The sequence below is a fragment of the Agrobacterium sp. D14 genome (genome assembly GCF_001526505.1).
In the GTDB taxonomy this organism is placed as follows: domain Bacteria; phylum Pseudomonadota; class Alphaproteobacteria; order Rhizobiales; family Rhizobiaceae; genus Agrobacterium; species Agrobacterium leguminum.
In genome coordinates this window covers 1-57,509 of the sequence record NZ_ASXX01000032.1, presented here as the reverse complement: position 1 = coordinate 57,509, position 57,509 = coordinate 1, and the positions used below count along the sequence as shown (strand labels likewise).

At 59.5% G+C, this 57,509-nt stretch carries 49 protein-coding genes, 1 other RNA gene, 1 pseudogene and 1 riboswitch (1 of these 52 running past the window's edge); of the genes and pseudogenes, 26 read left to right on the top strand and 25 right to left on the bottom strand.

Features of this window, described 5'->3' with window-relative positions; all coding sequences use genetic code 11:
• The 5 genes from L901_RS17100 to polA all read right to left on the bottom strand — a co-directional run.
• Window positions 1–1,086, bottom strand: the 5' portion of a protein-coding gene (locus tag L901_RS17100) for a sigma-54 dependent transcriptional regulator (RefSeq protein WP_059758958.1). Its footprint begins 261 nt before the window's first position; only the first 1,086 of its 1,347 coding nucleotides appear in the window; it begins with the start codon at window positions 1,084–1,086; its stop codon lies beyond the left edge, outside the window.
• On the bottom strand, window positions 1,083–2,885 hold the full coding sequence (locus tag L901_RS17095; protein ID WP_059758955.1) for a sensor histidine kinase: 1,803 nt from the start codon (window positions 2,883–2,885) through the stop codon (window positions 1,083–1,085). Before L901_RS17095 ends, L901_RS17100 begins: the two co-directional genes overlap by 4 nt.
• Before the next feature lie 187 nt (window positions 2,886–3,072).
• Window positions 3,073–3,258 (bottom strand): 50S ribosomal protein L32, encoded by a 186-nt coding sequence (gene rpmF, locus L901_RS17090; protein ID WP_003507205.1) that lies wholly within the window; start codon window positions 3,256–3,258, stop codon window positions 3,073–3,075.
• Between the two features lie 192 nt (window positions 3,259–3,450).
• Window positions 3,451–4,170 (bottom strand): DUF1868 domain-containing protein, encoded by a 720-nt coding sequence (locus L901_RS17085; RefSeq protein ID WP_059758953.1) that lies wholly within the window; start codon window positions 4,168–4,170, stop codon window positions 3,451–3,453.
• A 75-nt stretch (window positions 4,171–4,245) separates the two neighbouring features.
• Entirely contained in the window at window positions 4,246–7,245 is a 3,000-nt protein-coding gene (gene polA, locus L901_RS17080; RefSeq protein WP_059758951.1) for a DNA polymerase I, read from the bottom strand.
• A gap of 415 nt (window positions 7,246–7,660) precedes the next feature.
• On the opposite strand from polA, the gene L901_RS17075 reads away from it, so the two are divergent.
• Both L901_RS17075 and L901_RS17070 read left to right on the top strand, forming a co-directional pair.
• Entirely contained in the window at window positions 7,661–8,095 is a 435-nt protein-coding gene (locus tag L901_RS17075; RefSeq protein ID WP_035259662.1) for a MarR family winged helix-turn-helix transcriptional regulator, read from the top strand.
• 166 nt (window positions 8,096–8,261) lie between these two features.
• Window positions 8,262–9,653, top strand: a complete 1,392-nt coding sequence (locus L901_RS17070) for a dipeptidase (RefSeq protein WP_059758948.1) — start codon at window positions 8,262–8,264, stop codon at window positions 9,651–9,653.
• A 403-nt stretch (window positions 9,654–10,056) separates the two neighbouring features.
• Here L901_RS17070 and L901_RS17065 read toward each other — a convergent pair whose 3' ends face one another.
• Entirely contained in the window at window positions 10,057–10,266 is a 210-nt protein-coding gene (locus L901_RS17065; protein ID WP_003492998.1) for a cold-shock protein, read from the bottom strand.
• Between the two features lie 470 nt (window positions 10,267–10,736).
• Between L901_RS17065 and L901_RS17060 the strand changes: the two genes are divergently transcribed.
• The 3 genes from L901_RS17060 to L901_RS17050 all read left to right on the top strand — a co-directional run bounded on the left by L901_RS17060 (window position 10,737) and on the right by L901_RS17050 (window position 14,655).
• On the top strand, window positions 10,737–11,195 hold the full coding sequence (locus tag L901_RS17060; RefSeq protein ID WP_003524322.1) for a YbaK/EbsC family protein: 459 nt from the start codon (window positions 10,737–10,739) through the stop codon (window positions 11,193–11,195).
• A 146-nt stretch (window positions 11,196–11,341) separates the two neighbouring features.
• Window positions 11,342–13,636, top strand: coding sequence for a transglycosylase domain-containing protein (locus L901_RS17055; RefSeq protein WP_059758946.1), 2,295 nt, complete (start codon window positions 11,342–11,344; stop codon window positions 13,634–13,636).
• A gap of 290 nt (window positions 13,637–13,926) precedes the next feature.
• On the top strand, window positions 13,927–14,655 hold the full coding sequence (locus L901_RS17050; RefSeq protein WP_003524319.1) for a sugar transferase: 729 nt from the start codon (window positions 13,927–13,929) through the stop codon (window positions 14,653–14,655).
• 94 nt (window positions 14,656–14,749) lie between these two features.
• Here L901_RS17050 and L901_RS17045 read toward each other — a convergent pair whose 3' ends face one another.
• Window positions 14,750–15,325 (bottom strand): cytochrome c family protein, encoded by a 576-nt coding sequence (locus L901_RS17045; protein WP_059758943.1) that lies wholly within the window; start codon window positions 15,323–15,325, stop codon window positions 14,750–14,752.
• A 149-nt stretch (window positions 15,326–15,474) separates the two neighbouring features.
• On the opposite strand from L901_RS17045, the gene L901_RS17040 reads away from it, so the two are divergent.
• A complete protein-coding gene (locus L901_RS17040) occupies window positions 15,475–16,230 on the top strand; it encodes a 3-deoxy-manno-octulosonate cytidylyltransferase (protein WP_059758939.1) in 756 nt (251 codons plus the stop codon).
• 11 nt (window positions 16,231–16,241) lie between these two features.
• Window positions 16,242–17,105 (top strand): prephenate dehydratase, encoded by an 864-nt coding sequence (locus L901_RS17035; RefSeq protein ID WP_003524315.1) that lies wholly within the window; start codon window positions 16,242–16,244, stop codon window positions 17,103–17,105.
• 15 nt (window positions 17,106–17,120) lie between these two features.
• Here the strand turns inward: L901_RS17035 and nudC are convergent, their stop codons facing one another.
• A complete protein-coding gene (nudC, locus tag L901_RS17030) occupies window positions 17,121–18,083 on the bottom strand; it encodes an NAD(+) diphosphatase (protein WP_082710685.1) in 963 nt (320 codons plus the stop codon).
• Window positions 18,083–18,511 carry an HIT domain-containing protein gene (locus L901_RS17025; RefSeq protein ID WP_059758936.1) on the bottom strand — a complete coding sequence of 143 codons (429 nt, stop codon included), beginning with the start codon at window positions 18,509–18,511 and terminating at the stop codon, window positions 18,083–18,085. Before L901_RS17025 ends, nudC begins: the two co-directional genes overlap by 1 nt.
• Window positions 18,512–18,576: 65 nt before the next feature.
• On the opposite strand from L901_RS17025, the gene ffs reads away from it, so the two are divergent.
• From ffs to L901_RS17010, 3 genes are all read left to right on the top strand, one after another.
• Window positions 18,577–18,673: signal recognition particle sRNA small type (gene ffs / locus L901_RS17020), an RNA gene on the top strand.
• 80 nt (window positions 18,674–18,753) lie between these two features.
• Entirely contained in the window at window positions 18,754–20,628 is a 1,875-nt protein-coding gene (locus tag L901_RS17015) for a DNA polymerase III subunit gamma/tau (protein ID WP_059758933.1), read from the top strand.
• Window positions 20,629–20,652: 24 nt separating this feature from the next.
• Window positions 20,653–20,976 carry a YbaB/EbfC family nucleoid-associated protein gene (locus tag L901_RS17010; RefSeq protein WP_003507179.1) on the top strand — a complete coding sequence of 108 codons (324 nt, stop codon included), beginning with the start codon at window positions 20,653–20,655 and terminating at the stop codon, window positions 20,974–20,976.
• Window positions 20,977–21,033: 57 nt separating this feature from the next.
• On the opposite strand, the gene L901_RS17005 is transcribed toward L901_RS17010, so the two are convergent.
• The gene (locus L901_RS17005; protein ID WP_059758930.1) at window positions 21,034–21,669 is read right to left on the bottom strand and encodes an MOSC domain-containing protein; all 636 of its coding nucleotides are present in this window, start codon (window positions 21,667–21,669) and stop codon (window positions 21,034–21,036) included.
• A 37-nt stretch (window positions 21,670–21,706) separates the two neighbouring features.
• Between L901_RS17005 and recR the strand changes: the two genes are divergently transcribed.
• Window positions 21,707–22,312: a recombination mediator RecR gene (gene recR, locus L901_RS17000; RefSeq protein ID WP_003524309.1), complete on the top strand. Its 606-nt coding sequence runs from the start codon at window positions 21,707–21,709 to the stop codon at window positions 22,310–22,312.
• A 42-nt stretch (window positions 22,313–22,354) separates the two neighbouring features.
• Window positions 22,355–23,620, top strand: a complete 1,266-nt coding sequence (locus L901_RS16995; protein WP_059758928.1) for a lytic murein transglycosylase — start codon at window positions 22,355–22,357, stop codon at window positions 23,618–23,620.
• A 164-nt stretch (window positions 23,621–23,784) separates the two neighbouring features.
• On the opposite strand, the pseudogene L901_RS16990 reads toward L901_RS16995, so the two are convergent.
• Window positions 23,785–25,412, bottom strand: a pseudogene (locus L901_RS16990) (MFS transporter).
• Between the two features lie 286 nt (window positions 25,413–25,698).
• Here L901_RS16990 and rimP point away from each other — a divergent pair.
• From rimP to L901_RS16945, 9 genes are all read left to right on the top strand, one after another.
• Window positions 25,699–26,295, top strand: coding sequence for a ribosome maturation factor RimP (rimP, locus tag L901_RS16985; protein WP_059758925.1), 597 nt, complete (start codon window positions 25,699–25,701; stop codon window positions 26,293–26,295).
• A 64-nt stretch (window positions 26,296–26,359) separates the two neighbouring features.
• Complete coding sequence (gene nusA, locus L901_RS16980; protein ID WP_059758923.1) at window positions 26,360–27,976, top strand: transcription termination factor NusA; 1,617 nt, start codon at window positions 26,360–26,362, stop codon at window positions 27,974–27,976.
• Window positions 27,973–28,674 (top strand): RNA-binding protein, encoded by a 702-nt coding sequence (locus L901_RS16975; RefSeq protein ID WP_059758920.1) that lies wholly within the window; start codon window positions 27,973–27,975, stop codon window positions 28,672–28,674. Before nusA ends, L901_RS16975 begins: the two co-directional genes overlap by 4 nt.
• 102 nt (window positions 28,675–28,776) lie before the next feature.
• Window positions 28,777–31,515, top strand: coding sequence for a translation initiation factor IF-2 (gene infB, locus L901_RS16970; protein WP_059758918.1), 2,739 nt, complete (start codon window positions 28,777–28,779; stop codon window positions 31,513–31,515).
• A gap of 274 nt (window positions 31,516–31,789) precedes the next feature.
• Window positions 31,790–32,206, top strand: coding sequence for a 30S ribosome-binding factor RbfA (gene rbfA, locus L901_RS16965; protein ID WP_035219713.1), 417 nt, complete (start codon window positions 31,790–31,792; stop codon window positions 32,204–32,206).
• 3 nt (window positions 32,207–32,209) lie between these two features.
• Entirely contained in the window at window positions 32,210–33,157 is a 948-nt protein-coding gene (truB, locus tag L901_RS16960; RefSeq protein WP_059758915.1) for a tRNA pseudouridine(55) synthase TruB, read from the top strand.
• A gap of 163 nt (window positions 33,158–33,320) precedes the next feature.
• The gene (gene rpsO, locus L901_RS16955) at window positions 33,321–33,590 is read left to right on the top strand and encodes a 30S ribosomal protein S15 (RefSeq protein WP_004439050.1); all 270 of its coding nucleotides are present in this window, start codon (window positions 33,321–33,323) and stop codon (window positions 33,588–33,590) included.
• 276 nt (window positions 33,591–33,866) lie between these two features.
• The gene (pnp, locus tag L901_RS16950; RefSeq protein WP_059758914.1) at window positions 33,867–36,014 is read left to right on the top strand and encodes a polyribonucleotide nucleotidyltransferase; all 2,148 of its coding nucleotides are present in this window, start codon (window positions 33,867–33,869) and stop codon (window positions 36,012–36,014) included.
• Between the two features lie 134 nt (window positions 36,015–36,148).
• A complete protein-coding gene (locus L901_RS16945) occupies window positions 36,149–37,165 on the top strand; it encodes a class I SAM-dependent methyltransferase (RefSeq protein WP_059758911.1) in 1,017 nt (338 codons plus the stop codon).
• Between the two features lie 17 nt (window positions 37,166–37,182).
• On the opposite strand, the gene L901_RS16940 is transcribed toward L901_RS16945, so the two are convergent.
• Entirely contained in the window at window positions 37,183–38,127 is a 945-nt protein-coding gene (locus L901_RS16940; RefSeq protein ID WP_059759490.1) for an AEC family transporter, read from the bottom strand.
• Between the two features lie 475 nt (window positions 38,128–38,602).
• Here L901_RS16940 and L901_RS16935 point away from each other — a divergent pair, with 475 nt between their 5' ends.
• Window positions 38,603–39,595, top strand: coding sequence for an adenosine kinase (locus L901_RS16935; protein ID WP_059758908.1), 993 nt, complete (start codon window positions 38,603–38,605; stop codon window positions 39,593–39,595).
• Here L901_RS16935 and L901_RS16930 read toward each other — a convergent pair.
• Window positions 39,588–40,121 carry an SH3 domain-containing protein gene (locus L901_RS16930; RefSeq protein WP_026363850.1) on the bottom strand — a complete coding sequence of 178 codons (534 nt, stop codon included), beginning with the start codon at window positions 40,119–40,121 and terminating at the stop codon, window positions 39,588–39,590. The two genes, L901_RS16935 and L901_RS16930, sit on opposite strands and share 8 nt — an antisense overlap.
• A 180-nt stretch (window positions 40,122–40,301) precedes the next feature.
• Between L901_RS16930 and L901_RS16925 the strand changes: the two genes are divergently transcribed.
• A complete protein-coding gene (locus L901_RS16925) occupies window positions 40,302–41,306 on the top strand; it encodes a D-glycerate dehydrogenase (RefSeq protein WP_059758905.1) in 1,005 nt (334 codons plus the stop codon).
• A 45-nt stretch (window positions 41,307–41,351) separates the two neighbouring features.
• Window positions 41,352–42,041, top strand: coding sequence for a hypothetical protein (locus L901_RS16920; protein ID WP_059758903.1), 690 nt, complete (start codon window positions 41,352–41,354; stop codon window positions 42,039–42,041).
• A gap of 45 nt (window positions 42,042–42,086) precedes the next feature.
• On the opposite strand, the gene L901_RS16915 is transcribed toward L901_RS16920, so the two are convergent.
• Genes L901_RS16915 through recF form a run of 3 tightly spaced genes read right to left on the bottom strand, consistent with a single transcriptional unit; the run spans window position 42,087 to window position 44,474 of the window.
• Window positions 42,087–42,560, bottom strand: a complete 474-nt coding sequence (locus L901_RS16915) for a GNAT family N-acetyltransferase (protein ID WP_059758901.1) — start codon at window positions 42,558–42,560, stop codon at window positions 42,087–42,089.
• Entirely contained in the window at window positions 42,557–43,324 is a 768-nt protein-coding gene (locus L901_RS16910; protein WP_059759488.1) for a molybdopterin-synthase adenylyltransferase MoeB, read from the bottom strand. Before L901_RS16910 ends, L901_RS16915 begins: the two co-directional genes overlap by 4 nt.
• Before the next feature lie 22 nt (window positions 43,325–43,346).
• Entirely contained in the window at window positions 43,347–44,474 is a 1,128-nt protein-coding gene (recF, locus tag L901_RS16905) for a DNA replication/repair protein RecF (protein WP_059758899.1), read from the bottom strand.
• 152 nt (window positions 44,475–44,626) lie between these two features.
• On the opposite strand from recF, the gene L901_RS16900 reads away from it, so the two are divergent.
• Complete coding sequence (locus tag L901_RS16900; protein WP_059758896.1) at window positions 44,627–45,730, top strand: alpha/beta hydrolase; 1,104 nt, start codon at window positions 44,627–44,629, stop codon at window positions 45,728–45,730.
• Window positions 45,731–45,759: 29 nt separating this feature from the next.
• Here the strand turns inward: L901_RS16900 and nrdF are convergent, their stop codons facing one another.
• From nrdF to L901_RS16860, 8 genes are all read right to left on the bottom strand, one after another.
• A complete protein-coding gene (gene nrdF, locus L901_RS16895) occupies window positions 45,760–46,734 on the bottom strand; it encodes a class 1b ribonucleoside-diphosphate reductase subunit beta (protein WP_059758892.1) in 975 nt (324 codons plus the stop codon).
• A 16-nt stretch (window positions 46,735–46,750) separates the two neighbouring features.
• The gene (gene nrdE, locus L901_RS16890; protein WP_245289665.1) at window positions 46,751–48,913 is read right to left on the bottom strand and encodes a class 1b ribonucleoside-diphosphate reductase subunit alpha; all 2,163 of its coding nucleotides are present in this window, start codon (window positions 48,911–48,913) and stop codon (window positions 46,751–46,753) included.
• 11 nt (window positions 48,914–48,924) lie between these two features.
• Window positions 48,925–49,323 (bottom strand): class Ib ribonucleoside-diphosphate reductase assembly flavoprotein NrdI, encoded by a 399-nt coding sequence (gene nrdI, locus L901_RS16885; RefSeq protein ID WP_020812691.1) that lies wholly within the window; start codon window positions 49,321–49,323, stop codon window positions 48,925–48,927.
• Between the two features lie 12 nt (window positions 49,324–49,335).
• Window positions 49,336–49,557, bottom strand: coding sequence for a glutaredoxin-like protein NrdH (nrdH, locus tag L901_RS16880; protein WP_010970634.1), 222 nt, complete (start codon window positions 49,555–49,557; stop codon window positions 49,336–49,338).
• A gap of 255 nt (window positions 49,558–49,812) precedes the next feature.
• Window positions 49,813–50,037: riboswitch (cobalamin riboswitch) on the bottom strand.
• A gap of 133 nt (window positions 50,038–50,170) precedes the next feature.
• Entirely contained in the window at window positions 50,171–50,800 is a 630-nt protein-coding gene (locus tag L901_RS16875) for a nucleoside triphosphate hydrolase (RefSeq protein WP_059758890.1), read from the bottom strand.
• Window positions 50,797–51,579, bottom strand: a complete 783-nt coding sequence (locus tag L901_RS16870) for an ATP-binding cassette domain-containing protein (protein ID WP_003524281.1) — start codon at window positions 51,577–51,579, stop codon at window positions 50,797–50,799. Before L901_RS16870 ends, L901_RS16875 begins: the two co-directional genes overlap by 4 nt.
• Entirely contained in the window at window positions 51,579–52,661 is a 1,083-nt protein-coding gene (locus tag L901_RS16865; RefSeq protein WP_003524280.1) for an ABC transporter permease, read from the bottom strand. Before L901_RS16865 ends, L901_RS16870 begins: the two co-directional genes overlap by 1 nt.
• Window positions 52,662–52,887: 226 nt before the next feature.
• Window positions 52,888–53,910, bottom strand: a complete 1,023-nt coding sequence (locus tag L901_RS16860) for a sugar ABC transporter substrate-binding protein (RefSeq protein ID WP_003524279.1) — start codon at window positions 53,908–53,910, stop codon at window positions 52,888–52,890.
• Between the two features lie 264 nt (window positions 53,911–54,174).
• Between L901_RS16860 and L901_RS16855 the strand changes: the two genes are divergently transcribed.
• Window positions 54,175–55,407 carry an ROK family transcriptional regulator gene (locus tag L901_RS16855; protein WP_020812694.1) on the top strand — a complete coding sequence of 411 codons (1,233 nt, stop codon included), beginning with the start codon at window positions 54,175–54,177 and terminating at the stop codon, window positions 55,405–55,407.
• A gap of 57 nt (window positions 55,408–55,464) precedes the next feature.
• On the opposite strand, the gene recQ is transcribed toward L901_RS16855, so the two are convergent.
• The gene (recQ, locus tag L901_RS16850; RefSeq protein ID WP_059758887.1) at window positions 55,465–57,273 is read right to left on the bottom strand and encodes a DNA helicase RecQ; all 1,809 of its coding nucleotides are present in this window, start codon (window positions 57,271–57,273) and stop codon (window positions 55,465–55,467) included.
• Window positions 57,274–57,509 lie beyond the last annotated feature (236 nt).

Genomic DNA, 57,509 nt, shown 5'->3' with positions numbered 1-57,509 from the left:
CACATTGCCTGGCCACTCACGCAGGGAGACGGCCGAAAGCAGACTTTGCGGCACCTCCATGTCTTCCCGCCCGTAACGGGCAGCAGCTTCCCGCACGAGGTGCAGGAAAAGTAGCGGTATATCTGCGCTGCGCTGCGAAAGCGATGGCACGAGAAGTGTCGCCACGTTGAGCCGATAAAGAAGATCTGCACGGAATCGGCCAGCCGCGACTTCCTGTTCCAGATCGACCTTGCTGGTGGCGATGAAACGGACATCGAGTTCGACCGTTTCATTCGAGCCGAGACGGGTAATCACCCGTTCCTGCAAGACACGCAGGAAGCGGCCCTGCAATTCGAAAGGCATGGAGCCGATCTCATCCAGCAATATGGTGCCGCCGCGAGCATGTTCGAACTTGCCGTAGCGCGGGCGCAGCGCTCCGGGAAACGCACCGGCCTCATGGCCGAATAGTTCACTTTCAATCAGTGTCTGCGGAAGAGCGGCGCAATTGATCGCCACGAAGGGCCGGTTGGCTCTGGCGCTGATATCGTGAAGCGCCCGTGCCACGACCTCCTTGCCCGCGCCCGTATCACCGACGATCAGCGTATCGGCGTCCGTCGCGCCGATGGCGCGGATACGATACCGCAGATCGACCATGATCTGGGTTCTGCCGGGCAGACGCGTTTCGAGATCGTCATGCTTGCCCGCTACCGCCTTGAGGCGGCGGTTTTCCAGTACCAGCGCCCGCCGATCATTCGCCCTTTTGATGATGCCGGCGAGATATTGCGGCGTGAACGGCTTTTCGATGAAATCATAGGCGCCGTTGCGCATGGCATTGACCGCGAGCTGCACATCGCCATGGCCCGTCATCAGGATGACAGGTATTTCAGGATCGAGCTCCCGCACCTTCTGCAGCAGCGTCATGCCATCCATGCCGGGCATCCTGATGTCGCTGACCACGACACCGTCGAAGCTGTAGCCGATGAGTTCGAGTGCATGTTCTGCGCTTGCAAGCATGGTGACGGCAAAACCGGAAAGCTCCAGCGCCTGCGCGGTGGAAAAGCGCAGCTCTTCCTCATCATCGATCAACAGAACCCGCGACATGGTCATTCCGCAGCCGCCTCCACGCGCCAGGCGGCGGCTGGCAATTCGATCTCGAACTCCGCCCCGCCATCTTCATGGTTTCTGACACGGAGCTGGCCGCCAAAATCCTTGATGATGTTATAGGAGATGGACAGGCCAAGACCGAGGCCGCGTCCCACGCCCTTGGTGGTGAAGAAGGGATCGAAAATGCGTTCTGAAATCGCCGCCGGCACGCCTGGACCGCGATCACGAATGAAAATCGACACCGACTGGCCATGCTGCACGGCCCTCAGCGCAATGCGGCGATCCTCGCGCCCCTCCACCGCATCGGCAGCATTGGAGATGATGTTGACGAGCACCTGCTGCAGCCGCACCGGGCCGGCCTTCACGGCAAGCGGCACCCGGCCGAGATCCACATCCAGCACCGCATCGGCGGCCTTCAGGCGCGCACCGACGATTTCGAGCGTATCGCGAAGGACGGCTTCCAGACTTACCGCGGCCATTTTTTCATTGGGCTTGCGGGCGAAATTCCTGAGATGCTTGCTGATGGAGGCCATACGGTCGATAAGGCCCGAAATGCGCCTGAGGTTTTCCGTCACCTCTTCCAGCCGTCCCCTCTCCACGAGAAGCGAGGCGTTTTCGGCGTAATTCTTGGCGGCTGCGAGCGGCTGGTTGAACTCATGCGACAACGCTGCCGACATCTGCCCGAGCGCTGCGAGCTTGCCCGCCTGCACCAGATCGTTCTGCATCTTGCGCAATTGTTTTTCCGTCTGGCGGCGTTCGGCGATTTCGTGCTCAATCTCCTGATTGACCCGCGCCAGATCGGCCGTGCGTTCCTCCACCCGTCGTTCCAGTTCCGCCTGCGCCTCCGCCTGATGCGTCAGGCGCTCCCGCAGACGACGACGCCTTTGCAGCATGGCGGCGATGAGGGCGCCCGCCAGGCAGAGGCAGAGGATGATGGCTATCATAGCCGTCTTCACCTGCGTTCGGAGCGAACCCGTGTCCATCAGCACGCTGACTGTCCAGCCCGCGTCCGGCATCGGCTGCGACAGGACCATATATTCCCTTTCACCGTCATCCTGGCTGATCGTCATCAGCTGATGCGAACCGAAATTGCCGTTTTTCAGGGGCAATTCCTTAAGGGTGGCATTGGCGTAGCGGCGGGAAGCCTCCGTTCGCGCCAGCCTTTCGGGTGTCAGCGGCATCAGGCCGGAATATAGCCATTGCGGCGTTCCGGTCATGAAGATGATGCCTTCCGGGTCCGATACCAGAATTCGGTTCTCGCCATCGCCGAATGACGCTTCTATGCCTTCAATATCGACCTTGAAGACGATGACGCCCTTGATCTCCTCGTTGAAGAGAATGGGCGCTGAAAAATAATAGCCACGCTTGTGGGAGGTGGTGCCAAGCGCGAAGAAGCGTGACTGGAAGCCCTTGGCGGCGTCCTGAAAATAGGGACGGTAGCTGAAATTCTCACCGACGAAACTCGTTGGACCATCATAGTTGCTGGCGGCGATGGTCTCCCCATCCAGCGTGATGATGTAGATATCGGAGGATTCCAGCAGGGTGTTGATGGATTTGAGGTAGATATTGGCGCGCTGGCGCAGTTCGGCATCCTTGGGATGTGCGACCAGTTCCTCAATGTCGTCGTGATCGGCAATCAGGGCCGGCAGCGGCTCGTAACGGTTCAAAAGCCCACCGAGAGCAGAAACGGCCAGCCGCAGCGTCGTGCGGCCCTGTTCAGACATTTCGCCGAAATAGCTTTCCGCTATGATACCGCCACCTCTCGTCACGGCGCCGTAACCGAGGCCGAGGCTGAGAAGCATCAATAAAATCCAGCGATATTTCACCGAAGCTCCCCTCCTGTTGCAGGCATCGAAACCTGCTCTCCCTGAAAGAGTGTAGGAGGAGTGGCCGAATTTTCCAAGTGAGCGGAAAAGACAGGTGGACGGTCCTGAAAACAAAAAACCGGCCACAAGGACCGGTTTTTTGCAAAGATGATTTCAGAAAAGCTTATGCGCTTTCCTTCGGCGTCAGAACCTGACGGCCGCGATACATACCGGTCTTCAGATCGATATGGTGCGGACGGCGCAGTTCGCCGGAGTTCTTGTCTTCAACATAGGTCGCAGACTTGAGACCGTCAGCCGAGCGGCGCATACCGCGCTTGGACGGGCTTGTTTTTCTTTTTGGTACAGCCATTTTTGTTACTCCACTTAAGCGGCGAAACAACGGAACCGGCCAGAACCAAAGGCCGAATGTCGGATGTCTCGATATCGGAAATTTGGCGCGCTTATACATGCCCAAACGGGCTTTGACCAGCCCTGACGCACATTTTTTCCGATTCAACGGAATCAGCGTGGCGAGCGATCCTCGGGCATCTCATATCATGCCTCACGCCTTATCGAAAACGACAAGCTTCTTGAAGTGGTTCATGTCCTTAAATTCACAGAAAGCTGGCGGCCGCATCTCTATGACCGGCGCTGCGGCGCGCAGCTTTTCCAGTTCCTCGTCGAGCATCGCCTGCCAGCGCGGCAGGCACTCCGGCTCGAACCAGCGGATGATGTAGGACAGGGTGATGTGAAATTCGTAAGTGTCATGATCAGGATGTCGGTAGCCGAAGAAATCGGCGAATGTATCCCGCCAGAGAGCCACGGTCCGATCGTCCTCGGCGGTTGCACCCTTCATCACCAGTCCCACCGGGCGCAGGCCCGTAACCTGCATGTTGAAGGCCGGCAAAGCTGGAAAGGCGGAAAGACGGTCGCGATAGTAGTCCGTCATCACATCGACCGACGCATCGAACGGCATTTCGCTCGGCCAATAGGGAAGCATGCGCCGCAAATCGTTGACCCCCTGGAATACCGTCATGTGCAGGCTGGAAATAGGGGTAAAGGCGAGCTGCGGCGCCTCGGCCATATCCAGAAAACGCTGGCGGGTCGCAATGATCGCCTTTTCAGTCTGCGATCCCTCGACAAGATGGCAGACGACCGTGTTGCCCGAGTCGGGCAAAAACTCGCCATCCGCGTTGAAGCGGCTGCCGAGATGGCGCGGCGGCTGATCGTGGTTGGCGGCGGAAATATAGCCGAGATCTTTCGAGACGAGCGGGGCGTGCATGGGAAACTCCTTGTGAGACGTTTCCCCTAGTCCCCGCACGCGACAAAGCAATGACATCCGCCGGTCATTGACCGATCAATGCGCCTCATCCCAATTGTCAGCGGCGCGGGCATCCACCTTGAGCGGCACCTTCATGGAAATCGCGGGCATGGCCGCGTTTTCCATGACAGAGACGACGACCGGCAAGGTCTTTTCGATTTCCGCTTCCTCGACTTCGAAGATAAGTTCGTCATGCACCTGCAAAAGCATGCGGGCGGAAAGCTTTTCCGCCTCCAGCGCAGGCTCGATACGAACCATCGCCCGGCGGATGATATCGGCGGCCGAGCCCTGGATCGGCGCGTTGATGGCCGCGCGCTCGTTGAAGGCTTTTACCGAAGGGTTCGAAGAGCGGATTTCCGGATAATGGGCGCGGCGGCCGAAAATCGTTTCGACATAACCGTTTTCGCGGGCGAAGGTTTTGGTTGCCTCCATGTAATCGCGAATGCCGGGAAAGCGCTCGAAATATTTCTTGATATAGTCGCCGGCTTCGGAGCGGGCGATGCTGAGCTGGTTGGCGAGACCGAAGGCGGAAATGCCGTAGATGATACCGAAGTTGATGGCCTTGGCGCGGCGGCGCACTTCCGACGGCATGCCTTCCACCGGCACGCCGAACATTTCCGATGCCGTCATGGCATGAATGTCGATGCCGTTTTCAAAGGCGTTGCGGAGCTGCGGAATATCGGCGACATGGGCCAGCACGCGCAGCTCGATCTGGCTGTAATCGGCCGACAGAAGCTTGTGACTGGGCGTGGAGATGAAAGCCGTGCGGATCTTGCGGCCTTCGGCGGTGCGAACCGGGATGTTCTGAAGGTTCGGCTCCGAGGACGACAGGCGTCCCGTTGTGGTGGAGGCGAGCGCATAGGACGTATGCACCCGTTTCGTCTCGGGATGGATATATCCGGGCAGCGCATCCGTATAGGTCGATTTCAGCTTCGTCAGCTGCCGCCAGTCGACGATCTTGCGCGGCAGCTCGGCGCCTTCCGCCGCGAGATCTTCGAGAACCTGCGCCGATGTCGACCATTGCCCGGTCTTGGTTTTGGAGCCGCCCGGCAGACCCATTTTACCAAACAGAATATCGCCGAGCTGCTTTGGCGATCCGATGTTGAAGCGTTCGCCTGCCAACTCGTAGATTTCCTCTTCGAAGGACGCGGCCTTCTGGGCGAGTTCGCCGGAAAGACGCGAGAGAATCTGCCGGTCGACGGTGATGCCGCGCTCTTCCATATGCGCCAGAACCGGCACGAGGGGGCGCTCCAGCCGCTCATAAACCTTGGTCAGCCGTTCCGAGACAAGCCTCGGCTTCAGCGCCATCCAGAGCCGCAGGGTGACATCTGCATCTTCCGCAGCATAAGCGGTTGCCTTGTCGATATCGACAAAATCGAAGGTGACGCTCGACTTACCCGATCCCGCCACGTCCTTATAGGCGATCGGCGTGTGGCCGAGCCAGCGTTCGGAAAGCGAATCCATGCCATGCGTGGCCTTGCCGGCCTCAAGGACATAAGAAATCAGCATCGTGTCGTCGAAGCTCTGCATGACGACGCCGTGGCGTTTCATCAGCAGATAATCATATTTCAGGTTCTGCGCGACCTTCAGAACGGCTTCGTCCTCGAGCAGATCCTTCAGACGCTCCAGCGCCTCGGCAAAGGGCACCTGCCCTTCGGCCAGTTTGATGCCATCGCTGAAGAGATCGCCGCCGGAACCGGTCTTGTGCGTCAAGGGAACATAAGCGGCCCGGATATCGGTGCCCGTGGCATCCTTGCCGTTGTCGGCAATGGCCAGAGAAAAACCGACAAGTTCCGCCTGCATCGGGTCGAGCGAGGTCGTTTCCGTATCGAAGGCAACAACGCCTGTCTCGCGGGCCGCCGCGATCCAGCGGTCGAGCGTCGCAAGGTCCCTGATCGTCAGATAGGCGGTCGTATCGATCTTGGCGGCGGAAAAAAGCGCCTGTCGCGCTGTGGCGAGATCAGCGGGCGCGCTGCCCTCCCCCGTTACTTTCCTTGCCGGCGCGGCAGGCGAAGCCGAAGCGCCAGCGGCGTTAGTGGCCACTTCGCCAGCCTTCACGGCAGCGGCCGGCGCATCGAGATCGGGACCATGGGCATCGGCACCCCATTGTACCGGCACATTGGCAGGGTCGATAGCGGAAGCGTCGGTTTCGGTCGCCTCGGCGACCCGGCGTGTCAGCGTTGTGAATTCCATCGCCTTCAGGAAGGCGATCAGTTTCGGCCCGTTCTGCGGTTCGAGCACCAGCGCTTCGAGAGACTGATCCAGCGGCACATCGGTTCTGAGCGCCACGAGCTGTCTGGAAAGACGGGCAAGCTCAGCATTGGCGATGATATTTTCCCGGCGCTTCTGCTGCTTGATTTCGCCCGCCCGCGCCAGCAGCGTATCGAGATCGCCGTATTCGTCCAGCAATTGCGCCGCCGTCTTCGGGCCGATACCGGGAATGCCGGGCACATTGTCGGTGGAATCGCCGGTCATCGCCTGCAGGTCGATCATCTTTTCGGGGCCTACGCCCCACTTCTCGACAACGTCCGGAATGCCTATCTGCTTGTCCTTCATGGCGTCGTACATGTGTACATTGGCCGTGACGAGCTGCATCAGATCCTTGTCGGAGGAGATGATGGTGACATCGGCGCCGATCGCCTCGGCCTGCCGGGCATAGGTGGCGATGATATCGTCCGCCTCGAAGCCTTCCGTCTCGATGCAGGGAAGGTTGAAGGCGCGCGTCGCCTCACGGATCAGGCCGAATTGCGGCACCAGATCTTCCGGCGGCGCGGTGCGGTTGGCCTTGTAGAGATCATAAAGTTCGTTGCGGAAGGTCTTCGATGAATAGTCGAAAATCACCGCAAAATGGGTAGGCGTCACGCCGACATCGGTATTGCGCGCATCCTTCAGAAGCTTCCACAACATGTTGCAGAAGCCGGAGACGGCGTTGACCGGCAGCCCGTCCGACTTGCGGTTCAGCGGCGGGATTGCATGGAAGGCCCGGAAAATGAAACCGGAACCGTCAACGAGGAAGAGATGATCGCCTTTTTTCATGGGTAGCATGGATAGCGCGGGGCCGTTTTGACGTCTACCGAAACTTCGCACAACACACCGTAAAGAGCGGGCAGTGAGGCGGTAGCACAGGCCTGCAAAATTCACCTGAACGTTACCGATTTGTAATCCGCCCTTCCCTTGAAAAGCCGCATTTGCAGACACATTTCATAAGGGACGGCGCCTGATCACGCCGTAGTCTGATAGCTGGCTCGTCCCCCGCCGCGTCAGACCGGACAAAGGCCTTTCCCCCTCTCCGGGCCTTTGTCCTCCAATATGACCGCCATGGCCGACCCCTCCCGGCCATGGCGGTTTTATTTTATGCGCCGTTTCGGACTGGCTTAAACATATCATGCGATATATATCGCGCTATCGAATTGCCGGGCTGAGCCGGCCGTGATGCTTTATGGGCGGAAAAATGGGTTTTTCCCGGGACGAATCGGCAATCTATCTCGCTTCGAAAATGGCGCGGGAATTCACCATGGCGCTGCAGAAAAGAGCCGCCGCCCTGGGTTTCTCGCCCGGACAATTCCCCATCCTCATCGAACTCTGGCATGAGGACGGCCTGACCCAGCGGCAATTGCTCGATAGAATCGATGTCGAACAGGCGACGCTCGCCAATACGCTCTCGCGCATGGAACGCGACGGGCTGATCGTCCGCAAATCCCATCCAAGCGACCGCCGTGCCCAGATCATCGAACTGACCCAGCGCGGCAGGGATCTGGAAGCCAACGCCATTGCCGCCTCCGAAGCCACCGAAGACGCGCTGCTCAAGGATTTCCGGCGTTTCGAGAGGCAGCTTCTGCTGGAATATATGCGCCGGGCGATCGAAAGCGCCAAAAAAGCGAAATAGCATTTACAGCCCGAAACCGCTTCGCACTTTCCCTGAACTGCTCTATCGTTCCGGCGGCCGCACGTTTGCCGATTCACGACGCGCCGGCCCCCTTGTTTCCCGCGATGCGCGATGCCCGGATGTTTCGTCTTATCGCCGGGTCACGACAGACATGACAGGATCAGCGATGACAGACGTTTCCCCCATTCTTTCCACCGCCGACGATAATCTCACCTCCAGCCTTGAGCGACTGTTCGAGCTCGTACGCATTCCGTCGATTTCGACGGACCCCGCTTACAAGGCGGAATGCCGCAAGGCGGCGGAGTGGCTGGTCAGAACGCTTTCGGCGCTCGGCTTTACGGCCTCCGTGCGCGATACCGCCGGCCACCCCATGGTCGTGGCGCATCACGATGCAGCCACCAAGGACGCGCCGCATGTGCTTTTCTACGGCCATTATGACGTCCAGCCGGTCGATCCGCTCGAGCTGTGGGAAAACGATCCGTTCGAACCCGCCGTCAAGGATATCGGTGCCGGCCGTCAGGTGATCACGGGACGCGGTACGGCGGACGACAAGGGCCAGCTAATGACCTTCGTGGAAGCCTGCCGGGCGTACAAGGCTGTCAATGGCGGCCTGCCGGTGCGCGTCACCATTCTTTTTGAAGGCGAAGAGGAATCCGGCTCGCCGTCGCTGAAGCCTTTCCTCGAAGCTAATGCGGAAGAACTGAAGGCCGATTATGCGCTGGTCTGCGATACCGGCATGTGGGACCGGGATACACCCGCCATTGCCGCAGCCCTTCGCGGCCTGGTCGGCGAGGAAGTCGTCATCACCGCGGCCGACCGCGATCTGCATTCCGGTCTGTTCGGTGGGGCGGCGGCAAACCCCATCCACATCCTCACCGACATTCTCGCCGGCCTGCATGACGAGACCGGCCGGGTAACGCTTTCAGGCTTTTATGACGGCGTGGAAGAAACCCCAGCCAACATCAAGGCCTCCTGGGAGACGCTGGGCCGCACGGCTGAAGCCTTCCTCGGCGAAGTCGGCCTTTCAGTTCCCTCGGGTGAAAAGGGTCGCTCCGTGCTGGAGCAGACCTGGGCGCGGCCGACGGCGGAAGTCAACGGCATTATCGGCGGCTATACCGGCGATGGTTTTAAGACCGTGATCGCCGCCAAGGCCTCTGCCAAGGTATCTTTCCGCCTTGTCGGCGAGCAGGATCCTGCGGCCATTCGTGAAAGCTTCCGGGCCTATGTGCGCTCGAAGATTCCCGCCGATTGCTCCGTGGAGTTCCACGAACATGGCGGTTCACCCGCCATCCAGCTGTCCTACGATTCACCCGTGCTGACCAAAGCCAAAAATGCGCTTTCGGAGGAGTGGCCGAAACCAGCCGTCGTCATCGGCATGGGTGGCTCGATCCCTATCGTCGGCGATTTCCAGAAGATGCTGGGAATGGATTCGCTGCTTGTCGGCTTCGGACTTACCGATGACCGTATTCATTCGCCGAATGAAAAATACGACCTGCAGTCCTTCCACAAGGGCATCCGCTCCTGGGTCCGTATTCTCGACGCGCTCGCTGCGAAATAATCCTGAAAAAAGAGGAGGCGCTGAATATTCAGCACCTCCTCGGCACATAAAACAAAAAGGCCGGGCAAGCCCGACCTTTCCATCCGTTTTCCGTCAATGCCAGTACATCCGTGGTCAAAGCGTTTAAACGGTCTGATGCTCCAGAGCGCGTCAAGGATATCGACGCTGCTTTCCGGCTCAGGATCGGCTGCTTTGGTTAATCTTTGGTTAACACAACAGCAGCGGCACTTTTAAAAAGCGCCATTCCCGGCAGTTCCGGTCCGGAGCACTGTTGAACCCTATATTGGTATGTGACCTGGCTTTTTCAAGGGCAACCGGTCCAGCCCCTTCCTGCAAAAGAAAAAGGCCGGAAAAATCCGGCCTTTCCATTCATGCGAATGACCCTTTCGGGCCAAAGCGCTTATCAGGCAGCAACGAGGTTGCCTGCGGACATCTTGCCCGAGCGACGATCCTGCATCAGCTCGTAGGAGAGCTTCTGGCCGTCGTTGAGGGCGGTCAGACCAGCGCGCTCAACAGCAGAGATGTGAACGAATACGTCCTGCGAACCGTCGTCAGGCTGAATGAAGCCGTAGCCCTTGGTTGCGTTGAACCACTTTACTGTACCAGTCGCCATAACGATTTCCTTCCGTTGGCAATTGTATTTGCACTGCGAGCAGTGCGGACTTGGGTCGAATTTGAAGGAAAAGATCGTCGTGAGCGCCTAAAAAGACGCCGAAGCTCTGGTCGTCAAACAAATATCGATGGCGAAGTACCTAGGTTGGAAGGGGCTGAAAGTCAAGTTTCTTTGAACACGACCATCTGGTCAGGGTTCAGCAGGGAGCCAGACGACAGGAACGCCAAAAAGCAAAAACCCGGCGCGGGAGGAGGTGCGCCGGGTTCTTGAAACTGACTGACAATTGGGAGGAGGAGTATTGTCAGTCCAATCGGGCGACGCTGGGAGGAGGAGTGCGTCGCTTCGATGATTTGAAGATACAGGATCGCCGCTTAAAAAACAGACGTTTCATCGCAGCGCAGCATTGCACATAATGCATAGCTGTTTCGAGGTGACTTGAAGCTTCTCCGCGTAACGCCTAATAAATACGCATGTCTATTGAATCCGTCAGAGCCTTTTTCACCGAAAAGTCGCCCGAGGTTGCCGTGATCGAAACGGAAACGAGTTCAGCGACGGTTGCGCTGGCCGCTGAAGCGCATGGTGTCGACCCCGACCAGATTGCGAAAACCATTTGCCTGAAGGCGGGTGAAACCATTCTTCTCGTCGTCGCTGCCGGCACAAAGCGGCTCGACAACCGCAAATTCCGCGATCATTTCGGCGCAAAGCCGCGCATGCTCGGACCGGAAGAGGTGGTTGCGGTGACCAGCCACCCCATCGGCGGCGTGTGCCCTTTCGGCCTGCCCTCCCCGCTTCCGGTATTTTGCGACGTCTCGCTGAAAAACTATCATGAGGTGGTTCCCGCGGCCGGCGCCACCAATGCGGCGGTGAAGATTTCGCCGGAGGTGATGGCCGAGCTGACGGATGCGGAATGGGTCGACGTCTGCCAATGACGCCGATTTGATCCGGCCAGGACTTAACCCCGCCTTAAATTGCCGCATTTAAACTCTTCATCCTGGATTAAGGATCGTGCAGGCATAGAAGCCTGAAACCCAAACGGGATGCGCGCGGTTTCGCGAATAGGAGCGACTTCGGCTGGATGGCAGGCAAGGGTAAATCACGCGAACGGGTAGAACCCTCCTTCGGGGATTTCCACGAATCCGGTGATGACCTGCGCCTCGACGCCAGCGAACGCATCAGCGGAACCACAAAGCAGCAAGCCGGGAAACCGAAGCCGACATCCGGCCGCACCAAATCCAGGAAAAAAGAAAAGCGCACCCGCGGCTCCGGCCGCGGCGCGACGGGCTTCATTCGCTCTCTCGTCTATTGGTGCATCGTACTCGGCATCTGGGGCGGCATCGGTGTTGCCGGTCTTGTTCTCTATTACGGCGCACGCATGCCGAGCGCCAGCAGCTGGTCCATTCCCGAACGCCCGCCGAATGTGAAGATCGTTTCGGTGAATGGCAGCGTGCTCGCCAATCGCGGCACCACCGGCGGCGAGGCGCTCGCGCTGGAAGATATGTCGCCCTATATTCCGCAGGCCGTCATGGCGATTGAGGACCGGCGGTTTTATTCGCATTTCGGGGTCGATCCGCTCGGTCTCGGACGCGCCATCGTCACGAATGTGCTGACGGGACGAACCGTGCAGGGCGGCTCGACGCTGACGCAGCAGCTCGCGAAAAACCTGTTCCTCTCGCCGGATCGCACGCTGGAACGCAAGGTTCAGGAAGTGCTGTTGTCCTTCTGGCTGGAGCATGAGTTCACCAAGGACCAGATTCTCGCGATGTATCTCAATCGCGTCTATTTCGGCTCCAATGCCTATGGTGTCGAGGCGGCCTCGCGGCGCTACTTCAACAAATCCGCGCGCGACGTCAATCTGGGCGAGGCGGCTATGCTGGCCGGACTTCTTAAAGCGCCCTCACGCCTTTCGCCGGCGCGCGATCCGCAGGCGGCGGAAGAACGGGCGCAGGTCGTGCTGCAATCCATGCGCGATGTCGGCTTCATCACCGACGATGAAATCAAGACCGCGATGTCGCAGCCGCCGACCAAGGCGAAACGGTTCTGGTCTGGCGCCGAACATTACGCCGCCGATATGGTGCTGGAGGAAGTGCGCAACCTCGTTGGCGAGGTCAAGCAGGACATCGTCGTCGATACGACCATCGACCCCAATCTCGAGCGCGACGCCGAAAAGGCGCTGACCCACGTGCTGCAGGGTGACGGCAAGAAGCAGGGCGCTTCGCAGGCGGCGCTGGTTTCCATCGATGGCACGGGCGCGATCCGGGCCGTGGTGGGCGGGGCGGATTATGCCGAAAGCCAGTTCAACCGCGCCGCCAAGGCAAAACGGCAACCCGGCTCCGCATTCAAGCCCTTCGTTTACGTCGCCGCACTCGAATCCGGGCTCACTCCCTATACCGTTCGTAACGACGCGCCTGTTCGTATCGGCAACTGGACCCCGGAAAATTACGAGAAGAAATATCGAGGCGAAGTGACGCTCGCCACCGCGCTCGCCAATTCGCTGAACACGATTGCCGCGCAGCTGGTGATGGAAGTGGGTCCGGATCGTGTGACCCAGGTGGCGCATCGCATGGGTATCGAATCCGAGCTGCAGAACAATGCCTCCATCGCGCTCGGCACCTCGGAAGTGTCGCTGATGGAGCTCACGGCCTCCTACGCCCCCTTCATGAATGGCGGCTACAAGGCGACGCCGCATATCGTCAAACGCATCACCGATGCGGATGGGAAGGTGCTTTACGAAAACAAATACGACAACCCGCCGCGCGTCCTGAGCGAAGAGATCGCCGCGACCATGAACAGCATGCTGTCGCGCGTCATTACCGAAGGCACCGGCAAGGCGGCACGGCTACAGGGCTGGCAGGCGGCAGGAAAATCCGGCACGACGCAATCGTTCCGCGACGCCCTTTTTGTCGGCTACACAAGCAACCTGACCACCGGCGTGTGGTTCGGTAATGACGACGGCACATCGATGAAGAAGGTCACCGGCGGCGGGCTTCCCGCAAAGGCCTGGAAAGATTTCATGACCGCCGCCCATTCGGGGCTTTCGCCCTCGCCACTCTTCGGGCTTGGCGCAGGCGGCGTGCCGCCGCTTGGGGAAATGCAGCAGCCGGCGCCGGAAAGCGCCCCCTCCTCCATCGGCGATATCATTTCCAATGCACTCGGCGGCGGAACGGTGGATACGCGCGCCTATCCCGAAGCCCCGGTTGCGCCGAATCCGAATCAGCCCGGTGCACCGATGCCGCCGGCAAATATCCCTTCCCGCGATATCGAACCCGGCTATTCAGCCGGCAACGGGCCCGTACCACCCGCCGATATCGGCGGTCAGGCGCCATCCGGACCGAAGCAGACGACCCTGCTCGATATTCTGATGGGAAACTGACGGCTTAGAGTGGTCGAAAGGCGCTGCTCTCAGGGCCGTTGACGATTTCGCCAGTGCTGCATGAAAATTCCCGATTTTGCAGGTTTTGGTTCCATGGGACAGGCCGTCTCCGCAGCCACGAGCGGAGAGGATGCCGACCCTGCAACATCCGCGTGCAGTCGCATTAACCGTAGATTGCCATTTGCGGCGGGGCGGTTACATTTCGGATGACTTTTTACGGTAAATGAATTATTAATCGTTCATATAAATTAATTTTCTTCTATCAAAATAACTTTTCAGGGCTTTATATTATGCTGGGTACTAAAGGCTCATCGCATGCCGTTTTTTACGGTGCCTCCTATTCCGCAGCCACCACTTTCGAATCGCCGGAAACGCAACCTTCCTCTTCGGAAAAAACCGTCTCCGCATTCCTGCGCGGCCAGTTCGCGCTCAAAAGAACGATTGACATCGCAGGGGCGTCCATCGCCCTTGTCGCACTCGCGCCGGTGCTGCTCACCGTGGCAGTGATGGTCAAACTCGACAGCAAGGGACCGGTCCTGTTTTCGCAGGTCCGCTGGGGCATGAACGGGCGGAAAATCCGTGTCTATAAGTTCCGCTCCATGAGGACCGATCTTTGCGACGCCACCGGTGTGGCGCAAACGGTGAAGAACGACCCCAGAATAACCCGGATCGGCGCGGTTCTTCGCCGCACGAATATCGACGAACTACCGCAGCTTCTGAATGTGCTGAAAGGCGATATGTCGCTGGTCGGGCCCCGCTGCCATGCCATCGGCATGCTGGCGGCCGGCCGTCTTTATGAGGAGCTGGTGCCGCACTACCATATGCGGCACCGGGTGCGGCCGGGCATTACCGGCCTTGCCCAGATGCGGGGATTGCGCGGCCCGACGGATCGCAGCGACAAGGCGCGCGCCCGAATCGTCTCCGATCTTTATTACGTCGACAATTTTTCCCTCTGGCTGGATATCAAGATCATGGTCGGAACGGTGATTTCCGAATTGCGCGGCGGCAAGGGGTTCTGATTTTTCAGGCGCCATTGCCGCAGCCGCAATCCGCCGCTGCAAAAATAAAAAGCCCGGCCGATGCCGGGCTTTTTTCATGAGATCATCATGACAATCAGTTTGTCGGCGCGGGAGCCGCAGCCGGATCCGGAAGCGGTGCCGGGTTTGCCGACAGCGTCCGCAGATAAGCGATGAGATCGGCGCGTTCCGTCTCCTTCTTCACGCCCGCAAAGCCCATGGCCGTGCCGGGAACGTGTTTCTTGGGAGCTTCGAGGAAGAAGCTGAGATGATCGTAATCCCAATGCACGGAACCGCCCTTGGAGAAATCCTTCATCCCTGCGGAGTAGCTGAAACCTTCATGGCTGGCGATCGGCCGGTTGACGATATCGAAGAGATTGGGGCCGACCTTGTTTGCACCACCACTCTCTCCGGTATGACAGCTCGTACACTTCTTGAAGACCGTCTCGCCCTTGGCGGCATCGGCGCTGGCAAGCAATTGCGCGATCGGCGTCGCCGCGGCAGCGGCTTCTCCGCCGGCTGCTTCCCCGCCACCCTCTGCCGCAGCGATGGCATAACCTTCCTTTTCGGGCGCAGGCGCATGGAAAATGCCCTCAGACGCAATCGACACCGACATCAGGACGAAAACCGTGCCAAGCAACGCCCCAACGCCCATATTTACATAAGAATTCATCTATATGCGCTCCCTCGCATCCGCTTGATATAACGGGCATCTTGAAATTGCTCGAAAGCTATGGCTTTTGCACAGCCTGCGCAACTTGAATAATGCTCCCCACACCGTGACGTTTTGACACTTTTCGGGCGGGATTTGAAGGGTGTCGGATGAAGAATCGGGATTTCGAGAAAGCTGTCGTCCTCATACCGGCGCGGATGGCATCCACACGCCTGCCGGGCAAGCCGCTCGCCGACATCGGCGGCAAGCCGATGATCGTGCAGGTGGCGCTGCGCGCACGCGAGGCCGGCGCAGAGCGAATCGTTGTAGCCGTCGATGACGAACAGGTGTTTTCGGCCGTCAAAAATGCCGGTTTCGACGTGATGATGACGCGCGACGACCACCAATCCGGCTCGGATCGCATTTTCGAAGCGCTGCAAAAGGCCGACCCCTATGGCAAGGCGGAATATGTCATCAATGTCCAGGGCGATCTTCCGACCATCGAAGCGGAGACGATCCGCGCTTCGCTGCGGCCGCTGGAAAATGCCGCCGTCGATATTGCGACACTGACGGTCGAAATCACCGACGAGGAAGAAAAAACCAATCCGAACGTGGTGAAAGTGGTGGGCAGTCCGCTTTCCGAGTCGCGATTGCGCGCGCTTTATTTTACCCGCACCACCGCCCCTTATGGCGATGGACCGCTTTATCACCACATCGGGCTTTATACCTATCGCCGCGCCGCGCTGGAGACATTCGTGAGCCTGCCGCCCTCGCCGCTGGAAAAACGCGAGCGGCTGGAACAGCTGCGCGCGCTGGAAGCCGGCATGCGCATCGACGCCGAAATCGTCAGTTCCGTGCCGCTCGGCGTCGACACGCCGCACGATCTGGAAAAAGCCCGCAAAATTCTCGCAAGCAGAACCCTCTAACGGACAGTCCCATGACCTTGAGCACAAATCGCATTGCCTTCCAGGGCGAATTCGGCGCGAATTCCGATATGGCCTGCCGCGACATGTTCCCGGACATGGAGCCTTTGCCGTGCCCGACATTCGAGGATGCCTTCAACGCCATTGAAAATGGCGAAGCCGATCTCGGCATGATCCCGATTGAAAACACGCTGGCCGGCCGCGTTGCGGATATTCATCACCTGTTGCCGGAATCGCGCCTGCACATCATCGGCGAATATTTCATGCCGATCCGCTTCCAGTTGATGGTGATGCCGGGCGTGAAGAAGGATGAAATCCGCACCGTCCACAGCCACATTCACGCGCTTGGCCAGTGCCGGAAAATCATCCGCTCGAACGGCTGGAAGCCCGTCATCGCCGGCGATACGGCAGGCTCCGCAAGGCTCGTTTCAGAAAAGGGCGACCGCAGCATGGCGGCTCTCGCGCCGCGCCTTGCCGCCAATCTGTACGGCCTCGATATTCTCGCTGAAAACGTCGAGGATTCGGAAAACAACGTCACGCGTTTCGTTGTGCTTTCCCGCGATGAAAATTGGGCCAAACGTCAGTCGAGCGACGAAATCGTCGTCACCACCTTTGTCTTCAACGTCCGCAATATTCCGGCCGCGCTCTACAAGGCCATGGGCGGCTTCGCGACCAATGGCATCAACATGACGAAGCTCGAAAGCTACCAGCTCGGCGGCAAATTCGTGGCGACGCAGTTTTATGCCGATATTGAAGGCCATCCCGATGACGAGCCGGTGCGGCATGCGCTGGACGAGTTGCGCTTCTTCTCCGAAAAAGTTCGCATTCTCGGCGTCTACAAGGGCCATGCGATGCGTGGCAAGCTCAACCAGGGTTGAGCCTGCCGAACGCGATTATTTCGTCCATTCCACCCAATCGCGCATCAGCCGATGCGCGATGGCGCCGCCGGGAGGCGCGGAAAAGCCCTCGCCCGTTGCCGTTTCCAGCATCTTGGCGACTTCCGCCCGCGTGAACCAGCGGCAATCCTCCAGTTCGATCTCATCGCGGGCAATATCGAAAGACAGTGCCTCGGCATAACAGCCGATCATCAGCGTATGCGGCATCGGCCAGGGCTGCGACGCGTGATAGCGCACGCGACCGACTTCAACACCGGATTCCTCATGCGTTTCGCGGCGGACGGCCTGCTCGATGGTTTCGCCCGGCTCCACAAAACCGGCTAGGCACGAATACATGCCCGGTGCAAAATGCGCACCGCGGCCAAGCAGGCAAAGATCACGCTCGATATCGATCGTCATCATGATGACAACGGGATCTGTCCGGGGAAAAATCGTGTGATTGCAGGCGGCGCAGATGCGCTTGTAGCCGCCGATGCGCAGCTCCATAGTGCCGCCGCACTTACCGCAAAACCGATTTTCGGCGTTCCAGTGGGTAAGGCTGACGGCCTGGGCAACCTCGCTCAGCAATTCCTCATCGAGAAGATGGTCGCGATAAAGAGTGCGGGCGTCGGCGAGCTTGTAGTGGCTCGCGAGCTGATCCTCGGCAACGGCGACCGGCACCGCAATTCTCGGCTCGCCGGTTTCGCGATATCCGAGCAGCACGGCATTGTCGAAATCCGGCTGCAGTTCGGCCAGCTCATAGGCGGAAAACAGGGGGTCGATGACCTGTTCGTCATGCTTCAGGACAAGCCGGTTGCCCGAGAAAGCGAAAATATGGGTGCCATCGATCTTCAGCGCATCGGCGACGCACTCTTCCGACCGCTTTTCGGCGAAACGGTCGAGGGCGTTCTTGGAAAAGGCTGTCAGCAGGCTTGCTTCGGGATGGGGGGCAGTGGTTTCAAAAATTTTCATGGAAATCATCAGAGCGCGCCGGAGATTTTTTTCATCAAAGTTTCCTTTTCGCCCACGGCATAGGGCACAGGCGTTCCGTGGCCCCAGATGGGACCCGGCCAGCAGGTGTCGCCTTCATTGCGGGCGATAATGTGGACATGAAGCTGCCGGACGATATTGCCCAAAGCACCGACATTAATCTTGGTGGCTCCGGTGATTTCTTTCAAGGCAGACGCGACGAGATTGGTCTCGAATGTCAGCACGGCCTGATCAAGCGGGGTGAGATCGAATAGTTCACTGACGCCGTCTCGCTGCGGCACCAGCACCAGCCAGGGCCAGCGGTTGTCGTTTTGCAAACGCAGTTCACATAGTCCCAAACGCGTCACAAGCACGCTGTCGCGCGCCAGTCTGTCGTCCAGCCGGAATGTCTCCAAGGTGTCCTCCATGTTTGTTTTCATTGTGATAGCAGTTTTTTGAAGGCTTGGCTTGCATTTGCTTTCGATATTGCCGATATGTGGCCCCGGGAGGTTGGTGGTGGACGAGCCACTCGCCAACCGGGTCAGGTCCGGAAGGAAGCAGCCCTAACGAGCCCGGCACGGGTCGCCGTGCCAGCCTCCCACCCTTTTTTAAAAGACGTGCTCAGCTTTCGCCGGGCCAGTTCAGCGCCCCAAGACAACTGGCAAAACAAACTGGCGAGGCAATGAGCGACACCGTACCCACCACATCAAGCGAATCCCAGGTCGGGACCGGCTACCGGGTACTGGCGCGCAAATATCGCCCCAAGGATTTTTCCGATCTGATGGTCGGCCAGGAGCCGATGGTCCGCACGCTGACCAACGCGTTTGAGACCGGGCGTATCGCGCAGGCCTATATGCTGACCGGCGTTCGCGGTGTGGGAAAGACGACCACAGCCCGCATTCTCGCCCGCGCGCTGAATTACAAGACCGACACCATCGACAAGCCGACCATCGATCTGCGCATTCCCGGCGAACATTGCCAGGCGATCATGGAAGGCCGGCATGTCGACGTGATCGAGATGGACGCCGCCTCCCATACCGGTATCGACGATATTCGCGAGATCATCGAACAGGTGCGTTATCGCCCGGTTTCGGCACGCTACAAGGTCTATATCATAGACGAAGTGCACATGCTGTCGACGCAGGCCTTCAACGGTCTTCTGAAGACGTTGGAAGAGCCGCCGGAGCATGTGAAATTCATCTTCGCGACCACCGAAATCCGCAAGGTTCCGATCACCGTTCTGTCGCGGTGCCAGCGCTTTGACCTGCGTCGCATCAGCGCCGCCGATCTGGTCGGCCTGTTCACCGCCATTGCCGGCAAGGAAGGTTTCGAAGCCGATCCGCAGGCCCTTTCGATGATCGCCCGCGCGGCCGAAGGTTCCGCGCGCGATGGCCTTTCCCTGCTCGATCAGGCGATTGCTCATGGCGGCGGGCGCGTGGAGGCCGAAGCGGTGCGCGGCATGCTCGGCCTTGCCGACCGTGCACGTATCGTCGATCTTTTCCAGCATGTCGTCAAAGGCGATGTCGCCGCCGCCCTTTCAGAATTCAACGGGCAATATGAGGCGGGTGCAAACCCCGTTGTCGTATTGAACGATCTTGCCGATTTCACCCATCTCGTCACCCGCATGAAATATGTGCCTGACGCGGCGGAAGACCCCTCGCTTTCCGAGATCGAGCGCGTGCGGGGCGCGGAATTTGCCGAGACGATTGCGGTAACCGCGCTTTCGCGCATCTGGCAGATGCTGCTGAAGGGCATTCCGGAAACGGAAAACGCCTCGCGCCCGGCGGGTGCGGCCGAAATGGTGCTGATCCGGCTTTCGCACGCCGCCAATCTGCCCGCACCTGAAGATGCCGCGCGGCGCTTGCTGGAGCTTTCGAACGGTGAAGGCGGTTACGCCAATGGCGGACCTTCGGGTGGAGGCAGTGGCGGCGGTGCCCGCGCCTATTCGTCGGGACAGGCCGTGGCCGCGGGAAGACCAGTCGATCTTCCCGCCCAGCGCCAGACAACGCCGCAGACCTCCGCCGTGCTGCGCGCCGTTCCAGACAGCCGCCCGCAGGAGATGCAGGTCGCGGCAGCGAAAACCGAAGAGCGGCCGGAGCCGAAGGTTCCCGTTAATTCGGTGCAGGATATTGCCGATCTCTGCCAGAAGAACCGCGATCCCGTCATGCGGGCGAAGGTGCGCAACTTTGTGCGGTTGGTGCGGCTGGAGCCCGGCCGGCTTGATATGCGCCTCGGCGAAGGCGCGCCCGGCTCTCTGCCGGGTGAGCTTGGCGTCAAGCTCAAGGAATGGACCGGTATCCACTGGATCGTCAGCCTCAGCAAGGAACAGGGCGAGCCGACCCTTGTTGAAGCGGAAGGCAACGCCCGGGATGCCCGTCTTGTCGATGCGCGTCAGGATCCTGACGTTGCCGCCATTCTGGCGCAGTTTCCCGGCGCAAAAATCACCGACGTGCGCATCCGCGCCGCCGCACAGGATGAGGCGGAAGAAATCGCACCGCCATCGGTTGCCGAATCGAGCGAAGGCGACATCCTCCCCGGCGACGACATCGAGTTTTAAACAAAAAGAACAGGAGATTGGCACATGCGTGACATCATGGGCATGATGGGCAAGGTCAAGGAAATGCAGTCCAAGATGGAGAAGGTACAGGAAGAAATCGCTGCCCTTGAAGTCGAAGGCAGGGCTGGCGGCGGTCTCGTGACCGTCATTCTCAACGGCAAGGGCGAAATGCGCGGCCTGAAAATCGATCCTTCGCTGTTCAAGGAAGACGAGGTGGAAATCCTCGAAGACCTGATCGTGGCTGCCCACAAGGACGCCAAGGAAAAGGGCGAAGCGCAGGCGCAGGAAAAGATGGCGGGCCTGACCGCAGGCCTGCCGCTGCCGCCCGGCATGAAGTTCCCGTTCTGATATAATCCGACCGAAGAGGATGGCGTGGCACACGCCGTCCTCGCGTCAAGAGAGGGTCTAGGCGTCCAGCATCGCGCGAAACCGGCTTGCAAGCGGCGTTTCGAGATAGGCCCTGCGTTCGGCCATGTCGAGCTGCATGGGGCGGAAGCGCAGCAGAATAGTCGGTATGGCCAGTTTCGTTCCCTGATAGGGTTCGAAGGCGATGTTTTCTCCGGAGGCGAGCATTCCGCCTTTCAGCACCCGGCAATAAAAACCCGGCTGGCCCGCCTGCCGGAAGCGCGGTGCGAAGTCCGGATCGCCGATGCGGGCTGACAGGGTGGCGCAGGGAATGCGGGCGGCGGTTACCTCCAGCACGACTTCGCTGGCCGAGAACCTGTCGCCAACATGGAGTTTTGCGCTGTCGACCCCCTCCAGCACGAGGTTTTCGCCGAAAAATCCGGGTTCGACCACAAACCCCAGAGAGCGGGACCAGAAGTCGAGATCGACGGACCCCATGACGTAAATCGCCTGATCCGGCCCGCCGTGATGTTTGCGATTGCAGACAGCGTCGCTGACGATACCTTCGGCATCCACCATGACCGGGCCCTGCACGGCATGTTTGAAGATTCCCGTCTTCGCCGTCTTTCCCGGCAGGCTTTTTGCCTCGCCCCGGCATACCGCCCTGATTTTCATGGACTGCCCTTTGCGCTTCATGATTCCCGTTTCCCGATTTATGCAGTAGAAAGCGCTCATGGCAAAACGAGTCACCGGTCCCGAAATTGAAAAACTGATCCAGCTTCTGGCAAAAGTGCCGGGGCTTGGCCCTCGCTCGGCGCGGCGGGCGGCGTTGCATCTCATCAAGAAGAAGGAACAGCTTCTCGGGCCGCTGGGCCACGCCATGGGCGAGGCCTATGACAAGGTGAAGATCTGCTCCTGCTGCGGCAATGTCGATACGATCGATCCCTGCACCGTCTGCACTGACGACCGGCGCGACCAGTCGGTCATCATCGTGGTGGAGGACGTGTCGGATCTCTGGGCTCTGGAGCGGACGGGTGCGATGAACACCGCCTATCACGTGCTGGGTGGCACGCTTTCGCCGCTCGACGGCGTCGGGCCGGAGGATTTGAATATCAAGGGCCTGATCGACCGTGTCAGCGCCGGCGGTATCCGCGAGCTTATCATCGCCGTCAATGCGACGGTGGAGGGGCAGGCAACCGCCCACTACATTACCGACCGCCTTTCCGGTCTGGACATCAAGATCACCCGGCTTGCGCATGGCGTGCCGGTGGGCGGTGAACTCGATTATCTCGACGAGGGTACATTGACGGCGGCGCTTCGGGCGCGCACGACGATCTGAAGTCGCCCTCCCTCCCTCCCCGTCATTCAAAGAGGAGACCGAATGCGAAACCATTCTGCCCCGAAGGCACTGGCTGCACTTCTTTCCGTTTTTTCAGCAACGACGGCCTTGGCGCAATCGGCACCGACAGGAGCAGCGGCAGCCCGATATGACGCTGAATTTAATACCTGGCTGAAAAAGGAAATCTGGCCGGAAGCCCGCAAGGCCGGCATTTCGCAAAAGACGCTTGAAGCTACGCTCAGCGGTCTCTCCATTAGCTGGAACCTGCCCGATCTTGTCATTCCCGGCCAGAAGCCCCCGAAGGAACAGAGCCAGAGTCAGGCGGAATTCTCCTCGCCGGGCGCCTATTTCTCCGAAAAGCGGCTGCAGGGATTGGCCGGCACCGGCCGCTCGCTTGCCGCCACGCATGCGGCGACGCTGCGCAGGATCGAAGCGAAGTACGGCGTTCCCGGTGATATCGTCGTTGCGATCTGGGGCCGCGAATCCGGTTTCGGCCGGGCAAAACTGCCGCATTCCGTGGTCGATGTTCTGGCCACGAAAGCCTATATGTCGACCCGCAAAGAGATGTTCCGCGCGGAGCTGATCGATGCGCTGAAGATCGTCGAAAGCGGCGATATCGCAGCCTCGCGCATGATGGGCTCCTGGGCCGGCGCGCTCGGCCAGCCGCAATTCATGCCGTCGAGCTATCTCAAATATGCCGTGGATTTCGATGGCGACGGCCATCGCGATATCTGGAATTCCGTACCGGATGCGCTGGCATCCATAGCGAACTATCTTTCCCAGCGCGGCTGGCAGCGAAATCGCGACTGGGGTTTCGAAGTGTCGATCCCGGCCAATGTCTCCTGCGCGCAGGAAGGCCCTGATCTTGCCCGGCCGGTGGCCGACTGGGCGAAAATGGGCATTACCCGCATTTCCGGAAAAGCTTTCCCGTCCAATGACCTATCCGCCGATGGCATGATGCTGGTGCCGGCCGGACGGCACGGGCCGGAATTCGTGGTGACGCCGAATTTCTACGTCATCAAGGAATACAATAATTCCGATCTCTACGCGCTGTTCATCGGCAATCTCGCCGACCGCATCGCCCATGGGGCGGGCCCGTTCAAGGGTGAATGGGGCAATGTCGGATCGATGCTGCGCTCGGATGTTCTCGCCATGCAGAAGGCACTGGTGGCCAAGGGTTACGATGTCGGCAAGGCGGACGGGTTGGCGGGCTTTAAGACGCGCCGCTCGCTCGGGGACTGGCAGGCGAAAAACGGGCTTTCACCGACGTGTTTTCCAGATGCGACGCTGAAGACGAAGCTGAAGTAGCGGTTGCTGGCAACGTGTGAAAACCTCTCCTCCGTCATGCTCGGGCCTGTCCCGAGCATCTGCAACCGATTGATTTAACGATAGGTGTTTGGATCCTCGGGACAGGCCCGAGGATGACGGGGAGTGTGTGGGAAGGGCATCGCCACTCACTTAACCACCGCCTCTCAATGCTGATCGGTGTGGGGCTTATGAAAAATATCGTCGGTCGGCGGAATGGTCTGCCGCTCGATCATCCGGTGCACGCGTGGCCGTGTCTTGCCGCGGTGAAGCTCGAGCAGCCGGTCCCAGGCCTCAGCATCCGCCTGGGTGCGGCGGTGGTTATGGCGGACATATTCCACCCATGTCGGCACATGGTAACTTTCTGTCCAGATGTCGGGGTTTTCCAGATCGCGCATCAGGTTCCAGTTGCGGGCACCATCTCGGATGCGGATACGGCGGCGCTCGGCCATCAGCGGCAGGAATTCGCCAAGATCCTCGTCGTGAATTTCATAGTCGATCAGAATGGCGATGGGTCCGCTGCGCGGCTTGATATCCAGCCTCAGCGGCGGCTCCACGAAACGGTTGAGCGGATCGAGGTTGAGCGAAGCAAAAGCCGGCATGGCGAGCTTGAGGCCGACGACGACGCCGAGCAACATCAGCGCGCACGAACAGAGCAGCGAATAGGAAATGCCGTAATCTTCCGCCAGCTCGCCCCACAGCCAGCTACCGACCGCAATGCCACCGAAGGTGAGCGTCTGGTAGAGCGAGAGCGCCCGGCCAACCACCCAGCGCGGGGTGGAGAGCTGGACGATGGTGTTGAAGAGCGACAGCGCCAGAACCCAGCAGGCGCCGGCAACGGTCAGCACCAGCGACGTGACGATCGCACTCGTGCTCACCGCTGTTACGCCAGCGCTGAAGGCGAAGCCTAGAAATGCGACGCGCACGATCCATTCGCTGGACAGCACCTCGCGCAATCTGGCGCTGATCAGGGCACCGCCAATGGCGCCGACGCCGAATGCACCCAGCATGACGCCGTAGGTTAAGGGGCCGCCTTCGACCAGATCGCGGGCGACGATGGGCATCAAGGCAAGGATGGCGCTGGCGGAAAGGCCGAAAAGGAAGCCGCGCACCAGCACCTTGCCGATGTTGGGGACATCGCCACATAACGCATGCCGGCCGAAATGGCGGCCAGAAGCTGCTCGCGTGGCAGGGTCGAGGCATATTTGGGCGGCTGCCAGCGAAACAGGGCGTAGATCAGCGTGAAATAGCTCAGCGCATTCACGAAAAACGCGGCAGCTGCACCGGCGGCAGCGACGATGATGCCGCCGATGGCCGGACCGACGCTGCGGGTGATGTTGAAGCCGACGCTGTTCAGCGTCACGGCGGCGGGCAAATCCTCGCGCGGCACCATTTCGCCGACGGAGGCCTGCCAGGACGGATTGTTGAGCGCCGTGCCGCAGCCGATCATGAAGGTGAAGAAGAGCAGAAGCCACGGCGTGAGCCAGCCGGACCAGGCAAAAACCGTCAGCAGCACGGAGGCCGTCAGCATCAAAAGCTGCGCCGAAATCATGATGCGGCGGCGGTCGAAACTATCGGCCAGCGCGCCTGAAATCAGCGAGAACAGCATGATCGGCAAAGAGGTGGAGGCCTGTACCAGCGCTATCATGTTTTCCGAACTTGAGAGCGACGTCATCATCCATGCGGCGCCCACCGCCTGGATCAGTCCGCCGAAATTCGAGGCAAGGCTGGCGATCCAGATTCGTCTGTAAGTCAAATGCCTTAAAGGCGCGAGTGGCGATTTACGGTCAGGCACGCTCTGTCCACTTGATGCAACTGCGATTTGTCAAACGGCAACTATAGACAGTGCCGGCAATCATGCCAGCCTTTCCGACATGGTAAGGGTGAAAATGTGGCCGAGGCCCGACCGAAGCGCAAGCGCCCGCGAAAACCTTGCAATCCTGCCCCGATGGGTCTATATGACCCCTGAAATTCTTGATCGCTTGATGAAGAGTGGGGCCGCAAGGCTCCGCTCTTTTTCGTTAGGCGAACCGGAAACCACGGGCAGAAGGCCCGGTGAACATCAAAGACCGGAAGGCCAGATGGCAGACACCGCACATGAACCGCGACTGATAACCGAAACGGGCATCGACCAGCGTATCGCCGAGATCATCGAGCCTGTTTTGACGGGCATGGGATATCTCCTGGTGCGCGTGCGGCTCTCCAACCAGAACGGCATGACGCTGCAGATCATGGCCGAGCGCGAAGACGGCACCATGACCGTCGAGGACTGCGAAGCCGTCTCCATGGCGATTTCACCGGTTCTTGATGTGGAAGATCCGGTCGATAAAGCGTATCATCTCGAAGTTTCCTCGCCCGGCATCGACCGGCCGATGGTTCGCAAATCGGATTTCACCCGCTGGCAGGGTCATCTGGTGAAGGTCGAAACCTCCATTCTGGTCGAGAACCGCAAGCGGTTTCGCGGCAAGATCGTCGAGGTCAATGCGGACGGCTTCAAGCTGGAACGCGACCAGATCGCCTATGGCGAGGAGCCGACAGTCATCATTCCGTTCAGCGCGCTTTCCGATGCGAAGCTCATTCTGACGGACGATCTTATTCGTGATGCGCTGCGGGCAGACAAGGCGGCCAAGGCCGCCGCCGCAAACCAGAACGACGAAAACGAAGCAGACGAAGACTAATTCCAACGTAAAGCCCGGAAACAAGGGCGAACCCCGCAATCATGCGACTTACGGAGATAGAAAAATGGCAGTGAGTGCTAACCGGCTTGAGCTTCTGCAGATCGCCGATGCTGTGGCGCGCGAAAAGGTCATCGACCGCGAAATCGTGCTTGCCGCAATGGCCGACGCTATCCAGAAAGCCGCCCGCTCGCGCTATGGTTCGGAAACCAACATCCGCGCCGACATCAACTCCAAGACCGGCGAAATTCGCCTGCAGCGTCTTCTGGAAGTTGTCGAGGCCGCTGAGGATTATTCGACCCAGATCCCGCTGGAGCTGGCCCGCGACCGCAACCCGGACGCCAAGCTCGGCGACTTCATCGCCGATCCGCTGCCGCCGATGGATTTCGGCCGTATCGCCGCCCAGTCCGCCAAGCAGGTCATCGTGCAGAAAGTGCGCGAAGCCGAGCGTGACCGCCAGTATGACGAGTTCAAGGACCGCATCGGCGAAATCGTCAACGGCACCGTCAAGCGCGTCGAATATGGCAACGTCATCGTCGATCTCGGCCGTGGCGAAGGCATCATCCGTCGTGACGAGATGATCCCGCGGGAAAACATGCGTTACGGCGACCGTGTGCGCGCTTACGTCTACGACGTTCGCCGCGAACAGCGTGGCCCGCAGATTTTCCTGTCGCGTACCCATCCGCAGTTCATGGTGAAGCTCTTCACCATGGAAGTCCCGGAAATCTACGACGGCATCATCCAGATCAAGTCGGTTGCCCGTGACCCCGGTTCGCGCGCCAAGATCGCCGTCATCTCGAACGATAGCTCGATCGATCCGGTCGGCGCCTGCGTCGGTATGCGCGGTTCGCGCGTTCAGGCCGTCGTCGGCGAATTGCAGGGCGAAAAGATCGACATTATTCCGTGGAGCCAGGAGCCGGCTTCCTTCATCGTCAACGCCCTGCAGCCGGCGGAAGTCGCCAAGGTCGTTCTGGATGAGGAATCCGAGCGCATCGAAGTGGTGGTTCCGGACGAGCAGCTGTCGCTCGCCATCGGCCGCCGCGGCCAGAACGTGCGTCTGGCATCGCAGCTGACCGGCTGGGATATCGACATCATGACGGAGCAGGAAGAATCCGAGCGTCGCCAGAAGGAATTCAACGAGCGCACTGCCCTGTTCATGGAAGCCCTCGACGTCGATGAAATGGTCGGTCAGGTTCTGGCCTCCGAAGGCTTCGCGCAGGTCGAAGAACTGGCCTATGTCGACCTCGACGAAATTTCCTCAATCGACGGCTTCGATGAAGACACCGCCGATGAAATCCAGACCCGCGCCCGCGAATATCTGGAGCGCCTGGAAGCCGAAATGGACGCCAAGCGCAAGGAGCTCGGCGTTTCCGACGAACTTCGCCAGATCGACGGCCTGACCTCGCAGATGATGGTGGCGCTGGGTGAAGACGGCATCAAGACCATCGAGGATTTTGCCGGTTGCGCGGCGGACGACCTGGTCGGCTGGAGCGAGCGCAAGGACGGCGAGACCAAGAAGTTCGAAGGCATCTTCTCCAAGCTCGATGTTTCACGCGTCGAAGCCGAGAACATGGTGGTGCAGGCCCGTCTTCTGGCAGGCTGGATCACCGCCGAGGAGCTTGCTTCCGCAGAGGAAGCCGATCCTGAGGCTGCCGAGGAGGCGGATACCGCCGAACAGGAATGATATCGCAGGCGCATGAGCCGGATGAGTTGCCCGAAACGGATGACGACGGGCGGCTCAAGGGCGACGTCAATGGACGTATGTGCATTGTGACACGGCAAAGCGGATCGCCCGATGAGCTGATCCGCTTCGTCGCAGGGCCGGACGGCAGCGTCGTTCCGGATCTGAAACGCCAATTGCCGGGGCGCGGCTGCTGGGTGACACCCGAGCGCGCCCTGATCGAGAAAGCCATCGCGAAGAAGCTCTTCGCACGGGCGCTCAAACGCGACGTCAAGGCCGGGCCGGAGCTTCTTGCTCTTCTCGACCGGCTGATGGCGCAGCAGCTTGCAGGCATGATGAACATGGCGCGCAAGGCGGGCCAGTTCATCAGCGGCGCGATGAAAGTCGACGCCGCCGTCCGTTCGGGGAATGCGATTGCCGTGTTCCACGCGACCGATGCTGCGGCAGATGGCGTGAGAAAACTGGATCAGGCCCGCAAAGCCTGGGCGCTCGGCAGCGATGCCGGCAATGAAATTCCGTCCTTCCGGCTCTTCAGCGGCGCCGAAATGGACGAGTTGATGGGCCAGAATGCTTTTATCCATGCCTGCGCGCTTGCAGGGCAGGCGGGTGAGGGTGTAGTGAAGCGCGCAACGATGCTTGAGCAGTACCGTCTTGGCGGTCGATCTCAGGCGGAACGCGACGCTGCCCGGACAGAACAATGACGCGGTTGCCCGATATGAACGGTCGCCGCGTTCCGATGCAGCAATTGAACGACGAGACCTGATGAACGTCATCCGGTTCTCGTCCGAAGGAACGGGAACGGAATGACCGACAACAACGACGACAAGACACTTAACGCACAGCCTAAGAAGACTCTCACCCTCAAGCCGGGCGGGATGAATCAGGGCACCGTGCGGCAGGATATGGGTCGAGGTCGCACGAACGCGGTTGTCGTGGAAACACGCAAGCGCCGCCCCATGCGTCCTGAAGACGAGAAGCAGGTTCATTCGGTTGCAGCGCCCGCTCCGAAGCCGGCCGCCCCTGCCCCCGCGGCAGCACCGCGTCCGCAGGCGCCGCAGCAGCGCATCCACCAGCCCAGCGGCCAGCAGCAGCGTCCGGGTTCCTCCCAGCCGCAGCAGCGTCCCGGCTCGTCCGCACCGCAGCAGCGCCAGCCTGAGCGTCCGCGCGGCAACGTCCTGCACGACCTGTCGGCAGGCGAGATGGAAGCCCGTCGCCGCGCACTGATGGAAGCACAGGCCCGCGACGTGATCGAAGCCAAGCAGCGTGCTGAGGACGAAGCGCGCCGCAAGGTGGAAGAAGAGCGCCGCATCGCCGCCGAAAAGGAAGAAGCCGCACGCCGTGCCGTCGAAGAGGCCGCAGCCGCCAAGGTAGCAGCAAGCCAGCCCGCCGTGGAAGCAAAGCCGGAACCGGTCGATGAAAAGCCGGCTGCAGCCGCCCAGCCGGCGCCGCGCGCCGAGGCTCGTCCTCAGCCCGCCGCTGCCGCCCCTGCTCGCGCAACTCCCGAAACCGCCGCTCCGCGCGGACGCCGTACCGATGGCGACGACGAGGACGATCGCGGTGCACGCCGTGGCAACCTGCCGGTTCGTGGCAAGGTCGCCGCGCCTGCACCGGCAAAGCCCGCAGCCCGCCTGAAGACGGAAGAAGAACGCCGTCGCGGCAAGCTGACTGTCACCTCGTCCAACCTGGATGAAGACGGCACGCCGCGCGGACGCTCCATGGCATCCATGCGCCGCCGCCAGGAAAAATTCCGCCGCAGCCAGATGCAGGAGACCCGTGAAAAGGTCATGCGCGAAGTTATCCTGCCGGAAACCATCACCATTCAGGAACTGTCGCAGCGCATGTCCGAACGCGCCGTCGACGTCATCAAGTTCCTGATGAAGGAAGGCCAGATGATGAAGCCGGGCGACGTGATCGACGCCGATCTGGCGGAACTGATCGCCGTCGAATTCGGCCACACCGTCAAGCGCGTTTCCGAATCCGACGTGGAAGAAGGCATCTTCAACCAGGCAGACGACGAAGGCGAAATGCTGCCGCGCCCGCCGGTTGTCACGATCATGGGCCACGTCGACCACGGTAAGACCTCGCTGCTCGACGCCATTCGTCAGGCGAATGTGGTCGCAGGCGAAGCCGGTGGCATCACCCAGCATATCGGTGCGTATCAGGTCGAAAAGAACGGCCAGAAGATCACCTTCATCGATACCCCCGGCCACGCCGCCTTTACGGCCATGCGTGCCCGCGGTGCGCAGGCGACGGATATCGCCGTTCTGGTGGTCGCCGCTGACGACAGCGTGATGCCGCAGACGATCGAGTCCATCAATCATGCCAAGGCAGCCGGTGTTCCGATCGTCGTTGCGATCAACAAGATCGACAAGCACGAGGCAAACCCCGAAAAGGTTCGCCAGCAGCTCCTGCAGCACGAAGTCTTCGTGGAATCCATGGGCGGTGAAGTGCTTGACGTGGAAGTCTCCGCCAAGAAGCAGCTCGGTCTCGACAAACTGCTTGAAGCGATCCTGCTGCAGGCTGAAATTCTCGACCTCAAGGCAGATCCGAACCGTACCGCAGAAGGTACCGTCATCGAAGCGGAACTCGACCGCGGCCGTGGTGCCGTCGCCACAGTTCTCGTGCAGAAGGGTACGCTGAAGCCTGGTCAGATCATCGTGGCCGGCGACCAGTGGGGCCGCGTTCGCGCCCTCGTCAACGACAAGGGTGAACACGTCAAGGAAGCCGGTCCGGCCATGCCTGTCGAGGTTCTCGGTCTTTCCGGTACGCCGTCTGCCGGTGACCGTTTCGCGGTTGTCGAAAACGAAAGCCGTGCTCGCGAGATTTCCGAGTACCGCCAGCGTCTCGCACGCGACAAGGCTGTCGCACGTCAGACGGGTCAGCGCGGTTCGCTGGAACAGATGATGAGCCAGTTGCAGACTTCGGGAATGAAGGAATTCCCGCTGGTCATCAAGGCAGACGTGCAGGGTTCGGTCGAAGCCATTATCGCTTCGCTCGACAAGCTCGGCACCGACGAAGTCCGCGCTCGTATCGTTCACTCAGGCGCTGGCGCCATCACGGAATCGGATATCTCGCTTGCCGAGGCATCCAACGCCGCGATCATCGGCTTCAACGTTCGCGCCAACGCACAGGCACGTACGGCTTCCGAACGCGCCGGCATCGAGATCCGCTACTACAACATCATCTACGATCTGGTGGATGACGTGAAGGCAGCGATGTCGGGCCTGCTTTCGCCGGAGCGGCGCGAGACCTTCCTCGGCAATGCCGAAATCCTCGAGGTGTTCAACATCACCAAGGTCGGCAAAGTCGCGGGTTGCCGCGTCGTCGAAGGCAAGGTGGAACGTGGTGCGGGTGTTCGTCTGGTACGCGACAACGTCGTCATCCACGAAGGCAAGCTCAAGACCCTCAAGCGCTTCAAGGACGAAGTGGCAGAAGTGCCGGTCGGTCAGGAATGCGGTATGGCCTTCGAAAACTACGAAGACATCCGCGCCGGCGACACCATCGAGTGCTTCCGCGTCGAGCACATCACCAGAACGCTCTAAGCGTCCGGTTGAAACGTACATAAAAATCGCAATTGGGCGCCGGCAAGCCGGCGCTCGATTCTTTATAGCGCCCTCAATCACTCGAAGCGTGCAAAGGTCGCCGTAACACCAGAGCGCCGCTGGTCGTCTCAGACGCAGTCCGGACGCTCTAACACTTTGAAACTGCGCATCGCTCGCATCGAAAATCGATTTCGATTTTCGGACCTATGCGCTAGATTTGCACATACCCTCCTCGACCGAAAAGATTGAGGAGAGATGTGCAGGGGCAAAAGAAATGGCAAAAGCAACATCATCGGCTCCTTCGCAGCGTATGCTGCGCGTCGGCGAACAGGTTCGCGCGGCCGTGACGCAAATCCTGCAACGCGGCGAAGTTCGCGACGATCTTATTGAAAAGACCGTCATTTCGATCTCGGAAGTGCGTATGTCGCCCGATTTGAAGATCGCGACAGCCTACGTAACGCCGCTTGGCGTTGCCGATCACACCGGCATCATCGATGCACTCAATCGTCATGCCAAGTTCATGCGCGGCCGCCTCGGGCCCCAGCTTCGGCAGATGAAATACATGCCGGAACTGCGTTTCCGCGACGATACGAGTTTCGACAATTACCAGAAGATCGACGCACTCCTGCGGTCACCGGAGGTGCAGCGCGATCTTGGACCTTCAAACGAAAAAGACGACGAACAGAACTGAAGCATGTCCAAACCACGCAAACAGCAGAACCGCAAACCCAAGGGCCGCCCGATTTCCGGTTGGCTCATTCTCGACAAGCCGTTGGATTTCGGCTCCACCGAGGCCGTTTCCAAGATCAAATGGCTGTTCAACGCCCAGAAAGCCGGCCATGCCGGCACGCTCGATCCCCTTGCTTCCGGCATGCTGCCGATCGCGCTTGGCGACGCCACCAAGACCGTCCCCTATGTCATGGACGGCCGGAAAATCTACGAATTCACCGTGACCTGGGGTGAGCAGCGCTCGACCGACGATCTGGAAGGCGAGGTGGTCGATTCCTCTGAAGTGCGCCCGGACGAACAGGCAATCCGCGATCTTCTGCCCAATTACACTGGCGTTATCATGCAGACACCGCCGCAATTTTCCGCCATCAAGATCGCCGGCGAGCGCGCCTACGATCTGGCGCGCGACGGCGAGACGGTGGAAATTCCCGCGCGCGAGGTGGAAATCCATCGCCTGACGCTGCTTGCCTGTCCGGACGCCGATACCGCACATTTCGAAGTGGAATGCGGCAAGGGCACTTATGTGCGGGCGCTGGCGCGCGACATGGGCCGCGATCTCGGCTGTTTCGGCCATATTTCGGAACTGCGCCGCACCATGGTCGCCCCCTTCGGCGAAGACATGATGGTGCCGCTCGAAACCTTGACGGCGCTGGAAGCCGTGGAGGATCGCGACGAGCGACTGGAGGCACTGGATGCCTTCCTGATCGACACGGCCGAGGCGCTTTCCGCCCTTCCCCGCCTCATCATCAACGATGACCAAGCGCACCGGCTGAAGATGGGCAACCCCATCCTGCTGCGCGGGCGCGATGCACCGGCCAATCATCCGGAAGCCTATGCCACCGCGCATGGCAAGCTCGTCGCCATTGGCGAAATCGGCGAAGGCGAATTTCGGCCGAAGCGTGTTTTCGGCTAAGTCAAGGCTCAAGAGGCGCTGTCAATCGCCTCTTTCAATTGCACCCGGAATAGTTTATAGGCAGCGCCAGCTTGGGCTTTGCCTATGCTGCTGAATGGCCTGAGCTGGACGACATCCCGGCTTTAGGCGTCCCATTTTTCCTTAAAACAGAAAGGATCGTCCGATGTCGATTACTGCAGAGCGCAAAGCCGCCCTCATCAAGGAATATGCCACGAAGGAAGGCGACACCGGTTCGCCGGAAGTTCAGGTCGCAATCCTCACCGAGCGGATCAACAACCTGACCGGTCACTTCAAGGACCACAAGAAGGACAACCACTCCCGTCGTGGCCTTCTGACGCTGGTTTCGAGCCGTCGTTCGCTTCTCGACTATCTGAAGAAGAAGGACGAAGCCCGTTACACCAAGCTGATCGGTGCTCTCGGCATTCGCCGCTAATAACTTCTCCGGCGGGTTTCGCAACGATGCCCGCCGGTTTTTATATCCGGCCTTTGAGGCCACAGAAATTTCCGGGCGTTCGCCGCAAATGTGGCCCCGGACGATAAGGGTGACCCGGATGGGCCGGTGCCGCCTTTTTCAACCGCAGACCTGTCATGGGGCAGGATTGCCGGATGCTTCTTTGGGAAGCCTCCCGCTGTCTTGCCCGTGATTGAGTCACAGCGCTGCTTCCGCCGGTACGACGCCGGAGCGGGCAGCCACAACCAAGGACAAGATATGTTCAATCAACACTCCGTGGAAATCGAATGGGCAGGCCGCCCGCTGAAGCTCGAGACCGGCAAGGTTGCCCGTCAGGCTGACGGCGCCGTCATCGCAACCTACGGCGAGACGATGGTTCTCGCGACCGTGGTTTCCGCAAAGTCTCCGAAGCCCGGTCAGGACTTCTTTCCGCTGACCGTCAACTATCAGGAAAAGACCTACGCAGCCGGCAAGATCCCCGGCGGTTATTTCAAGCGCGAAGGCCGTCCGAGCGAAAACGAAACGCTGGTTTCGCGCCTGATCGACCGCCCGATCCGCCCGCTTTTCCCTGAGGGCTACAAGAACGACACGCAGGTTGTCGTCACCGTTATCCAGCACGATCTGGAAAACAACCCGGACATTCTGTCGATGGTCGCCACTTCGGCTGCGCTGACCCTTTCCGGCATCCCGTTCATGGGTCCGATCGGCGGCGCGCGCGTTGGCTACATCAACGGCGAATATGTTCTGAACCCGCATCTGGACGAGATGGAAGAATCCACGCTCGACCTGGTTGTCGCCGGTACGTCCGACGCCGTTCTGATGGTTGAATCCGAAGCCAAGGAACTCAACGAAGACGTCATGCTCGGCGCCGTCATGTTCGGCCACAAGGGCTTCCAGCCGGTTATCGACGCGATCATCAAGCTCGCCGAAGTTGCCGCCAAGGAACCCCGCGAATTCGAACCGGAAGATTTCTCCGCGCTCGAAAACGAAATGCTGGCGCTCGCCGAAGCCGAACTGCGCGACGCCTACAAGATCACCGAAAAGGCAGCCCGCTACGCCGCCGTCGACGCCGTAAAGGCAAAGGTGAAGGCACATTTCCTGCCGGAAGAAGGCGAAGCCAAGTACACGCCGGAAGAAATCGGCGCTGTCTTCAAGCACCTTCAGGCGAAGATCGTTCGCTGGAACGTTCTCGACACCAAGAGCCGTATCGATGGCCGCGACCTGTCGACCGTTCGTCCGATCATCTCGGAAGTCGGCCTGCTGCCGCGCACGCACGGTTCGGCACTCTTCACCCGCGGTGAAACCCAGGCAATCGTTGTTGCGACCCTCGGCACCGGCGAAGACGAGCAGTATGTCGACAGCCTCACCGGCATGTACAAGGAACGCTTCCTGCTGCACTACAACTTCCCGCCCTACTCGGTCGGCGAAACAGGCCGCATGGGTTCCCCGGGCCGTCGCGAAATCGGTCACGGCAAGCTCGCATGGCGCGCTATCCGCCCGATGCTGCCGACTGCGGAACAGTTCCCCTACACGCTACGCGTCGTTTCCGAAATCACCGAGTCCAACGGCTCCTCGTCGATGGCAACCGTTTGCGGCACCTCGCTCGCACTGATGGACGCCGGCGTTCCGCTGGCCAAGCCGGTTGCCGGTATCGCCATGGGCCTCATCCTTGAAGGCGAGCGCTTTGCGGTTCTCTCCGACATCCTCGGTGACGAAGATCACCTCGGCGACATGGACTTCAAGGTTGCGGGTACGGCCGACGGCATCACCTCGCTGCAGATGGACATCAAGATCGCCGGTATCACCGAAGAGATCATGAAGATCGCTCTGGAGCAGGCTCAGGGTGGCCGCAAGCACATCCTCGGCGAAATGGCCAATGCCATCACCGAGAGCCGCAGCCAGCTCGGCGAATTTGCACCGCGCATCGAAGTGATGAACATTCCGGTCGACAAGATCCGTGAAGTCATCGGTTCCGGCGGCAAGGTCATTCGCGAAATCGTTGAAAAGACCGGCGCAAAGATCAACATCGAAGACGACGGCACCGTCAAGATCGCTTCTTCTTCCGGCAAGGAAATCGAAGCGGCCCGCAAGTGGATCCACTCCATCGTTGCGGAACCGGAAGTCGGCCAGATCTACGAAGGCACGGTTGTGAAGACCGCTGACTTCGGCGCTTTCGTCAACTTCTTCGGCGCCCGTGACGGCCTCGTCCACATCTCGCAGCTCGCTTCCGAGCGTGTCGCCAAGACCTCTGACGTCGTCAAGGAAGGCGACAAGGTCTGGGTCAAGCTGATGGGCTTCGACGAGCGTGGCAAGGTTCGCCTGTCCATGAAGGTTGTCGACCAGGCAACCGGCAAGGAAGTCGCTGCCGACAAGAAGAAGGAAGACGGCGAAGCCGCTGCCGAATAAGGCCGCGCCGCCAGACCCTATCGAGGCGCGGGTTTTGCCCGCGCCTTTTTTTCGTTTTGTTATCGTTTGCTTTTTCGGGAAAACCGGTTTCCACTTTTCCCTGACAAACTCCATCCTACCTCGAGGACGCTCCCATGAGCCGTGACGCCGTGAAAACCCTTTTCCATCCCTTCGCCTCGGACATGCTTTCCATGCCGAAACAGGGAGAACGCGTTCTGTTTCTGGGAGCGGAAGCCGGTCCCCGGCTGGATGGTTTTGACGCGGAGATCGTCGCGGTTCAACATCTGCGGCCGCTTTATCGTGCTCTGCAGGCTCAGGGCGCGGAGGTGACACCGGATATTTCGGGTGAAGATTACGACGCGGCGTTGCTGCTTTGCGGCAAACATCGCGGCGAGAATGAAAACCGCGTCGCCGAAGCGCTTTCACGCGTGAAGGCCGGAGGCCTGATCGTCGCGGCCGGATCGAAGGAAGACGGTATCGTGACGCTGCGCAAGACGCTGGCAAAGCTTGGCATCGAGGTGGAATCGACGCCGAAGTATCACGGCGTCGCTCTCTGGTTCAAACAGCCGGACGATATTGCATCTGCCGTGTCGAAGCTCGCCCAGAAGCCGGTGACGGTCGAAGGCCGCTTCACCGCCCTGCCCGGCATGTTCTCCCATGACCGCGTGGATGACGGCTCGGAACTGCTCGCATCGCGCCTGCCCACAGATTTTGATGGCAATGCCGCCGATTTCGGTGCGGGCTGGGGTTATCTCTCCGTCATGCTGGCCGAGAAATCGCCGCGCACGGCCCGTATCGATCTGTTCGAGGCGGACTGGAATGCGCTGGAATTCGCCAAGACCAATCTTCTCGAAAACAATCCGAGGCTGACGGCGCGCTTCTTCTGGCAGGATCTGGCAAACGAACCGCCGAAGGAAAAATACGACCTCATCATCATGAACCCGCCTTTCCATGCGGCGGGACAGGCAGCAGAACCTGCCCTCGGCCAGGCCTTCATCAAGGCAGCCGCCGGCGCGCTGCGCAGCGGCGGCAAGCTGCTGATGGTCGCCAATCGCGGCATGCCCTATGAGCCGGTGCTCGCGGCGGAATTCCGCACCAGCACTGAGGTGTGCCGTAATGCCCGCTTCAAGATTCTGAGCGCCCAGAAATAATCAACTCGGCAAAATAATCAGCTCAGCAGCCATGCCCACAGCGACACGGAAAGAACGCCGGTCGCCGTGGAAATGCTGATGGTGGAGGCCGCAACGCTGTGGCCGATGCCAAAGCGGTTGGCGATCAGCCAGGCATTCACGCCCGTCGGCACGGAAGATGTGAGCACAAGCGCTGCCGTCCATTCCCGGCTGAGACCGAGAAAGTGACCCATGGCCCAGACACAGGCCGGGAAAAACAGCAGCTTGAATACCGTCATGGTGACGGCAATGCCGAGATTGCCGCGAATGGTGTATTTCGTCAGCGCCATGCCGAGCGAGATAAGCGCCGCCGGCCCCGCCATGGAGGCGATCTGATCGACCACGGTTTTCAGGATGGGCGTCAGCGCCACGCCGGAAACATTGGTCGAAAGCCCGATGAACAGGCCGATCACCAAAGGATTGGTGATGAGGTTGCGGCCCACCTGCTTGAAGACCGCCGCCATGCTTCGCTTTTCCCCGCCGACCGCCTTGTGCGTGGCGTTTTCCATCAGGATCGTGCCGGCGATCATCATCACCGGCAGGTGGATGGCCAGCAGAATGGAGAGAGCCACCAGCCCCTCATCCCCGACGGAGCGCCCGACCAGCGGCAGGCCGATGAAGATATTGTTCGCAAATGCCGAGGAAATGCCGGCAATGACGGCGATGCGGACATCCTGCTTGAAGACATAACGGGTGACGATATGCCCGATCGTCCAGGTGACGGCCACGCCGGCGAAATAGGTGATCCAGAGCCGGAAGGGCGAAGCACCGTGAAAGTTCGCTTCCGCAAGTGTGCGGAAGATCAAGGTCGGCACGGCGATCTTGAACACGAAATCGCTGAGGATATCGCCGGCATCGGCCCTGAACAGACCGGCCTTGACGGTGAGCCAGCCGATCAGGATGAGAATGAAAATCGGGGCGACATTCACGGCAACGGCAGACATGGAGGGAAAGCTTTCGCGGCTTTTGCGGGAGATACTCCGCTTTAGAGCCTTTTCCACGGGAATGGAATCGCGAAAACGCTCCCACTGTTTGTTTTCGCCAAATGGCGCCCAAGAAGGAGAAGGCCAGTGAGCCGCTTCGGGCAGAAAGCTCATCTCGGCCTGTAAAATCCGCAAGGCCGAGCGTTGCCCAAAAGAAAAAGCGGGGTCTCCCCCGCCTTTTATGTCCGTTATATGCCGCCAGTACATCCGTGGCGGAGATAACGGTTGAGCCAGAAGACCATCATGTCTTCCATTCCGGTATGCATTCACACACCTTTTGCTCTGACAAATGAAATAGCTTAACCACATTACAGGCAGATGACGCGTTTTCGCTCCTCGCGGAGAACCGCATATTTTCTGTTTGGGCTTTTCTTGCCGCCAGAAATGTTTAAGACCTTTCGAAAAATACGCACACCGTGCGAAACGGATAGGGCCTATGACGAAATTCGACGTACTGACTGTCGGCAATGCCATCGTCGACATCATTTCCCGCTGCGACGATCGCTTTCTCAACGACAATGCCATTACCAAAGGCGCGATGAACCTCATCGACGCGGAACGGGCCGAGTTGCTTTACTCGCTGATGGGACCGGCTCTCGAAGCCTCCGGCGGCAGCGCTGGCAACACGGCGGCAGGCGTGGCCAATTTCGGCGGCAAGGCCGCCTATTTCGGCAAGGTGGCCGAAGACCAGCTCGGCGAAATCTTCCAGCACGATATTCGCGCGCAGGGCGTCTATTTCGAAACCAAGCCGGAAGGCACTTTCCCGCCGACTGCGCGTTCGATGATCTTCGTAACCGAAGATGGCGAGCGTTCCATGAATACCTATCTCGGCGCCTGTGTCGATCTCGGCCCGGAAGACGTGGAAGATGACGTCGTGGCGCAGACCAAGGTCACCTATTTCGAAGGTTACCTTTGGGACCCGCCGCGCGCCAAGGACGCCATTCGCGAATGCGCCCGCATTGCCCATGAAAACGGCCGCGAAGTCTCCATGACGCTTTCCGATAGCTTCTGCGTCGGCCGCTATCGCGACGAATTCCTCGACCTGATGCGTTCCGGTACTGTGGACATTGTTTTCGCCAATAAGCAGGAAGCGCTTTCGCTTTACGAAACCGACGATTTCGAGCTTGCGCTGACCAAAATCGCCGCCGACTGCAAGATCGCAGCTGTGACGATGAGTGAAGAAGGCGCCGTCATCCTGCGCGGCACGGAACGTGTGAAGGTCGAAGCCTATCCGGTGCACGACGTGGTCGACACGACGGGCGCCGGCGATCTTTTCGCTGCGGGCTTCCTGTTCGGTTATACGCAGGACCGGTCGCTCGAAGATTGCGGCAAGCTCGGCTGCCTTGCGGCTGCCGCCGTCATTCAGCAGGTCGGGCCGCGCCCGATGTCATCGCTCAAGGCGCTTGGCGAGAAGCACGGCCTTATTTAAAGGCTTCACCGGGGTAAGCACCCCAGATTTCGCCCTGCGAAACCCAGCCCGAGGCCTGACCGGCCTCGGCGCGGCACCAGTCGCCATTGCATTCGCCGATGCGGAAGACGACGCCCGGTTCAAGCCGCGCCACGACGGAAGCGCCCGACTGCGCCTCGCGGCGCATGTTCACATAAACTTCCTTGCCCTTGCCACGCATCCACGGAGCCGCAACAGCCGTGCGCTCACCGGAAAGCAGAGCCTGGTTGACCCAGCCTTCCGTCCCGTCGGCATCGCGGATGCGCCGCCAGTTTTCATATTCCTGAATGATTTCCACCGGCATTCCCGATTTCAGATACATCCATGACACGGCATAATCCGTGCTCGGCCCGATGCGCATGTTGACGCGCTTGGATTTCAGGCTGACAAAACGCGGCAGCGGCAAGCCGCTTGCGCCTTTGGCGGCACCCTGCGCCATGGCGTCGGTTGCCGCACCGAGGAGGCCCAAAGACAATGCAATGCAAACGATAGAAACCACACTGCGCATGCCCATTTCCGTTTCCCGCCTTCTGCAAACCGGATGATATTTAAGGAGGCTCGCTTCCACATGCCTCAAGCTTCAGCGAGTTTTATTTGTCTTCGCCGGTGGGTCTGGTAGAAACGCCCTGATTGAAAGAAATTATCGCTCTTTCTGGTTAATGACTTCTGAACAAGGCAGCGGCAAACGATGACCCACAAGAAGAGACCGACAGTCTATATCACCCGCAAATTGCCTGACGTCGTCGAAACCAGAATGCGCGAACTCTTCGATGCCGAACTGAATATCGACGATACACAGCGAAGCGAAGACGAGCTTGTGGCCGCCTTGCAGCGGGTCGACGTTCTGGTACCCACCGTCACCGACCGCATCACCGCCGCGATGATCGAGCAGGCCGGACCGCAGCTGAAGCTGATCGCGAGCTTTTCCAACGGTATCGACCATGTGGATGTGGATGCGGCCGCCCGAAAGGGCATTACCGTCACCAATACGCCCAACGTGCTAACCGAAGATACCGCCGACATTACCATGGCGCTGGCGCTTGCCGTGCCGCGCCGCATGATCGAAGGCACACGGGTGCTCGCCAATGGCGCGGACGAATGGCTGGGCTGGTCGCCGACATGGATGCTGGGACGGCGCATTTCCGGCAAGCGCATCGGCATTGTCGGCATGGGCCGCATCGGAACGGCGGTGGCGCGACGCGCCAAGGCCTTCGGGCTTTCCATTCATTATCACAACCGCAAACGCGTCAATCCGGCCACCGAGACGGAGCTTGAGGCAACCTACTGGGACAGTCTCGACCAGATGCTGGCGCGGGTGGATATCGTCTCCGTCAATTGCCCCTCGACGCCCGCAACCTATCACCTGATTTCGGCGCGGCGGCTGGCGCTGATGCAGCCAACCAGTTACATCGTGAATACCGCACGCGGCGATATCATCGATGAGGCGGCCATGATCCAGTGCCTGCGCGAAGGCAAGATCGCCGGCGCCGGTCTCGATGTCTATGAGAATGAGCCCGCGGTGAATCCCAAGCTCATCAAGCTCGCCAAGGAAGGCAAGGTCGTGCTGCTTCCGCATATGGGCTCTGCGACGATCGAAGGCCGTATCGAAATGGGTGACAAGGTCATCATCAACATCCGCACGCTGTTCGACGGCCACCGTCCGCCGAACCGGGTGCTGCCGGGGCGGAACTGAGCCGGTTCGGGCCGCCATCTTTCGATCATGGGGAGGGAGAATTCAATGGGTATCCGGGCGAAGTTCTTGGCGCTGATCTCCGTTCTGCTCATGCTGGTCGGCGGTCCGGCCTGGGCCGCTTCACCTTCCCCTGAAGAGACTGCGGAACTCTATTATCGCGCCTGGCTGAATTTTGATCGCGCCAGCATGTCTCGTTTGAACAGGGAATGGGGGGCTTCGGACGGCGGCCCGCGCTACACCGATATGGAACTGGTTACGGACCCGGTCGCGTGGCAGCGCAAGAACAGGGGCATGCATTCACCCAAGGGGACGACGAACGAACAATCGGAGCAGTTCGCAAGGCTCTGGGTGGCAAGTACCGAGCGGGTGCGTTGTAAGGCGGAGCCTGCGCGTCTCGGTGCACAAACGCCCACGGGTGTTGTTGTGGCGCGAATCAAGATGAACTGCTCTCTGCCGGATGTCGCGCCAGCTTTCCAGCGACTGAAGGCCAGCGCAAATGCGAATGAGACAGGCGATAGAACGCGCATGCCGTCCACAAGACTGATGAAGCAGATGGTGGAAGCCACGAAGGCGGCTCCTCTCACCCACAAGGTCAGCACGGAAATCCAGCTCTTCAGCGGGCCTGACAAAGCTGTGTGGCGGGTCGGGTCGGCAGAAAACCAGCCGCAGACCGGCATTGACCGCGTCTCCTCCGTTTTTCTCTCCCAGATGGTTCAATCCGGCCTTTTGCAATAGGCTCTGCGATGGCGAAGGACACAGTGGGGTCGGCTGAAGGCAATTTTAGCCGAGGAACTTGGTCATCTCGATCGAGGTCGCGCGCTCGTAACCGGCATGGGCGTTTTCAGCGGTCTTGACGAAACCCCAGGCGGCGAATCTGGTGTGATTGGCGATGAGCTCGATGCGGGTTTCCAGCCGCAGCGCCGGCAGCGCCAGTTCGCGGGCCAGCGCTTCGGATTGCTGCACAAGCATCCGGCCGATGCCCTTTCCCTGTGTTTTCGGCGAAACGCATAATTTGCCGATATAAAGACAGGTCGGCTCCGGCCTGCAAAACAGGCAGCCCAGCAGTTCATCGTCGTTCAGTGCAACGAAAGCGATCTCAACCCTCGCCTTCTCGGCAAGGTTTTCCAGCGTCAGGCGATGAGCCGACGACGGCGGATCGATGACGCCATCCATATAAGCGAAGGAGGACATGATGAGCGCCAGCAATTCCTGCCAGCGATCGAACTCCTCCCCGATCCTGACGATTTCCATCATGGTTTTTTTCCCGCTGACCGCCGCTTGTATCGCACGGTTTCGAAACGGGCCGAGAGGGCGTCATAGAGGAGCAGGCGGCCGATCAGCGGCTCGCCTGCACCGGTGATAACCTTGATCGCCTCCATGGCCATAAGCGTGCCTATAACCCCGGTCAGCGCGCCGACAATGCCTGTTTCAGCGCAATTGGGAATGAGGCCCTGCGGCGGCGGTTCCGGAAAAAGATCGCGATAGCCGGGCAGCAGAGCACCCTCGGCATTCGTCTCATAGGGTTTCAGCACCGTCACCGAACCATCAAAACGGCCGACAGCTCCCGTTACCAACGGTCTTTTCGCAGACTCCGCCGCATCGGCGGCGGTATAACGCGTATCGAAATTGTCCGAGCCGTCGATCAGGAGATCGAAGGATGGCAAGTGGTCATGCGCCCAGACCTGCGAAAAGCGCTCTTCATAAACAAGCGTGCGGACATGCGGATTGAGCCGGGCGATGGCCTTGCGCGCGCTCTCCGTCTTCAGCTCCCCAATCGTACCGGTATCGTGGATCACCTGTCGCTGCAGATTGGACAGGGAAACCACATCGTCATCGATCATGCCGAGCGTGCCGACACCGGCGGCGGCAAGATAATGCAGGACAGGAGCGCCGAGACCGCCGGCCCCGATGACCAGCACACGCGCCGCCTTCAGCCGCTGCTGGCCCACGCCGCCGATTTCCGGCAACAGGATATGGCGCTTGTAGCGTTCGATTTCTTCCGGGCTCAGCGGGTCCATGTCGCCCTCCATCTTTTAGCCGTCATGCAGTGATGCTCCCATGGGATACATTGAAGAATTGCGCCCTGTCGCCAAGGGCGGAGAACATCGCCGTATCCGTTCCGGTCATAAAACTCTGGCCGCCAAGCGCATGAATGAGATCGAACAGAGCCGCCCGCCTCCCCTCATCCAGATGGGCGGCGATTTCGTCCAGCAGCAGAACCGGCGCATGGCCAGTCATATTGGCAGTCAGCTGCGCATGCGCAAGCACCAGCCCCACCAGCAGCGCCTTCTGTTCCCCGGTTGAACAGCGTTCGGCCTCCATGTCCTTTTCCGCATGGCGCACGAAGAGATCGACGCGGTGCGGCCCATCCAGTGTGCGGCCGGCAGCGGCGTCACGATACCGGCCATCGCGCAACATAAGCCTGTATTCATCCTCCAGATCGACGGCGGGACGATTGAGCCCATCGTCCATGAAACCGGAGAGAGAAAGCGCCGCCGAGGGAAAAGCGGCATTGCCCGCCCGCCCCTCGATGAGGCTCTTCAAGAGGCCGAGCATCTCATAACGCGCGACCGCCATTGAGATGCCGAGTTCGGCCATCTGTTTTTCGATACCGTCCAGCCAGACCGGATCGAAGCGGCCTTCGGAAAGCAGGCGGTTGCGGCCACGCATGGCCTTTTCGAAATCGCTTGCCCGCCTTCCATGGGCAGGATCGAGCGACAACACCAGCCGGTCGAGGAAACGCCGGCGGTCCGAGGACGAGCCGGTAAAGAGACCGTCCATCGCGGGCGTCAGCCACAATACCCGCAGATGGTCGGTCAGTTCATCGACGGATTTCACCGGCGTCCCGTTCAGTCTCAGACGACGCGACACCACCTCGCCATCGCCTTCAATTCCCGTACCGATGGCGACTTCGCCATCCATGCCCTCGACATCGGCGAAGATCGAGAAACCGGTGGCTTCGGCCCCTACCCGCGTCACGTCAGACAGGGTGGCGCGGCGAAGGCCCCTTCCGGGTGAGAGAAAGGAGACGGCCTCCAGAAGATTGGTTTTGCCGGAACCGTTGTCGCCCGTCAGCACAACATGGCGGTCATCGAGCGTGAGCGCAGCCGCCGCATAATTGCGGAAGTCCGTGAGTTTCAGCCGTAAAAGCGACACCTTGTTCGTCATGTGTACGGCCTAAAACGAAGATGGACGGATAGCAAGGTGGGGAACGTCCGCCCGCACCGAAGACAGCCGCTAGTGTGCAATTCATTCTTCAGTAGCAACTTTTTTAGTCGCCGGTTATTTATGAGCCGGTCCTCATCACCGGTAGCCCATTCATGCGCCTGATCTTGTCTCTCTTTCTCACTCTCGGTCTTCTCTCCTCCTGCGCAGGCCGACCGGGGGCGGATGTGCTGGAGGCCGTCAACACCAGGACCCGCGACACGAAAATCGTCACCGCCTTCGTGGCGAGCACGCGGGAGAAAAACACGGACGCAAAAAAGGGCTTCGGCACGGCGCGGGCAATGGAGCCAAACTACGCCAGTTTCGATATTTCCATTCCGCCCACCCATAAAAGCGGGAAAATCGAATGGGCCAGTGGCAAGCCGGACCCGAACAAGGATTTCGTCGTCACCAGGGCCGATATGCTGACGAAGACGCGCTTCAATGCCGATCTTGGCGACATAGCCCGCTCCGGCAAGCAGATCGCACTTTTTGTACACGGCTATAATTACAGCTATCAGGAAGCCCTGTTCCGCGCGGCGCAGATGGCGGCGGATGCCAATATGAACGGCGTGCCACTGGTCTTTTCCTGGCCGTCGCAGGCCTCTGTCGCCGGCTATGTGGCCGACAAGGAGTCCGCGACCTTTTCACGCGATGCGCTCGCCGCAATGTTGATCGATCTCACCCGGCAGACCTCGAAGAAGAGCGTCGTCGTGTTCGGGCACAGCATGGGCGGCTGGCTGGTCATGGAGGCGCTGCGGCAATTGCGCTTCCAGGGCAGGAACGATGTCATCGCCAAGCTGCAGGTGGTGCTGGCTGCGCCCGATATCGACGCCGATGTGTTCCGCAAGCAGATCGAGGTTGTCGGGCGGCTCAACCCACCGCTCACTGTTTTCGTCTCCAAGGACGACCGCGCGCTCAAAGCCTCTTCCATCCTCGGTGCCGACGTCACCCGTATCGGCGCGCTGGATGTCACCGACCGCCAAGTGCAGGAAGCCGCCCTCAAGGAGGGTGTGCAATTCGTCGACATCTCCAATCTGAAGGCATCAGACCCGCTCAACCACGACCGCTATGCGGCGCTTGCCTCCATGGTGCCGCAACTTGAGGCAAGCAGGCGCGGGGGTGACATCAACAGTGCCGGAGCCTTTGTTTTCGATGCGATCGGCGCCACCGTCGCCAGCCCCTTCCGCCTTGCGAGCCAGGTGGTGAACCCGCAATAGCTTTTGCGGGTCCTGCCGACAAACCGGTTTCAGAAATCCCAGTCTTCGTCTTCAGTCGCAACCGCCTTGCCGATGACATAGGACGAGCCGGAACCGGAAAAGAAGTCGTGGTTCTCGTCGGCATTGGGCGAGAGCGCCGAGAGGATCGCGGGGTTGACCCGGCAGGCCTCGGCCGGAAACAGCGCCTCATAACCCAGATTCATCAGGGCCTTGTTGGCGTTGTAATGCAGGAACTGCTTGACGTCCTCCGTCAGGCCCACGCCGTCATAGAGGTCTTCGGTATATTTCGCTTCGTTGTCGTAAAGTTCGAGCAGGAGATCGAAGGCGAAATCCTTGATCTCCTGTCTCTGCGTTTCGCCGAGACGCTCCAGCGCCCGCTGGAACTTGTAGCCGATATAATAACCATGCACGGCCTCATCGCGAATGATGAGGCGGATCAAATCCGCCGTGTTGGTGAGCTTGGCGCGGCTTGACCAGAACATCGGCAGGTAAAAGCCGGAATAGAACAGGAAACTTTCCAGAAACACGCTGGCGATTTTTTTCTTCAGCGGATCGCCGCTGTCATATTCCCGCATGATGAGCGCGGATTTACGCTGCAGAAACTCGTTTTCTTCCGACCAGCGATAGGCGTCGTCAACGTCAGGGGTGAGGCACAGCGTCGAGAAGATCGACGAATAGGAGCGGGCGTGCACGGCCTCCATGAAGGAAATGTTGGAAAGCACCGCCTCCTCATGCGGCGTTGCCGAATCCGCCATCAGGCGCACGGCGCCGACACCGTTCTGGATGGTGTCGAGCAATGTCAGGCCGGTGAAGACACGGATCGTCAGTTTCTGTTCTTCCGGCTTCAGCGTTCCCCACGAGGGGATATCGTTGGAGAGCGGCACCTTTTCCGGCAGCCAGAAATTCGAGGTCAGGCGGTTCCAGACTTCGAGGTCCTTGTCGTCCTCGATGCGGTTCCAGTTGACCGCGCGGATGCGGGACGCGGGTTTTACGGCAATGTTCATTGTCTTGTCCCTCAATTCAGAGCGTGCAGGAAACGCAGCCCTGAACCTGCGTGCCTTCCAGCGCCATCTGGCGCAAACGGATGTAGTAGATGGTCTTGATGCCCTTCTTCCACGCGTAGATCTGCGCGCGGTTGATATCACGCGTCGTCGCCGTATCGCGGAAGAACAGCGTCAGCGACAGGCCCTGATCGACATGCTGGGTAGCCGCCGCATAGGTGTCGATGATCTTTTCCGGGCCGATCTCGTAGGCATCCTGATAATATTCAAGATTATCATTGGAGAGATAGGAAGCCGGGTAATAAACGCGGCCGATCTTGCCCTCTTTGCGGATTTCGATCTTCGAGACGATCGGATGAATGGAGGAGGTGGAGTGATTGATATAGGAGATCGAGCCGGTGGGCGGCACAGCCTGAAGGTTCTGATTGTAGAGACCTGACGCCATGACGTCCTGCTTCAAAGCCTTCCAGTCCTCCTGCGTCGGAATGGCGATACCGGCTTTCTCAAACAGCGCCTTCACCTTTTCTGTCGCAGGCAGCCATTCCCGGTCGGTATATTTGTCGAAATAGTCGCCGGAAGCGTATTTGGAGTTCTCAAAGCCCTTGAAGCTCTGGCCCCGTTCCACGGCCAGCCGGTTGCTGGCGTGGATGGCGTGATAGGTCACGGTGTAGAAATAGATATTGGTGAAATCGACGCCTTCTTCGGAACCGTAAAAGATGCGTTCGCGCGCCAGATAACCGTGCAGATTCATCTGGCCCAGCCCGATGGCGTGGCTGGCATCATTGCCCTTTTCCACCGAAGGAACGGAGGAGATGTGGCTCATGTCCGATACCGCCGTCAGCGCCCGGATGGAGGTCTCGATGGTCTTGCCGAAATCGGCCGAATCCATCGCCGAAGCAATGTTAAGTGAGCCGAGATTGCAGGAAATATCCTTGCCCATATGGCTATAGGACAGATCGGCGTTGAACTCGCTCGCTTCGCTGACCTGCAGGATTTCCGAGCAGAGATTGCTCATGCTGATACGACCGGCAACCGGATTGGCGCGGTTCACCGTATCTTCGAACATGATATAGGGGTAACCGCTCTCGAACTGGATTTCGGCGATGACCTGAAAGAATTCGCGCGCCTTGATCTTCTTCTTGCGGATGCGGCTATCGGCAACCATTTCCTGGTATTTTTCGGTGACCGAAATTTCGGTCAACGGCACGCCATAGACACGCTCCACATCATAGGGCGAGAACAGGTACATATCCTCATTGTTCCTGGCGAGCTCGAAGGTAATGTCAGGGATCACCACGCCGAGCGACAGGGTCTTGATGCGGATTTTCTCGTCGGCGTTTTCGCGCTTGGTATCGAGGAAGCGCATGATATCCGGGTGGTGGGCATGCAGATAGACCGCGCCGGCACCCTGGCGCGCGCCAAGCTGGTTGGCATAGGAAAAACTGTCCTCCAGCAGCTTCATGACGGGAATAACGCCGGACGACTGGTTTTCGATCTGTTTGATCGGCGCTCCGAATTCGCGAATATTGGTCAGGGACAGCGCCACGCCGCCACCGCGCTTGGAAAGCTGCAACGCCGAATTGATGGAGCGGCCGATGCTTTCCATATTGTCTTCCACACGCAGCAGAAAACACGAAACCAGTTCACCACGGCTCTTTTTGCCGGCGTTGAGGAATGTCGGCGTTGCCGGCTGGAAGCGGCCTGAAATGATTTCATCGACCAGATCGCGGGCAAGCTGCTCATCGCCACGCGCAAGGGCCAGCGCCACCATGCAGACGCGATCCTCGTAACGCTCCAGATAACGTTTTCCGTCGAAGGTCTTCAGCGTGTAGGAGGTGTAATATTTGAAAGCGCCGAGAAAGGTCGGGAAGCGGAACTTCCGGGCATAGGCCTCGTCATAGAGGTCGCGGACGAAATTGAAGGAATACTGGTCCAGCACTTCCTGTTCGTAATATCCCTCCGTCACCAGATAATCGAGCTTTTCCCTGAGGTTATGAAAAAAGACGGTATTCTGGTTGACGTGCTGGAGGAAATATTGCCGGGCGGCCAGGCGATCCTTGTCTAGCTGGATCTTTCCGTTCTCGTCGTAAAGGTTCAGCATCGCGTTCAGCGCGTGGTAGTCCAGAGCCGCATCGAGCGGTTTCTGGGATGCGGCTGCCGGCTGTTTGGCGTCCTTGCGCATGGCGCTCGAGGTCAGCGTGTCCAAAATCGTTCCAATCCATGTTTGACGTTGGCGACATCTTCCTCCGTGCCGAGAAGCTCGAAGCGATAGAGAAACGGCACCGCACATTTGCGCGAGACGATATCTCCGGCGGATGCGAAAGCTGCGCCAAAATTCGTGTTTCCCGCCGCGATGACGCCGCGAATGAGATTTCGGTTGGAGGGCTCGTTCAAAAACCGGATGACCGGTTTCGGCACGGCCCCTTTGGTGCCGCCGCCCCCATAGGTGGGGGTGACCAGCACATAGGGCTCAGACACATGGGGAACATCTTCCTCAACGCCAAGCGGCAGGCGAAACAGACGCCGTCCCAGTTTCAGAAGGAAACGATGGGTGTTTTCAGAGCGGCTGGAATAATAGACGATCAGGCCCATCGCCCCGCCGCCTCAGCTGATCGAGCCGATCATATCCGGCCGGAAACCCGCCCAATGGCGCTCACCGGCAACCACCACGGGAACCTGCATGTAACCGAGACCGCGGACGTGATCGAGCGCATCCGTATCTTCGGAAATATCGATGATCTCATAGGGGACACCGATGCGGTCGAGCGCACGATAGGTGGCGGTGCATTGGACGCAGGCGGGCTTGCTGTAAACGGTGACGGTCATGATTTCCTCTCTCGAAGCCGGTTTCGGACACGGCTCAACATTGCCGATTGCAATCGCAATCGGGCGGCGATGGATCTGTCATTAGGGTGGGCGTGCGCGGCTTTTAGCCGCGTAAAATCACTCTCTACGCCGACGAGCGCAGCAACTCAAACAAATGCACTGGCATGACTTCACCCCGAAGCTTGTTCTGGAGGGGGCAGAAAAGGGCGCACGCAAATCATTTGCGTCATACACCTTCCTCCGGACACCCCGCCCGTGGACGTTTGCGCTCAAGGCAGGTCTCCTGACTTGCGGGTCACAACATCTATTCCGGCCTTCCCGGAGCTTTCAGCTCCAGTGACCCAAATCGGAACGATGCTCACCGCTTACAGTTGCGGGGGCAGTTTCGGCCTTGCTCCACCATGATGGCGTTACGCACCGAATTCCCGTCTTAGCTCCCGACCCTTGCGAATCGGAAGAACCTCGAACACCACATATAGTATATGAGGAAATTTTCGCGTCAATAAATAGACACACAAAAGCCCCACCCTGTGGATCAAAAAGATTCAACACATGGTCAACAAAGGCTTAACGGCACATGCGTGCCGCCGCTCAAACAGAGAAAAGCGTTAATCTATTCCCAGATATCGACGTGAATATCCGCGGGACGAGCGTTTTCGATCACCCTTTTTCCGTTCGGAAGATCGTTTTCGAAAAGTTTGGCGTGGATCTCAGCCTCGTCGAGACCATAGCCCTGCCACCTCTTCCGCAGCCTCTCCTCAAGCACCGCGACGGACGGCCCTACAAAAATGGTGAGGTCGAAGCTTTTGGAAAGAGTTGTCCACGGCGCCTCGTCCAGCAGCAGATAATTGCCTTCAGCGAGGATAAAGCGTGTTTCCGGCGCAATCGTCCGGGCGGACGCTATGGCGATTTCACGGGAGCGGTCGAAAACCGGAACAAGCACCTCCTGCCCACCCTTGCGGACGGCGGAGACGATATCGAGGAAACCGCGCACGTCGAAAGTTTCCGGTGCGCCTTTTCGCGGCAGCAGCCCCCGTTCTTCAAGGATGCCATTGTCCATATGGAAGCCATCCATGGGCAGGACGGCGGCCGTTTCGCCTCGTGCCAACAAAGCATTACAAAGGGCATCCGCCAGCGTGGATTTGCCGGCCCCAGGGGGGCCGGCAATAGCGACGATAAAACGGGATTTACCTTCTGCCCGCCGAAGGACATCCTCGGCGATCGTTTCAAGCTTCAGCGTCATGCGGCAAGCGTTTCCTTCGGCGCTTCCTTGGCACCCGTCATGAAGGCGACGGCGTCGGACATGGAATAGTCCTTCGGATTGATGACGCACAGACGCTTGCCAAGCCGATGGATATGAATGCGATCCGCGACCTCGAAGACATGCGGCATGTTATGCGAGATGAGAACGATCGGCAGGCCGCGCGAACGCACATCCAGAATAAGCTCCAGAACACGCCGGCTTTCCTTGACGCCAAGCGCCGCCGTCGGCTCGTCGAGGATAACGACTTTGGAGCCGAAGGCTGCCGCACGCGCCACCGCCACACCCTGACGCTGGCCGCCGGAGAGGGTTTCCACCGCCTGATTGATGTTCTGAATCGTCATCAGGCCGAGTTCCGACAGTTTCTCCCGGGCGAATTTTTCCATGGCCGGGCGGTCCAGCGCCCGGAACAGGCTGCCCTGAATGCCGGGTTTACGGATTTCCCGGCCGAGAAACATATTGTCGGCTATGGAAAGCGCCGGCGACAGCGCGAGGTTCTGATAGACCGTCTCGATGCCGGCCTTGCGCGCCTCTATCGGCGAGCGGAACTGGACGGGCTGGCCTTCCAGCCGGATTTCCCCTTCATCGGGTGTCACCGCACCGGAAATCGCCTTGATGAGAGAGGATTTGCCGGCGCCGTTATCACCGATCACCGCCAGGATTTCGCCCGGATAGAGATCGAAATCGGCATGATCGAGGGCGGTCACACGGCCATAGCGCTTGACGAGATTGCGTGCTGTGAGAATGGGTTCTTTTGCCATCAGCCTGCTACCTTTCTGATCCACTGGTCGATTGCGACAGCCATGATGATGAGGACGCCGATCAACAGATAGGTCCATTGCGGGTCTGTTCCGATAAGCCTGAGGCCGAGCGAAAAGACGCCGACGATCAGGGCGCCGAAGATCATGCCCATGATAGAGCCACGCCCGCCGAACAGCGACAGGCCGCCGATAACCACTGCGGTAATGGATTCGATATTGGCGAATTGACCGGCGGTCGGCGAAACCGAGCCGATGCGGCCGATGAGGGCCCAGCCAGCGAAGGCGCAGATAAGGCCGGACAGCGTGTAAACGGTGGTCAGCATGCGCTTGACGTTGACACCGGCAAGTTCTGCGGCATCCGGATCGTCACCGACAGCATAGAGGTGGCGGCCCCAGGCGGTGCGGTTCAGCACATACCAGAGCAGGGCGACGAGCAGGACCATGGCAATGACGCCATAGGTGAAGACCGCACTGCCGACACGGATATTGGCGCCGAAGAATTGCAGGATCGGCGCCTGCTGGGCGATATCCTGGGCGCGGATCGTCTCGTTTGCGGAATAGAGGAAGTTGGTCGCCAGTACGATCTGCCACATGCCGAGCGTGACGATGAAGGGCGGCAGGCGCATGCGCGAGACCAGAATACCGTTGATGAAGCCGCAAAATGCGCCGACGGCAAGGCCACAGAGAATGGAGAGTTCCGCCGGCAAGCCGTAACGGAAGGTGAACTGTCCCATGATGACGGAGGACAGGACCATGATCGCGCCAACCGACAGATCGATGCCCGCCGTCAGGATGACCAGCGACTGCGCCGCGCCGACAATACCGACGATGGCGACCTGCTGCAAAATAAGGGTCAGCGTGAAGGCCGAGAAAAACTTGCCGCCGAGAAGCAGGCCGAAAACAATCAGCGACAGCACCAGAACGATAAGTGGAACGGCCGCCGGGCTGGAGTGGAGAAAGTGCTGCAGTTTTTCCAACACACTCTTGTCGTGCGTATCGAAAGCGGCGACCTGCGTCGAACTTCCCGAAAGCACTTTTTCAAATTCATTATGCGGCTGAGCCCGCACCGGCTGATCGCTCATGGATTTTCCTCCCGATCGCTCTATCGCACCAGCCCTGACACCGGGGTCTATCTCAAAATAGAATGATGCGTAGATTTCAAAGTGTTGTGAAGCGGCCTATATCATCCCCGCAGGACGCGTGACGCGCTCGTTTGTTCCTTTGTCCGATCCCCCGGATCGTGCCTGATATTCATTCTGGTCCAAGGGCGGGGGCACGAATGCCCCCGCGGGTTTCAACGGCGAGGCATCAACCCCAGCACTTGTTGAGACCTTCCTTCGTATCAATCGAGTCGAGGCCCTTGACCGGCTTGTCGGTTACCAGCGTCACGCCGGTATCTACGAAGTTCTTGCCTTCGGTCGGCTTCGGCTTTTCACCCGTGTCGGCAAACTTCTTGACGGCTTCCACGCCGAGAGCCGCCATCAGCAGCGGATATTGCTGCGAGGTCGCGCCGATCACGCCTTCCGCCACGTTCTTGACGCCCGGGCAACCGCCATCGACGGAAACGATCAGAACATCCTTTTCACGGCCGACCGCCTTCAGCGCCTCATAAGCGCCGGCTGCCGCAGGTTCGTTGATGGTGTGGACGACATTGATGGTCGGGTCCTTCTGCAGCAGATTTTCCATCGCCGCGCGGCCGCCTTCTTCGTTGCCATTGGTGACATCATGGCCAACGATGCGCGGATCGTTTTCATCGCCGATCTTGTTGATGTCCTTCACGTCAATGCCAAAGCCCTTCATGAAGCCCTGGTTGCGCAGCACATCTACCGTCGGCTGGGAGGGGGTGAGGTTGAGGAAAGCGATTTTCGCATCCTTGGCCTTGTCGCCGAGGCTGCCGGCAGCCCATTTGCCGATCAGCTCACCAGCCAGAAGATTGTCGGTGGCGAAGGTGGAATCAGCGGCATCGACGGGTTCGAGCGGTGTATCGAGGGCGATGACCAGAAGACCGGCGTCACGCGCCTTCTGCACCGCGGGAACGATGCCCTTGGTGTCCGATGCGGTGATCAGGATACCCTTGGCGCCATCGGCAATGCAGGTCTCGATGGCGGCTACCTGGCTTTCGGAATCGCCGTCGATCTTGCCGGCATAGGATTTCAGCGTCACGCCAAGTTCTTTAGCCTTGGCGGTCGCGCCTTCTTTCATCTTGACGAAAAAGGGATTGGTATCGGTTTTGGTGATGAGGCAAACCGAGGTATCGGCCGCAGACGCAACGGAAGCGAAAGAAACGCCAAGCGCAAGAGCGCCCAGAAGAGCGGAAACAGTGGTCTTCATGAGATCCTCCCAATGGATATTTGAGCACCGTGACGGTTACCCGACGATCCCGTCTCCTCCGAGATCGACGACCGTTGGCTCAGATGGAACCACCAAAGGAAACGCCTGTCAATAAATAAATCCGATTGAATTATTAATTCCGTATGGCATTCTAATATGCGGCAGGGAGGAATATCGCCGCGTCGTTTAACGTTGCGATAGCAAGATTGCCATAAAGCCTGCTGTATCGGTCGCGGCGGATAGGGCGGGCGGGAGGATGACACTATGAGACAATCTGTCGAGACGGCGCCGCCGGCGCCGCCCACCACCATGGATATAAGCGGCGGCGCCAACCAGATCGGAGTGCGCGCTTATAATGAGCGGCTTGTGCTCTCTCTCGTTCGCCGTCACGGCGGACTGTCAAAAGCTGAGATATCAAGACTTTGCGGCCTTTCAGCACAGACCGTCTCGGTCATCATGCGCTCGCTTGAAAAGGACGGGCTTCTCATTCGCGGTGAAAGACTGCGTGGCAAAGTCGGCCAGCCATCGACGCCGATGCGGCTTAATCCCGACGCCGTCTTTTCTTTCGGTGTTAAGATCGGCCGACGTAGCGTCGATCTCGTGCTGATGGATTTTGTCGGCCGGATCAGGCTCAAGCTGCGCAGAACCTATCCCTACCCTCTTCCGGAATGGATACTACCCTTCGTAATCGACGGCATAACGGAACTCGAATCGAAACTTTCCCCTGCCGAGCGGGAAAAAATTGCCGGCGTCGGCATCGCCGCTCCATTTGAATTGTGGAACTGGGCGCAGGAAGTGGGCGCTCCACAGATTGAAATGGAGAGATGGCGGGGCGTCGATATCCGGTCGGAAATTGCCGAAAACGTCAGCTATCCGGTTTTTCTGCAGAACGACGCGACCAGCGCCTGCGGCGCCGAACTGGTTTTTGGCGCAGGCCAGCACTATCCGGATTTTCTTTACGTCTTCATCGGCTCCTTCATAGGCGGCGGTGTCGTTTTGAATTCGGCGCTATTTTCCGGAAAGACGGGAACGGCCGGCGCCATCGGCCCCCTGCCGGTGCAGGGGCAGGACGGCAATACCGTCCAGCTTCTGAAAATCGCGTCGATCTTCGTTCTGGAAAACATGCTGCGCGAAAAGGGTATCGATCCGCGCCCCCTGTGGTTTTCTCCGGACGAGTGGATCGATTTCGGCGAGCCGCTGGAAAGCTGGATCAGGAAAACCGCCGCGGCGCTGGCGCAGGCCGTCATTGCCGCCGCCTCCATCATCGATTTTTCGAGCGTCATCATCGATGGCGGTTTTCCCGACTGGGTCAGAACCAGAATCGTCGCCGCCACCCGCCTTGCCCTTAAACACCACGATCTGCAGGGTGTCACGGTGCCTGACATCATCGAAGGCGCGGTCGGTAGCCAGGCGCGGGCAATCGGCGGCGCGAGCCTGCCCCTGTTTTCACGCTATCTCATCGATCAGAACGTTCTGTTCAAGGACACGACCGGCTGAGCTTTCGCAACGCTCCGCCGGTTTTATTACCCGGCTGTTAATTTGGATATCTGCCGGTCATTCGCCAGCAGCGTGCTGCATGATCGCCGCCAGAAAGGCAGGTCCGTATCGCTCGAGCTTGGTATCTCCGACGCCGGGAATCTCAGCCATTTCCTTCGCCGAGGCCGGTTTTGCCGTCGCAAGTTCGATGAGGGTCTTGTCGTGGAAAATCACATAGGGCGGAACGTTCTGTGCCCGGGCAATTTCCATGCGCTTCGCGCGCAGCGCCTCAAAAAGACTGCGATCGGATTCCGGCAAGGCCGTCGATACCGTGTTGCGGGGCGTCTGCTGCCGTCCGGAACGGGGAGCGGATGGTATCCTCAGCATCAATGCCGGTTTTTCGCGCAGGAACCGCCGTCCATCCTCGGAGATGGACAGGCCGCCATGTCCGGACAGATCCACTTCAATCATGCGTAACGCAACCAGCTGACGCAGGATGGCGCGCCATGTGCGGTTGTCATGCTCCTTGCCTATCCCGTAAGTGGTGATGCGGTCATGGCCGAAGCGGGAAATCCGCTCGTCCTCGACACCCAGCAATACGCGGATGACATAGGCCTGGCCGAAACGTTCACCCGTGCGATAAATACAGGACAGAAGTTTCTGCGCAGCGATGGCCCCGTCAAACAGGTCCGGCGGCTCGGCGCAGGTATCGCAATTGCCGCAGGGCTCACACCGGTCGCCGAAATAGGAGAGCAGAACCTGCCGGCGGCAACCGGCCGTTTCTGCGAGGCCGAGCAGCGCATCGAGCTTCTGGCGCTCCATATATTTGCGTTGGTCCGCGGCATCAGATTCTTCGATGAAACGATTGCGCAGGGCAATATCTTCATAGCCATAGAGCATGAGCACGTCCGACGGCAGACCATCGCGACCGGCTCGGCCCGTTTCCTGATAGTAAGCCTCGATGCTGCCGGGCAGGTCGATATGAACCACGAAGCGCACATCCGGCTTGTCTATGCCCATGCCGAAGGCGACGGTCGCGACAATGATGACCGCCTCGCCGTGCTGGAAACGGGTCTGGTTCTCCTCGCGGGCAGCCTTGTCCATGCCAGCGTGATAGGGTAGCGCATCGCGGCCCTCCTCCCGCAGCCATGCCGCCGTTTCGTCCACTTTGCGTTTGGAAAGGCAATAGACGATACCGCTCTCACCGTCGCGATCCTTCAAAAAGCGCTTCAGCTGCGCGCGGGGATTATCCTTTTCCATGATCGCATAGCGGATATTAGGACGGTCGAACCCGGCAATAAAGGCATCGTGCTCTTCAATCCCTAGGTGACCGAGAATTTCGGCGCGCGTAGGCTCGTCGGCCGTCGCCGTCAGCGCCATGCGCGGCGTATCGGGAAAACGCTCGATCAGCGTGTCTAACTGGCGATAGGGCGGCCGGAAATCATGCCCCCATTGAGACAGGCAATGAGCCTCGTCGACCGCGATCAGCGACAGGTCGATGGATTGCAATGCATCGAGGACATCCGGCTTAAGCAGGGTTTCCGGCGCGGCATAAAGAATATCGACCTTGCCGGCCCGCATATCCCGCCAAAGCGCGCGCCGCTCTTCCGGAGAAAGATCGGAATTGAGAGCTTCGGCCCGCACGCCGGCCTGACGCAGGGCAGCGACCTGATCGACCATCAGTGCGATGAGCGGCGAGACGATCAACCCCATGCCGTCACGCGCAAGCGCTGGGATCTGGTAACAAAGCGACTTTCCACCGCCCGTCGGCATCAAAACGAAGGCGTTGTTTCCCGCCACTACATGTCGAATGATGTCGGCCTGCCTTCCGCGAAACGCATCGTAGCCATAGACGGTCTTGAGGATATGCAAGGGATCAGCGGTCACGGCGGTTTTTTGTCCGAAGTGGAATGATTGTGCATCATCACGGTTTTGCGGTTCATGGCAATGCCGAAGATGGCTTTGTTCATGGAAGTAAATTCTGGGATTGGCTTTATGATCAGCAGCCTAGTTTCTCCCTGATGGCGGTCCCGATTTCATAAGTCCAGAAACACAAAAAACCCCGTCGCGATTGCAACGGGGTTTTGTTGATATTGGTTGCGGGGGCAGGATTTGAACCTGCG

Bases quoted from the DNA above. Each gene is read 5' to 3' on its own strand.
- L901_RS17095 (WP_059758955.1), bottom strand. From the start codon at position 2,885: ATGCTTCTCAGCCTCGGCCTCGGTTACGGCGCCGTGACGAGAGGTGGC.
- rpmF (WP_003507205.1), bottom strand. From the start codon at position 3,258: ATGGCTGTACCAAAAAGAAAAACAAGCCCGTCCAAGCGCGGTATGCGC.
- L901_RS17085 (WP_059758953.1), bottom strand. From the start codon at position 4,170: ATGCACGCCCCGCTCGTCTCGAAAGATCTCGGCTATATTTCCGCCGCC.
- polA (WP_059758951.1), bottom strand. From the start codon at position 7,245: ATGAAAAAAGGCGATCATCTCTTCCTCGTTGACGGTTCCGGTTTCATT.
- L901_RS17075 (WP_035259662.1), top strand. From the start codon at position 7,661: ATGGGTTTTTCCCGGGACGAATCGGCAATCTATCTCGCTTCGAAAATG.
- L901_RS17070 (WP_059758948.1), top strand. From the start codon at position 8,262: ATGACAGACGTTTCCCCCATTCTTTCCACCGCCGACGATAATCTCACC.
- L901_RS17065 (WP_003492998.1), bottom strand. From the start codon at position 10,266: ATGGCGACTGGTACAGTAAAGTGGTTCAACGCAACCAAGGGCTACGGC.
- L901_RS17060 (WP_003524322.1), top strand. From the start codon at position 10,737: ATGTCTATTGAATCCGTCAGAGCCTTTTTCACCGAAAAGTCGCCCGAG.
- L901_RS17055 (WP_059758946.1), top strand. From the start codon at position 11,342: ATGGCAGGCAAGGGTAAATCACGCGAACGGGTAGAACCCTCCTTCGGG.
- L901_RS17050 (WP_003524319.1), top strand. From the start codon at position 13,927: ATGCTGGGTACTAAAGGCTCATCGCATGCCGTTTTTTACGGTGCCTCC.
- L901_RS17045 (WP_059758943.1), bottom strand. From the start codon at position 15,325: ATGAATTCTTATGTAAATATGGGCGTTGGGGCGTTGCTTGGCACGGTT.
- L901_RS17040 (WP_059758939.1), top strand. From the start codon at position 15,475: ATGAAGAATCGGGATTTCGAGAAAGCTGTCGTCCTCATACCGGCGCGG.
- L901_RS17035 (WP_003524315.1), top strand. From the start codon at position 16,242: ATGACCTTGAGCACAAATCGCATTGCCTTCCAGGGCGAATTCGGCGCG.
- nudC (WP_082710685.1), bottom strand. From the start codon at position 18,083: ATGATTTCCATGAAAATTTTTGAAACCACTGCCCCCCATCCCGAAGCA.
- L901_RS17025 (WP_059758936.1), bottom strand. From the start codon at position 18,511: ATGAAAACAAACATGGAGGACACCTTGGAGACATTCCGGCTGGACGAC.
- L901_RS17015 (WP_059758933.1), top strand. From the start codon at position 18,754: ATGAGCGACACCGTACCCACCACATCAAGCGAATCCCAGGTCGGGACC.
- L901_RS17010 (WP_003507179.1), top strand. From the start codon at position 20,653: ATGCGTGACATCATGGGCATGATGGGCAAGGTCAAGGAAATGCAGTCC.
- L901_RS17005 (WP_059758930.1), bottom strand. From the start codon at position 21,669: ATGAAGCGCAAAGGGCAGTCCATGAAAATCAGGGCGGTATGCCGGGGC.
- recR (WP_003524309.1), top strand. From the start codon at position 21,707: ATGGCAAAACGAGTCACCGGTCCCGAAATTGAAAAACTGATCCAGCTT.
- L901_RS16995 (WP_059758928.1), top strand. From the start codon at position 22,355: ATGCGAAACCATTCTGCCCCGAAGGCACTGGCTGCACTTCTTTCCGTT.
- rimP (WP_059758925.1), top strand. From the start codon at position 25,699: ATGGCAGACACCGCACATGAACCGCGACTGATAACCGAAACGGGCATC.
- nusA (WP_059758923.1), top strand. From the start codon at position 26,360: ATGGCAGTGAGTGCTAACCGGCTTGAGCTTCTGCAGATCGCCGATGCT.
- L901_RS16975 (WP_059758920.1), top strand. From the start codon at position 27,973: ATGATATCGCAGGCGCATGAGCCGGATGAGTTGCCCGAAACGGATGAC.
- infB (WP_059758918.1), top strand. From the start codon at position 28,777: ATGACCGACAACAACGACGACAAGACACTTAACGCACAGCCTAAGAAG.
- rbfA (WP_035219713.1), top strand. From the start codon at position 31,790: ATGGCAAAAGCAACATCATCGGCTCCTTCGCAGCGTATGCTGCGCGTC.
- truB (WP_059758915.1), top strand. From the start codon at position 32,210: ATGTCCAAACCACGCAAACAGCAGAACCGCAAACCCAAGGGCCGCCCG.
- rpsO (WP_004439050.1), top strand. From the start codon at position 33,321: ATGTCGATTACTGCAGAGCGCAAAGCCGCCCTCATCAAGGAATATGCC.
- pnp (WP_059758914.1), top strand. From the start codon at position 33,867: ATGTTCAATCAACACTCCGTGGAAATCGAATGGGCAGGCCGCCCGCTG.
- L901_RS16945 (WP_059758911.1), top strand. From the start codon at position 36,149: ATGAGCCGTGACGCCGTGAAAACCCTTTTCCATCCCTTCGCCTCGGAC.
- L901_RS16940 (WP_059759490.1), bottom strand. From the start codon at position 38,127: ATGTCTGCCGTTGCCGTGAATGTCGCCCCGATTTTCATTCTCATCCTG.
- L901_RS16935 (WP_059758908.1), top strand. From the start codon at position 38,603: ATGACGAAATTCGACGTACTGACTGTCGGCAATGCCATCGTCGACATC.
- L901_RS16930 (WP_026363850.1), bottom strand. From the start codon at position 40,121: ATGCGCAGTGTGGTTTCTATCGTTTGCATTGCATTGTCTTTGGGCCTC.
- L901_RS16925 (WP_059758905.1), top strand. From the start codon at position 40,302: ATGACCCACAAGAAGAGACCGACAGTCTATATCACCCGCAAATTGCCT.
- L901_RS16920 (WP_059758903.1), top strand. From the start codon at position 41,352: ATGGGTATCCGGGCGAAGTTCTTGGCGCTGATCTCCGTTCTGCTCATG.
- L901_RS16915 (WP_059758901.1), bottom strand. From the start codon at position 42,560: ATGATGGAAATCGTCAGGATCGGGGAGGAGTTCGATCGCTGGCAGGAA.
- L901_RS16910 (WP_059759488.1), bottom strand. From the start codon at position 43,324: ATGGACCCGCTGAGCCCGGAAGAAATCGAACGCTACAAGCGCCATATC.
- recF (WP_059758899.1), bottom strand. From the start codon at position 44,474: ATGACGAACAAGGTGTCGCTTTTACGGCTGAAACTCACGGACTTCCGC.
- L901_RS16900 (WP_059758896.1), top strand. From the start codon at position 44,627: ATGCGCCTGATCTTGTCTCTCTTTCTCACTCTCGGTCTTCTCTCCTCC.
- nrdF (WP_059758892.1), bottom strand. From the start codon at position 46,734: ATGAACATTGCCGTAAAACCCGCGTCCCGCATCCGCGCGGTCAACTGG.
- nrdE (WP_245289665.1), bottom strand. From the start codon at position 48,913: ATGCGCAAGGACGCCAAACAGCCGGCAGCCGCATCCCAGAAACCGCTC.
- nrdI (WP_020812691.1), bottom strand. From the start codon at position 49,323: ATGGGCCTGATCGTCTATTATTCCAGCCGCTCTGAAAACACCCATCGT.
- nrdH (WP_010970634.1), bottom strand. From the start codon at position 49,557: ATGACCGTCACCGTTTACAGCAAGCCCGCCTGCGTCCAATGCACCGCC.
- L901_RS16875 (WP_059758890.1), bottom strand. From the start codon at position 50,800: ATGACGCTGAAGCTTGAAACGATCGCCGAGGATGTCCTTCGGCGGGCA.
- L901_RS16870 (WP_003524281.1), bottom strand. From the start codon at position 51,579: ATGGCAAAAGAACCCATTCTCACAGCACGCAATCTCGTCAAGCGCTAT.
- L901_RS16865 (WP_003524280.1), bottom strand. From the start codon at position 52,661: ATGAGCGATCAGCCGGTGCGGGCTCAGCCGCATAATGAATTTGAAAAA.
- L901_RS16860 (WP_003524279.1), bottom strand. From the start codon at position 53,910: ATGAAGACCACTGTTTCCGCTCTTCTGGGCGCTCTTGCGCTTGGCGTT.
- L901_RS16855 (WP_020812694.1), top strand. From the start codon at position 54,175: ATGAGACAATCTGTCGAGACGGCGCCGCCGGCGCCGCCCACCACCATG.